Source organism: Candidatus Poriferisodalis sp. (assembly GCF_965262965.1).
In the GTDB taxonomy this organism is placed as follows: Bacteria; Actinomycetota; Acidimicrobiia; order Acidimicrobiales; family Poriferisodalaceae; genus Poriferisodalis.
This window is the reverse complement of sequence record NZ_OZ253573.1, coordinates 173014-230684: the sequence shown is the minus strand read 5'-3', so window position 1 is coordinate 230684 and position 57671 is coordinate 173014. Positions and strand designations below refer to the sequence as shown.

Annotated in this window: 46 protein-coding genes and 2 pseudogenes (2 of these 48 only partly in view); 12 read left to right on the top strand and 36 right to left on the bottom strand. The window is 66.2% G+C overall.

What is annotated here, in order from left to right:
* On the top strand, positions 1–1615 hold the 3' portion of the coding sequence (gene ftsH / locus ACQY5K_RS01175; protein ID WP_428119318.1) for an ATP-dependent zinc metalloprotease FtsH. It extends 431 nt beyond the left edge of the window; only the last 1615 of its 2046 coding nucleotides appear in the window; its start codon lies off the left edge, out of view; it ends in the stop codon at positions 1613–1615.
* A gap of 4 nt (positions 1616–1619) precedes the next feature.
* On the opposite strand, the gene ACQY5K_RS01170 is transcribed toward ftsH, so the two are convergent.
* The 5 genes from ACQY5K_RS01170 to ACQY5K_RS01150 form a co-directional block, all read right to left on the bottom strand.
* Entirely contained in the window at positions 1620–2048 is a 429-nt protein-coding gene (locus tag ACQY5K_RS01170; RefSeq protein WP_428119316.1) for a hypothetical protein, read from the bottom strand.
* Between the two features lie 7 nt (positions 2049–2055).
* Positions 2056–3714 carry a hypothetical protein gene (locus tag ACQY5K_RS01165; protein ID WP_428119314.1) on the bottom strand — a complete coding sequence of 553 codons (1659 nt, stop codon included), beginning with the start codon at positions 3712–3714 and terminating at the stop codon, positions 2056–2058.
* Positions 3711–6896, bottom strand: coding sequence for a hypothetical protein (locus tag ACQY5K_RS01160; protein ID WP_428119313.1), 3186 nt, complete (start codon positions 6894–6896; stop codon positions 3711–3713). Before ACQY5K_RS01160 ends, ACQY5K_RS01165 begins: the two co-directional genes overlap by 4 nt.
* A gap of 94 nt (positions 6897–6990) precedes the next feature.
* Positions 6991–9132, bottom strand: a complete 2142-nt coding sequence (locus tag ACQY5K_RS01155) for a SpoIID/LytB domain-containing protein (RefSeq protein WP_428119311.1) — start codon at positions 9130–9132, stop codon at positions 6991–6993.
* A gap of 83 nt (positions 9133–9215) precedes the next feature.
* Positions 9216–10196, bottom strand: coding sequence for a GDP-mannose 4,6-dehydratase (locus ACQY5K_RS01150; protein WP_428119309.1), 981 nt, complete (start codon positions 10194–10196; stop codon positions 9216–9218).
* 153 nt (positions 10197–10349) lie between these two features.
* On the opposite strand from ACQY5K_RS01150, the gene ACQY5K_RS01145 reads away from it, so the two are divergent.
* From ACQY5K_RS01145 to cofE, 3 genes are read left to right on the top strand one after another with little or no spacing between them, the layout of a single operon-like run.
* Entirely contained in the window at positions 10350–11822 is a 1473-nt protein-coding gene (locus ACQY5K_RS01145; RefSeq protein ID WP_428119307.1) for a cell wall-binding repeat-containing protein, read from the top strand.
* Positions 11823–11881: 59 nt separating this feature from the next.
* Positions 11882–12850 carry a 2-phospho-L-lactate transferase gene (cofD, locus tag ACQY5K_RS01140; RefSeq protein ID WP_428119305.1) on the top strand — a complete coding sequence of 323 codons (969 nt, stop codon included), beginning with the start codon at positions 11882–11884 and terminating at the stop codon, positions 12848–12850.
* Complete coding sequence (gene cofE, locus ACQY5K_RS01135) at positions 12847–13557, top strand: coenzyme F420-0:L-glutamate ligase (RefSeq protein WP_428119303.1); 711 nt, start codon at positions 12847–12849, stop codon at positions 13555–13557. Before cofD ends, cofE begins: the two co-directional genes overlap by 4 nt.
* A gap of 5 nt (positions 13558–13562) precedes the next feature.
* Here cofE and ACQY5K_RS01130 read toward each other — a convergent pair whose 3' ends face one another.
* The 15 genes from ACQY5K_RS01130 to ACQY5K_RS01060 all read right to left on the bottom strand — a co-directional run bounded on the left by ACQY5K_RS01130 (position 13563) and on the right by ACQY5K_RS01060 (position 34871).
* On the bottom strand, positions 13563–14594 hold the full coding sequence (locus ACQY5K_RS01130; protein WP_428119301.1) for a sugar phosphate nucleotidyltransferase: 1032 nt from the start codon (positions 14592–14594) through the stop codon (positions 13563–13565).
* 30 nt (positions 14595–14624) lie between these two features.
* Positions 14625–15518, bottom strand: a complete 894-nt coding sequence (locus tag ACQY5K_RS01125; RefSeq protein ID WP_428119300.1) for a hypothetical protein — start codon at positions 15516–15518, stop codon at positions 14625–14627.
* An 80-nt stretch (positions 15519–15598) separates the two neighbouring features.
* Positions 15599–16936: a UDP-glucose dehydrogenase family protein gene (locus tag ACQY5K_RS01120; protein ID WP_428119298.1), complete on the bottom strand. Its 1338-nt coding sequence runs from the start codon at positions 16934–16936 to the stop codon at positions 15599–15601.
* Positions 16933–18522, bottom strand: a complete 1590-nt coding sequence (locus tag ACQY5K_RS01115; protein ID WP_428119296.1) for an LCP family protein — start codon at positions 18520–18522, stop codon at positions 16933–16935. The genes ACQY5K_RS01120 and ACQY5K_RS01115 overlap by 4 nt, the downstream gene beginning before the upstream one ends.
* Positions 18523–18564: 42 nt before the next feature.
* Positions 18565–19932 carry an NAD(P)H-quinone dehydrogenase gene (locus ACQY5K_RS01110; protein ID WP_428119294.1) on the bottom strand — a complete coding sequence of 456 codons (1368 nt, stop codon included), beginning with the start codon at positions 19930–19932 and terminating at the stop codon, positions 18565–18567.
* Positions 19933–20078: 146 nt separating this feature from the next.
* Positions 20079–21974 (bottom strand): DrmB family protein, encoded by a 1896-nt coding sequence (gene drmB, locus ACQY5K_RS01105; RefSeq protein ID WP_428119292.1) that lies wholly within the window; start codon positions 21972–21974, stop codon positions 20079–20081.
* Positions 21971–25435: a helicase-related protein gene (locus ACQY5K_RS01100; RefSeq protein ID WP_428119290.1), complete on the bottom strand. Its 3465-nt coding sequence runs from the start codon at positions 25433–25435 to the stop codon at positions 21971–21973. The genes drmB and ACQY5K_RS01100 overlap by 4 nt, the downstream gene beginning before the upstream one ends.
* Positions 25419–25658: an ATP-binding domain-containing protein gene (locus tag ACQY5K_RS01095; protein WP_428119288.1), complete on the bottom strand. Its 240-nt coding sequence runs from the start codon at positions 25656–25658 to the stop codon at positions 25419–25421. The genes ACQY5K_RS01100 and ACQY5K_RS01095 overlap by 17 nt, the downstream gene beginning before the upstream one ends.
* A gap of 34 nt (positions 25659–25692) precedes the next feature.
* Positions 25693–26988, bottom strand: coding sequence for an ISL3 family transposase (locus ACQY5K_RS01090; RefSeq protein WP_428119286.1), 1296 nt, complete (start codon positions 26986–26988; stop codon positions 25693–25695).
* 92 nt (positions 26989–27080) lie between these two features.
* Positions 27081–28592 carry an NERD domain-containing protein gene (locus ACQY5K_RS01085; protein ID WP_428119284.1) on the bottom strand — a complete coding sequence of 504 codons (1512 nt, stop codon included), beginning with the start codon at positions 28590–28592 and terminating at the stop codon, positions 27081–27083.
* Positions 28580–29983, bottom strand: a complete 1404-nt coding sequence (locus tag ACQY5K_RS01080; protein WP_428119282.1) for a hypothetical protein — start codon at positions 29981–29983, stop codon at positions 28580–28582. The genes ACQY5K_RS01085 and ACQY5K_RS01080 overlap by 13 nt, the downstream gene beginning before the upstream one ends.
* Before the next feature lie 125 nt (positions 29984–30108).
* Positions 30109–31089 (bottom strand): hypothetical protein, encoded by a 981-nt coding sequence (locus tag ACQY5K_RS01075; RefSeq protein ID WP_428119280.1) that lies wholly within the window; start codon positions 31087–31089, stop codon positions 30109–30111.
* A 124-nt stretch (positions 31090–31213) separates the two neighbouring features.
* The gene (locus ACQY5K_RS01070; protein WP_428119278.1) at positions 31214–32227 is read right to left on the bottom strand and encodes a DNA cytosine methyltransferase; all 1014 of its coding nucleotides are present in this window, start codon (positions 32225–32227) and stop codon (positions 31214–31216) included.
* A gap of 516 nt (positions 32228–32743) precedes the next feature.
* A complete protein-coding gene (gene moeB, locus ACQY5K_RS01065; protein WP_428119276.1) occupies positions 32744–33907 on the bottom strand; it encodes a molybdopterin-synthase adenylyltransferase MoeB in 1164 nt (387 codons plus the stop codon).
* Between the two features lie 166 nt (positions 33908–34073).
* Positions 34074–34871: an SIR2 family NAD-dependent protein deacylase gene (locus tag ACQY5K_RS01060; RefSeq protein WP_428119274.1), complete on the bottom strand. Its 798-nt coding sequence runs from the start codon at positions 34869–34871 to the stop codon at positions 34074–34076.
* Positions 34872–35171: 300 nt separating this feature from the next.
* Between ACQY5K_RS01060 and ACQY5K_RS01055 the strand changes: the two genes are divergently transcribed.
* Positions 35172–35921, top strand: coding sequence for a hypothetical protein (locus ACQY5K_RS01055; RefSeq protein ID WP_428119272.1), 750 nt, complete (start codon positions 35172–35174; stop codon positions 35919–35921).
* Here ACQY5K_RS01055 and ACQY5K_RS01050 read toward each other — a convergent pair.
* Positions 35810–37306 carry a leucyl aminopeptidase gene (locus ACQY5K_RS01050; RefSeq protein WP_428119270.1) on the bottom strand — a complete coding sequence of 499 codons (1497 nt, stop codon included), beginning with the start codon at positions 37304–37306 and terminating at the stop codon, positions 35810–35812. The two genes, ACQY5K_RS01055 and ACQY5K_RS01050, sit on opposite strands and share 112 nt — an antisense overlap.
* Before the next feature lie 55 nt (positions 37307–37361).
* Positions 37362–38261 (bottom strand): biotin--[acetyl-CoA-carboxylase] ligase, encoded by a 900-nt coding sequence (locus tag ACQY5K_RS01045; RefSeq protein WP_428119268.1) that lies wholly within the window; start codon positions 38259–38261, stop codon positions 37362–37364.
* Positions 38262–38445: 184 nt separating this feature from the next.
* On the opposite strand from ACQY5K_RS01045, the gene ACQY5K_RS01040 reads away from it, so the two are divergent.
* The gene (locus tag ACQY5K_RS01040; protein WP_428119266.1) at positions 38446–40206 is read left to right on the top strand and encodes an acetyl/propionyl/methylcrotonyl-CoA carboxylase subunit alpha; all 1761 of its coding nucleotides are present in this window, start codon (positions 38446–38448) and stop codon (positions 40204–40206) included.
* Here ACQY5K_RS01040 and ACQY5K_RS01035 read toward each other — a convergent pair.
* The 6 genes from ACQY5K_RS01035 to ACQY5K_RS01010 all read right to left on the bottom strand — a co-directional run bounded on the left by ACQY5K_RS01035 (position 40196) and on the right by ACQY5K_RS01010 (position 45263).
* Complete coding sequence (locus ACQY5K_RS01035) at positions 40196–41185, bottom strand: glycosyltransferase family 2 protein (RefSeq protein ID WP_428119264.1); 990 nt, start codon at positions 41183–41185, stop codon at positions 40196–40198. The two genes, ACQY5K_RS01040 and ACQY5K_RS01035, sit on opposite strands and share 11 nt — an antisense overlap.
* Positions 41186–41275: 90 nt before the next feature.
* The gene (locus ACQY5K_RS01030) at positions 41276–42061 is read right to left on the bottom strand and encodes a hypothetical protein (protein ID WP_428119262.1); all 786 of its coding nucleotides are present in this window, start codon (positions 42059–42061) and stop codon (positions 41276–41278) included.
* Between the two features lie 11 nt (positions 42062–42072).
* Positions 42073–43059, bottom strand: coding sequence for an ABC transporter ATP-binding protein (locus ACQY5K_RS01025; protein WP_428119260.1), 987 nt, complete (start codon positions 43057–43059; stop codon positions 42073–42075).
* The gene (locus ACQY5K_RS01020) at positions 43056–44006 is read right to left on the bottom strand and encodes an ABC transporter permease (protein WP_428119258.1); all 951 of its coding nucleotides are present in this window, start codon (positions 44004–44006) and stop codon (positions 43056–43058) included. The genes ACQY5K_RS01025 and ACQY5K_RS01020 overlap by 4 nt, the downstream gene beginning before the upstream one ends.
* Positions 44003–44950: an ABC transporter ATP-binding protein gene (locus tag ACQY5K_RS01015; RefSeq protein ID WP_428119256.1), complete on the bottom strand. Its 948-nt coding sequence runs from the start codon at positions 44948–44950 to the stop codon at positions 44003–44005. Before ACQY5K_RS01015 ends, ACQY5K_RS01020 begins: the two co-directional genes overlap by 4 nt.
* Before the next feature lie 52 nt (positions 44951–45002).
* Positions 45003–45263, bottom strand: coding sequence for a 4-hydroxyphenylacetate 3-hydroxylase C-terminal domain-containing protein (locus ACQY5K_RS01010; protein ID WP_428122805.1), 261 nt, complete (start codon positions 45261–45263; stop codon positions 45003–45005).
* Positions 45264–45507: 244 nt separating this feature from the next.
* Here ACQY5K_RS01010 and ACQY5K_RS01005 point away from each other — a divergent pair, with 244 nt between their 5' ends.
* Positions 45508–46332: an enoyl-CoA hydratase/isomerase family protein gene (locus ACQY5K_RS01005; RefSeq protein ID WP_428119254.1), complete on the top strand. Its 825-nt coding sequence runs from the start codon at positions 45508–45510 to the stop codon at positions 46330–46332.
* Positions 46333–46365: 33 nt separating this feature from the next.
* On the opposite strand, the gene ACQY5K_RS01000 is transcribed toward ACQY5K_RS01005, so the two are convergent.
* The 3 genes and pseudogenes from ACQY5K_RS01000 to ACQY5K_RS00990 form a co-directional block, all read right to left on the bottom strand.
* Entirely contained in the window at positions 46366–46809 is a 444-nt protein-coding gene (locus ACQY5K_RS01000) for a transposase (protein WP_428119252.1), read from the bottom strand.
* Positions 46810–46837: 28 nt separating this feature from the next.
* Positions 46838–47071, bottom strand: a pseudogene (locus ACQY5K_RS00995) (transposase); the annotation flags it as partial.
* 313 nt (positions 47072–47384) lie between these two features.
* Positions 47385–47963: an enoyl-CoA hydratase-related protein gene (locus tag ACQY5K_RS00990; protein WP_428119250.1), complete on the bottom strand. Its 579-nt coding sequence runs from the start codon at positions 47961–47963 to the stop codon at positions 47385–47387.
* Positions 47964–47972: 9 nt separating this feature from the next.
* On the opposite strand from ACQY5K_RS00990, the gene ACQY5K_RS00985 reads away from it, so the two are divergent.
* Positions 47973–48380 (top strand): AAA family ATPase, encoded by a 408-nt coding sequence (locus ACQY5K_RS00985; RefSeq protein ID WP_428119248.1) that lies wholly within the window; start codon positions 47973–47975, stop codon positions 48378–48380.
* A gap of 159 nt (positions 48381–48539) precedes the next feature.
* Positions 48540–52910, top strand: a complete 4371-nt coding sequence (locus ACQY5K_RS00980; RefSeq protein ID WP_428119246.1) for a choice-of-anchor R domain-containing protein — start codon at positions 48540–48542, stop codon at positions 52908–52910.
* 248 nt (positions 52911–53158) lie between these two features.
* On the opposite strand, the gene ACQY5K_RS00975 is transcribed toward ACQY5K_RS00980, so the two are convergent.
* A complete protein-coding gene (locus ACQY5K_RS00975) occupies positions 53159–53338 on the bottom strand; it encodes a hypothetical protein (RefSeq protein WP_428119234.1) in 180 nt (59 codons plus the stop codon).
* A gap of 42 nt (positions 53339–53380) precedes the next feature.
* Between ACQY5K_RS00975 and ACQY5K_RS00970 the strand changes: the two genes are divergently transcribed.
* Positions 53381–53530 (top strand): hypothetical protein, encoded by a 150-nt coding sequence (locus ACQY5K_RS00970; protein WP_428119232.1) that lies wholly within the window; start codon positions 53381–53383, stop codon positions 53528–53530.
* A 625-nt stretch (positions 53531–54155) separates the two neighbouring features.
* On the opposite strand, the gene ACQY5K_RS00965 is transcribed toward ACQY5K_RS00970, so the two are convergent.
* The 4 genes and pseudogenes from ACQY5K_RS00965 to ACQY5K_RS00950 form a co-directional block, all read right to left on the bottom strand.
* A complete protein-coding gene (locus ACQY5K_RS00965) occupies positions 54156–54299 on the bottom strand; it encodes a hypothetical protein (RefSeq protein ID WP_428119244.1) in 144 nt (47 codons plus the stop codon).
* 40 nt (positions 54300–54339) lie between these two features.
* Positions 54340–54759 (bottom strand): transposase, encoded by a 420-nt coding sequence (locus ACQY5K_RS00960; protein ID WP_428119242.1) that lies wholly within the window; start codon positions 54757–54759, stop codon positions 54340–54342.
* 28 nt (positions 54760–54787) lie between these two features.
* Positions 54788–55021, bottom strand: a pseudogene (locus ACQY5K_RS00955) (transposase); the annotation flags it as partial.
* 322 nt (positions 55022–55343) lie between these two features.
* Positions 55344–55934 carry an enoyl-CoA hydratase-related protein gene (locus tag ACQY5K_RS00950; protein ID WP_428119240.1) on the bottom strand — a complete coding sequence of 197 codons (591 nt, stop codon included), beginning with the start codon at positions 55932–55934 and terminating at the stop codon, positions 55344–55346.
* A gap of 9 nt (positions 55935–55943) precedes the next feature.
* Here ACQY5K_RS00950 and ACQY5K_RS00945 point away from each other — a divergent pair, with 9 nt between their 5' ends.
* Complete coding sequence (locus ACQY5K_RS00945; RefSeq protein WP_428119238.1) at positions 55944–56351, top strand: AAA family ATPase; 408 nt, start codon at positions 55944–55946, stop codon at positions 56349–56351.
* Positions 56352–56519: 168 nt separating this feature from the next.
* On the top strand, positions 56520–57671 hold the 5' portion of the coding sequence (locus ACQY5K_RS00940; RefSeq protein WP_428119236.1) for a fibronectin type III domain-containing protein. 3909 nt of this gene lie beyond the right edge of the window; only the first 1152 of its 5061 coding nucleotides appear in the window; the start codon lies at positions 56520–56522; the stop codon falls past the right edge of the window.

The following is a 57671-nucleotide window of genomic DNA, read 5'->3' as shown; positions in this document are numbered from 1 at the left end:
GTTCCACACCGACAAGCCGAACCTGTTCGTCCAATTGCTCCCGTTCCTGCTGCCGTTCGGGCTGATCTTTTTCTTCTTCTGGTGGATGCAGCGACGTGCCCAAGGCCAGATGTCGGGGATCATGTCGATTGGCCGCAGCAAGGCCAAGACCTACACAACCGAGCGTCCGTCCACGAAATTCGAGGACATCGCCGGGTACGACGGTGTCAAGCAGGAGATCACCGAGGTGGTGGATTTCTTGCGAGAGCCCGAGCGGTTCACCGCTATCGGCGCCAGAGTCCCCAAGGGTGTGCTCCTCGTCGGGCCTCCCGGCACGGGCAAGACGCTGATCGCCCGGGCGGTGGCCGGCGAGGCCGGCGTGCCGTTCCTTTCGGTGACCGGCTCGGACTTCATGGAAATGTTCGTCGGCGTCGGCGCAAGTCGAGTCCGCGATCTGTTTCAGAGCGCTCGCAAGATGGGACGCGCCATCATCTTCGTCGACGAGATCGACTCGATCGGCCGCAAGCGCGGCGCAGGTCTCGGCGGCGGTCATGACGAGCGCGAGCAAACGCTCAACCAGATGCTCGCCGAGATGGACGGGTTCGAGGAGAGCGGCGGCATCGTGATGATGGCTGCGACCAACCGTCCCGACATCTTGGACCCGGCGTTGCTGCGGCCGGGCCGCTTCGACCGCCAGGTGGTTGTGCCGCTGCCGGAGTACTCCGAGCGTCTGGCGATCCTGCGGGTGCACTCCAAGGACAAGAAGACCGACGAGGACTTGGAGTTCGAAACGCTCGCGAAGGGCACACCGGGCATGAGCGGCGCAGACCTCGCGAACCTCGTCAACGAGGCAGCGCTGCACGCCGTCCGGCGCGACTCGGAGTCCATCGGCCAGCCCGATTTCGAAGCGGCACGCGATCGGGTGTTGATGGGCCAGCGGCGTGAGTCAGTGGCCATGACAGAGCGAGAGCGGCAAGTCACCGCCTATCACGAGGGCGGGCACGCGCTGATCGCCACGCTGTTCGCGAATGCGGATCCAGTTCACAAGGTGACGATCCTGCCGACCGGGCAGGCGCTCGGCGTGACGATGCAGCTTCCCGAAGAACGGCACGCCTACAGCCAGGAGTACATCGAGGACCGGCTTGCCGTGCTGTTCGGTGGGCGCATGGCCGAGGAGACGGTGTTCGGCGTGACCTCGACGGGAGCTGCCAACGATCTGGTGCAAGGCACCGAGCTTGCCCGCAAGATGGTCTCGGAGTGGGGCATGAGCGACCGCGTCGGACCCATGGCGTGGGGATCGCACGCACAGATCTTCCTCGGCGATGACCTGATGTCGGGACGCGAATACTCCGACGAGACGGCCCGTGTCATCGACGAGGAGGTCGAGCGCATCCTGCGTACTCAGCAGGACCGTGCCCGCCGTGCGCTCATCGAGCATCGGGCGGCCCTGGATCGAATTGCGGCAGCGCTTCTCGACCTCGAGACCATCACGGGCGAGCAGATCACTGCGCTCGTGGCCGGTCCCGACGACACGCCAGCTTCCGGAAACGGCTCGCTCGACGGCAGTCAGACTGCACCTCCGTCGGTGCCGGTGATCGGGCGGGCAGAGTCCCCCGAACACGACGCCGGCGACTAGCTGATCAGCCGCCCTCCGAAGGCCTGCCGAGCGCTTCGGTCAGCGCCAGCGCCAGTTCGGTCAGATCGACTCGTCCGATCCATCCATCAACAACGTCGCCGTCTGCACAGACAACGACAGTGGTGGGAACCGTGTCGATGGCAAGCTCACGGTGGATATCGCGCTGAGTGCCGAAGGGGACCTCCGCAACCGGCAGGCCCGCGCCTGCGGGGCCGCGCACGACGCCGAGAGCACTTGCGCAGGTGCGGCACGTCTGCTCAGAGAAGACCACGATGGCAGGGACTGCGTCGAGACCGACGGCGGCGAGATCGACCGCAGCGGGCAGCTGCGACCGAGAAACCATGGTTGCGCTCGCTGTACGGCGGCGCTCGAGGGCGAGGGCTACGACGACGGCAATGCCCACCAGCACTGCGGCGATCACGAGGCGCTCCATCGATTCGCTACCAGCCCACCGGATGCGCGACGCTGAGGCCCGCACCACCGGCTTTGGCCTGCCACACGCTCGCAGCGAACGGCGTGTCCGACATCAGCAGCCGCGTCGTGCCGCTGGCGAGCCGATGCGTGGCCACACCCGAGGGCGGCACATCGATGACCGCGACGGTCTGAGCCTCCAATGTGCCGACCACGACCCGGCGCGACGTCTCCGATGGGTCCATCTGAATCATGAGCACCGTCTCAGAGCCTGCTTCGGAGGGGATCACCGTCAGCCATCGCAGGCGCGCCTGACCGATGCCGGGCACATGGGCGAGACCAGATCGAGCGACGAGCACCGGCTCAATCAGAGCCGCGGGCGCGGCGGGCGAGCTCTCGTCGGGTACGGCGTCGTTGGGGGAGTTGTCGGCTTCGGGTTCGAGCTGAGTGGCGTCGAGGTCGTAGCTGCGCTCGTCGGTCTGCGCAACGATCGTCGTGGCGCGCGACGCCTGCTCGGGATCGTCGTCCTGGCGGCGAACTGATGTGTTTGGGAGGTCGGTGAGCGGATTCGCAGCACTTCCGACGAGAGTTTCGACCCACACGACGATCGGTATCGCGTTCGAGGACACCACAGTGAGCCCGAACGGCATCCCTGGGTCCGCCAGCAACGTCGTGAGGCCGGGTGCTCGTGCGCTGGGGGCTTCGACAACCAACTCGATGACATCACGCGAGGCGACGGCGAACGTCAACCGGTCGCCGTTCGCTCCGTCGGTGATGACCTCGGCCTCGACTTCGGCAACGTCGTCGGAGGGATTGAGCACTCGCAGCCACATCCGCGTGTGGTCATCGACGCCGGGCACCGGCAGGTGCCAGCGTTCGTGCGGTGTCGCCGTCGCCAGCTCGGCGGAGAAGCCGCGACGCCCGACAGTGCCGTCATAGGCCACAAACGAGTCGACTGCGACGCGACCGGTTCGGGCTTCCACGATCGTCGCCACGACATCGCGGCGACGGGCGTGCTCGCCGACATCGATCACGATCGTGCTCCACGCAGGCACGACAAGACCCTTCAGCGCCGGCACCACAAACGGGCCGAATTCGGCTTCCGTGGCGAACGCGACATCGACAATCGAGTCGCGTGGCAGCGGGTTCATGATCGCCAGCGAGTGAAGGGCGTCAACCTGGGTGTCACCGCCCGGCGCGTACCAGGATTCTGACAACAGGCTCGAGCAACGAGCCTCATCGATACCCAGCGGGGAAATGAATCGCCGGGTCACCGCCAGACCGCCCGAAGAGGCTTCCACGAGCGCGCCGGCGAGCTCGTCGTCGATGTAGTTCGAAGCGACCAGCGTCTGCGTGCTGCGGGGAGGTACCTCGGTCATGACGAAGCGCCGGCCTGTGGTGGCACCGCGCAGCTCGACCGAGACCGAAGCGGTGACGCCCGTCGTGTTGGTGAGCAAGAGCTCGGCCGCGGCCTCCGCTCGGCCCACTGCGACCGCTCGCATGCTGACAACGGGACAGAACCAGCTCGACGTCAGCGCATCCGGCGGCGGCACCGTCACTTCGGTCCGCAATTCGGGAGGCTCGACCTCTTCAGTGGACGATGCGGGCTCGAGGCGCGCATCCACGAGGAGTGCCGCGGCGACGAGCAACGGGATCACCAGTCGCCCCAGCCAGCGAAGAACGCTCACGATGCGTCCGCTCGGCGAGTGCGCGACGACCCTGTCATACGGCGCGCCGCTGCTCCGATGCGGTCCGCGAACGGAGTCGGCTGCCCGATAGCCACCCAGACGATGGCGAGCCAGATGAGGATCTGTGCCCAGATGCGGTTCGTGTCAGCATCGGAGCGCTCGTAGTACAGCTCGGCCGTTCCGGCGATCGGCGAGTCGAAACGCATGGCCCAGCCGAGCGCCGGCGACGGCTCGACCTGGTTCCCGTCGATCTCGAGGACCCACCCTGGGTCGAACGACTCGGCAACCAGGACCGGCCCGGCACCGACCGGGCCTCGCTGGAACGTGACCGATCGGTAGTCCGTGAGCACGCCGACCCCGTCGCTGCGGTCGCTCACCACCAGATCGACCGGGTTCTCGGCGAAGCCGGGCGGCAGCGGCTCGTCGAACTGCGCCCGAGTGGACCACCACGCCTCGTTGCGGAACACGAGCACTGAAGGATCCGCTGCGAGCGGTCGCAGGTCGATCTGCGATGCAAGCGCCTGATGCAGCGCCGGCGGCAGCGGATGCTCCCAGCCCGTCGCGTACGAGGGCCCCGAACGCTCCACCACCACGACGTACCGAATGCCGAATGACGCCAGCAGGCGACCCAGCCGCAGCGTTTCGCCGTCCAGTCCCACACGGATCGCCGAGAGCAAGCGCTCGTTGCCAGGACTCGAAGGAACCACCCACCGATGGCGAACATCGGGATAGCCGCGTATCGACGTTGCCGCTGCGAGGCCGTCGACGCCCAGATGGACGCCGCGTGCGGGCAGCACCTCGGGCGCGCCCAGCCACAGCACCCGGTAGTCAGGCCCGACGTCTCGATCGTCGACGAGCGAGAGCGGCACCTGGTGGTCGAACCTGGGCGCGGACCAATCACCGTCGACCGATGCCCATGCCGCCGGTACCACCATCGCCCCCACGGCGATGCCCGTCACGAGCACCATCGCGCTGCGCCAGCGTGGCGAGGCGTCGTTGCTGGGGGCCGACAATGCCGCCGGTCCGGCCGCAGCAGCCCAGCACAGTCCCGCTGCGGCCATCGCCAGGGAGACTTCCGCCAGCGAGTGGCCGACCCACCCGAAGCCCGCGAGATTGTCGACCCACCCGGCGACGATGGCCCACGCCGCAGCGAAGCCCGCGAGCGCAACCGCCCAACCGCGCACCGACCACCACAGGCGCGCCGAACGGGCCAGCAACAGCGGCACGGCCGCGGCAGCGACGATCCCCCAGCCCAGCGGCGCAGAGCCGAGCGGTCCGGTCTGGAACGACAGCAGCTCGGTGAGCGCCGTGGGTGTCTGTGTGGTCGGGCTGCCGAGTGAGGCGTCGATGTAGTCGCGAATCGAGTCGAACTCGGCCAGCCACGGGAGGTGGGCGACGACGGAGACGCCAGCAGCGATGACGACAAGCAGCAGGCCGAGCAGCGGAGTCCGGGCTTGCGGGCCGCCTGCAGCGACGCGCAAGAACTCGGCGACGGTCAGCATGACGGCGGCGCCGAGTGCAAGCACGACCATATAGGGCTCGAACGCTGCTGCGATCGCGAGGAGCAGTGCCAGCGCCCCAGCCCGGGCGGGCATGCCGCGCCTGCTGCCGTCGCCGGGTACGCGACGATCAGTCGGCACGGTGCCGATCAGGCGGCCCACCAACAGCAGGATCAGCGGGGACGTGCCATAGGCGAGCAGGACATCCCAGCGGCCCGCCGCCAACGCGTTGTACGGCAGCGGGCATGCGGCATACAGCACGAGCGCCACCAGACGCCCGTTGCGGCTCCCCAGCGGCGCGCACAGCCGCCACATGCCGCTGAGGCCTGCCAGCAGCAGTCCCCACACGGCGACTGCACGCAGCAGATCGACAGCTCCGAGCAACACGATGCCGCCGAGGCTGAGCAGGCCCAGCGCAGGGGCGCCGATGCCTGCGGAACCGACACCTGCGTCGCGCCACCCGTCGGCGTATGCGCCCAGCATCGATCCGACATCGGCGAACGGGGCGAACTGCCCAAAAACGGGAATGCCGCCGGTCAGCAGATGTCGGGATCCGAACGCGATCACTGCCAGCAGGAGGCCCCACACGACCCAGACCGTGCGGTGGGCGTTGCGCCGCCAGGTGCCGAGGATGCTCTCGTCGACGCGTGTGCGCGCTGCAAGACCGCCCTCGGGGCTGAGCCGGTAGCGCAGCCAATCCGCCAGCCGCACCGAGCCGCCCTGCTGCAGGCGACGCAGATCGGCATCGCGCACCCGTCGGTACCGCTTAGCTGCGCCTCGCAGCGCGAGCGTGTTCGGCAGTTGCCGGACGTTCCATAGCCAAGCCAGCAGTACGTCGGAGGCCTGTGCGAATCGGCCGCGTGCCGCAGAGACAACGATCTCGCCGACGGCCACGATCGCCGCGACGAACAACGTCGGCAACAGGTACACCCACCCGTAGCACTTGAGCATCGTGCGGAGCCGGGCGCGGTGCTCATGCTGGCGATCCGTCGGGCCACCAGATGTACGCGGCGGGAGTTCGCGCTGCATACCCGTGGCTGCTGGCACGACCCGGATCCGACCGCCGGCGAGCTGAATGCGCCAGCACAGGTCGACAGCGGCGCCGTCGCCCTCGAGCGCGGGGTCGAAGCCGCCGACAGCGGCAAACAGATCGGCGCGGACCAGCATTGCGCCCGTCGGTGCCACGAACAGATCCCGAGGCTCGTCGTGCTGGGATTGGTCCAGTTCGCCCTCGGACGCCACCGGCGTGCGCACTGCCTGGCGATCTGCGGTGCCGCCGAGGTCACGCAGCGTCACGCCGTCGTCGGCATCGATCAGTTTTGGCCCGGCGGCACCGACGACCCGGCCCGGCGCGTTCGCTATGTCCGCCACAAGCGTGCTGATGGCGTCAGGTGCCAACGCCACGCCATCGCCGACGAGCAAGAGGTAGTCGGCACCCCGCGCGAGGGTCGAGGCCCGGTTGACCGCAGCGCTGCGGTGCACCCGCCGATGTCCGCTCAGATCGCTGCGGGCGAAGTCGGTGACTGCAGCGTCCGGAATCACATCTGCGATCCGGCGACGTTGAAGCTGGTCGGTGCCGGACATCACCAGCACAGCCAGCCGGGGATAGTCCTGGCCCGCCAGCGCCGTCAGGACCGCTTCGGTATCAGTCCACCGTGGCCCCGCGACAACAATCGCGGCCACCGCGGGAGACTTCGCCGGCGCGGCGGCGCTGCTCGGTGGCGGTGTCGGAGGTCGATCGCTCGGATTCATCGTCATGGGAGGCGCAGTGCGACGCCTAGGGCACCGACTCGGCAGCCACAACGCCGTTTCCGGCTCGGCTGGTCGTGTAGTCGGGCGCGTCGCCGTAGGGGAAGCTGGTGCCGTCGCTCCACACGAGCCAGTAGCCGTCGCCTGTTGACGTCACAGCAATGGCGACAGTCCTGAGGCGGTTCCGGCTTCCTGCTCGCGAGCCGTGGTGATCGGCTGTGCCGATGGCATGCACCGCGGTGTTGGCGCCCGCGACCCAGTAGCCCTCGCCGTCGGGCTGTGCGGCGAGCGAGACCCCGGCTCGTGACTGCCCAAGCGACGGACCGCAGCCGGCGTCGTGGGCATCGCCCAACGCCAGCACGCGGCCGTCGGCGAGCAACAGCCAGTACCCGTCGCCCGATGGTGCAGCCTCGATGTCGGTGACCGCAGATGCCAGCCCGAGGTGCGCCGCTGCGCCCCAGAAAGCAGCAGTGCCGAAGGCGAACACTGCGCCGTTGGCTGTGGCGAGCCAATAGCCGGTGCCGTCGGGGTGCGCGGCCATTGCCACGACGTCGTCGGACAAGTCGACCTGCAGCGCTGTGCCGTGGTCGTCGGCGTCGCCGAATGCCTGCACGTCGCCGTCGTCGGTCGCGAGCCAGTAGCCGCGTCCCGACGACGTCGGGGCCAATGCGACAAACGCGGCGGACCCTGCTCCGTTGCCGAAGTGCTCCGCGGCCCCGTCGGCCAGCACGGTTCCATCCGATTTCAGCAGCCACAGGCCCGGGCCGGAGACGCCCGTATCGACGGGATCGGGTGGATCAGGCGGCTCGACAGGATCGGCGTCACCGCAGGGCGTGGCCGACGCGAACTGCGGGAATCGGTACCAGTCGGACTTCAGCGAGAAGGCTCGGCGGAACGGATCGCGGGCCCAGCGGCCCCACTCCATCTCGTAGGTGTCGTCAGTGCCGACGAGACGGATGCCGCGAGTGCGGCCTCCCCAGGCGCCGTTGCCGTTGCGCTCGGTCACTTCGATGCAGCGCAGCTTGCCGATGGTCGGGAACGCCGTCTCGATGTCAGATCGCCGGATCCTGCTCTCCCATGCGTGATTCGGATTACCCGAGGTGGAATCGCCGAGATCCTCCACGCCGGGGAAGTGAGAGCCTTCGTCGATGCCCGCCGTCCATCCGCCGCTGGAGGAATGGAATTCGGCGAACGCGATCTTCCCGTTGGGGTGCACCAAGACCCGCCCGGCGGTGTTGACGATGGCGGTGTTGGCGTGGACGTACCGGCTGCCGTGATCGAGGCCCTGCCCGTTGCGCGCCGCGCCCGCATACACCTGGCAATTCCAGTAGTCGCAGGTGTCGGTGAACATGCCCCGCGCTTGGCGTGATGCGGCGAGCGACAGCACGTAGGACCTCGCAGCGATGGCCTGCGCTTCGAGCGCAGCGATGCCGCGACCGTCGCCGGCGGCGCCCCATTCGGGGATGCTCTCTCGGGGCACCACGCCGCGCAGGTACTGCTCGAGGGGGACCCGGTTGACCGCAACGGGACCATTCTGGTCGGCCACCGCGAGCGTGCCCCGGTAGGCGATGCGCATCGACTCCACCGCCGAGTCGGTGCCGTCGCAGTAGACCATCACGAGCAGTTTCGACTTGTCGTCGACGCCGTAGTCGTCGTGGTCCGGCACGGCTTCCACGTATTGGTCGCCGCTGCGGCTCGACGACGACAGTCCGTCGGCGACGAGATCGCCCCGCCTGCCGCAGCCGCTGTTCGAGCGAACAGAGAAATCGCCGCCGCTGACGCTGACACGCACGACGGTGCCGCCGCCGAAGCTGTGGCCCGCCACGGTGAATGACGAGCCCGAAGTGACGAGCAGATCGCCGTCGTTGCGAGTCAGGTGGACCCAGATGTCCCGTTCGTCGATGGTCTCGAGCGCAGTGTTGTTGTAGTAGTGCCCGACGATGCGATCGCTGGTCCAGCGATGATCCACCGCGTAGCCCAAAGCGCCCCACTGGCTGAGGCCGTTGCCGTGCCCGAAACCGCGGCCTTCGACGATGATCACGTCGGGCGCCCCGCCGGTCTGCGCCTGCGCAGGCGGCGCGACGGCCACCAACGCGGCGGCCGTCAACGCGAGCGCGGCTGATGCACTCCCACAGCGACGCAGAAGCGTCCGAAATCGGACTGCATTCACTCCAGTAGTGGTACCGGCCACCAGGGTTCTGCGGTCGGATACCGGCCTGAATTGGCGAACGCAGCACCGTTGCCGAGGGGCGGTCACGAGAGCTTGCGCTGCTCGGCCTCGAGATCGTGGGCGACCATCGTCGTCACAAGCTCCTCGAACGTCATCTTCGGCTCCCACCCCAGCACCCGGCGGGCCTTGGATGCGTCGCCCACCAACAGGTCCACCTCGGCGGGACGGAAGAACCGGGGGTCGATGCGCACGTAGCGCTCCCAGTCGTCGATTCCGGCCGCAGCGAAGGCGAGCTGCACAAAGTCACGAACCGCGTGGGTCTTGCCCGTGGCGATCACGAAGTCATCGGGTTCGGGCTGCTGCAGCATCAGGTGCATGGCGGTCACGTAGTCGCCGGCGAAGCCCCAGTCGCGCTTCGCATCGAGGTTGCCCAGCGCAACCTCGTCCTGCAGTCCGAGTGCGATGCGCGCGACCGCGTTCGTGACCTTGCGGGTGACGAATTCGAGGCCGCGACGTGGCGATTCGTGATTGAACAGGATGCCGCTGCACGCGTACATCGCGTAGCTCTCGCGGTAGTTCACGGTGGTGTTGTGGCCGAACACCTTGGCGGAGCCGTACGGGCTGCGGGGGTGCAGGGGCGTCAGCTCGTTCTGCGGGGTCTCGCGGACCTTGCCGAACATCTCGCTCGACGATGCCTGGTAGAAGCGGACCGGGTTGTCGGTGTCGCCGACGAGGCGGATCGCCTCGAGCAGCCGCAGTACGCCGAGGCCGGTGATGTTGGCCGTGAGCTCGGCCTGCTTGAACGACAGCGCCACGAAGCTGATGGCGCCGAGGTTGTACACCTCGTCGGGCTGGGTGTACTCGAGTGCAGCGATCAGCGACGAGAGGTCGGCGAGGTCGCCCTCGACCAGCTCGACATAGGGAAGGCCGCTGGCCACGAGATCGGCACGGGGGTTGCGCTGACCCGTGATCAGCCCGAAGACGCGGTAGCCCTCGCCGTGGAGGACCTCGGCGAGATACTGGCCGTCCTGGCCGGTGATTCCGGTAATGAGCGCCGTGGGCACGGGTCGGCTCCGGTTCGAGTGAAGGGACAGCGTGCGGGCACCGCTGTGTCGGCCTGCAATGCCTTCTCGAAGGGTACGGGCCACTGGGGGCGCCGTGCAGTCGCCCTGCGGGGCTCACTCGCCTCGGACGTGGGGTCCGGTACGGTGCCGCGAATGGCACTCATCTGTCTGCGTTGCCCCGACGGGCAGCCGAAGACTCGCCTTCGTTCGGGCCGGCGGCGAGGTACACGCCAGTTCTTGGTGATCTCGATGGTCGCGGCGGCGCTGACCGCCGGTGCCGTCGCGCCGGTCACGGCTGCCGAACGAGTGAACGTCGAACGGCACTGGGGTCAGGATCGCTACGAGACGGCTGCGGAGATCGCGGAGGAATTCACGACCGCATCATCGGGGGTCGACACGGTCATCGTGGCCTCGGGACTCGCGTTCGCCGATGCGCTGGCTGCAACGCCGCTGGCGCGAGTACGCAACGCGCCGATCCTGCTGACCGAACCCGATGAGCTGCCCGGGGCGACTCGGGACTTCATCGACCGCAACGGCATCCGCAACGTCATCATCGCGGGCGGCACCGAGTCGGTCTCCGACGATGTCTCGGTGGCGCTCGGCACGCTCACCAGATCAACGCCGGAACGGCTGGAAGGTTCGAGCCGGTTCCGGACAGTGGCCCGGATCGCGCGCGAGATCGCGGCCGGCGGCATTGGCGACTTCTGCGATGACGGCCGCCGCACCGTGCTGTTGGCCACTGGAGCGACGTTTGCCGATGCGTTGGCACTGTCTCCGCTCGCGTTCGCTGGCCCCCACCCCGTGCTGCTCACCGAACCAGACCGGCTGGTGGGGCCGGCGCAGAGCTTCCTCGACGACTTCGACGTCGAGCAGGTGGTGGTGGCCGGGGGTCCCGCAGCGATCCACGAATCGGTCACCGACGACATCGCCGATCGCGGCATCACGGTACTCAGATTCTGGGGACAGGATCGGTTCGCCACCGCGGTCGAGGTCGCCGAGGCACTCACCGGCCGCTGTTTCGAAGCCGACGAGTTCGGTCTCGCCGACGGCTGGAAGTTTCCCGACGCAATGGTGGGCGGCACGATCCTGGGCCAGCGCAAGGCGCCGCTGCTGTTGAGCGAGCCGCTCCTGCCCGACGCGACCCGCCAGTTCCTGGCAGGTTCGGTACCCGATGCCGATGACGTGTTGCTGACCGTGCTGGGAGGACCGGCGGCCGTGGCAGAGTCCGCGGCGGACGGAGCGGTCGGAGCGTTACGCGGGGACGACCGTGACTGTGATCCTTTCGTCAATGTGCCGGGGGCGCCGCGGGACTTGACGATTGAGCCTCGTGACAAAGGCCTGGTGGTTTCGTGGAGGCCGCCCGAGTCGAGTGGCGGGAGTGCGCCGGACAGCTACACGGTGCGGTACCGGGCCGTCGGTGAAGCCGACTGGCAGCGTCTCGGCGACGTCACCTCACCGCTGGAGATCGACGGGCTCGCGAACAAGACGCTGTACGAAGTGCGTGTGCGGGCGCTCGGCAGCGGCTACGGCGGGTGGACACTGAGCGGCTTCGCGACCCCGAGCAACGCTGCGGGCGTGGCGCTGTACACGGCAACGACTGACTGCGTCCCCGCGGAGACCACCTGAGAGCCCGCCGCATCACAGCTAATCACACCCGGTCAAATCGGCAGTTAGCGTCACAGCCCGTGCCGAGTGGACATGTCGCCGTGCTTGCAGGAGGCGTCGGAGCGGCGCGATTCCTCGCAGGGCTGCTGGCGGTGCATGAGCCGAGCGGCGTGTCGGCCATCGTCAACGTGGGCGACGACTTCACGCTGCATGGGCTGTCGATCAGCCCCGACCTCGACACGGTGACCTACACGCTTGCGGGCGAGATCAACCGCGAGACGGGCTGGGGACGGGCCGGCGAGACCTGGCATGTGCTCACCGAGCTCGGACGCCTCGGGGGGCAGGACTGGTTCGCCCTCGGCGACTTGGATCTCGCGCTGCATCTGTTTCGCACGCAGCGGCTCAGCGAAGGCGCTGCGCTCTCGCAAATAACTGCCGAAGTTGCACAAAGCTTCGATCTTGGGTTAGAGCTTCTGCCTGTCAGCGACGACCCGATCCGCACCCGCCTCACGCCGGCCGAGCCAGCCGATGCCACCGAGATCGACTTCCAAGAGTACTTCGTGGCCCAGCGCCACGGCATCAGCATCCGCGGTGTCCGCTTCGCAGGGATCGACGAGGCACGCCCCGCGCCTGGCGTGCTGGAGGCCCTGCGAGACGCCGAGGTGGTGATCGTTGCGCCGTCGAATCCGTTCGTGTCGATCGGCCCGGTGGTGGCGGTGCCGCAGGTGCGTGAGACGTTGCAGCAACGGCGTGACAGCGTTGTCGCCGTGTCTCCGATCGTCGGCGGAAAGTCGATCAAGGGTCCTGCGGGAAACATGATGAGCGAACTCGGCTACGAGCCGAACGCGGCCGGCGTCGCTGCGGCCTACGCGGACTTCGCAGCCACACTGGTGATCGACGACCAAGACCGCCACCTGGCCGGCGCCGTGGCTGCAGCAGGCATGAGGCCGTTCGTCACCGACACGATCATGGCCGACCCCGACCGGGCCGCGGGGCTCGCCCGCGCAACGCTCGCAGCCCCCACAGCACTGGAGCAAGGGACGCCATGACCATCGAATTGCACCCCGTAGAAGGCATCGCCGAGATCACGCTGGGCGTCGATCTCGGCGCCGAGATTGCTGCCGCGTGCGAGGCATCGCCGCACGGACTGCGCGACGGGGACGTCCTGGTCGTGACACAAAAGATCGTGTCGAAGGCCGAAGGCGCGATGGAAGCCGTCGATCCCACCGATCCCCTGTCGCACAAGCCGCTCGTGGAACGCGAGTCGGTCCGGATCGTGCGCCGCCGTGGCGACCTCATCATCAGCGAGACCAAGCACGGCTTCATCTGCGCGAACGCCGGCATCGATCTGTCCAACGTCGAGCGCGGTTACGCAGCGCTGTTGCCCGAGGACAGTGATCGCTCTGCCCGCAAGATTCGGGATCGCATCACCGCTGAGACCGGGCGCAGCGTCGGCATCATCATCTCGGACACGTTCGGCCGCCCCTGGCGCCGCGGCGTCACCGACGTGGCCATCGGCTGTGCCGGCATCGCTGCCGTTGTCGACCTGCGCGGCACCGACGATGCCCTCGGACGCGAGCTGGCCGTCACCGAAGTCTGCGTCGCCGACGAGATCGCATCCGCAGCCGATCTGGTGTGCGGCAAGTCCAAGGGCGTGCCCGTCGCCATCGTGCGCGGCGTGGAGGGGTCTTGGCTCCGGCGAGCATCGGTTCGCTCCGAGATCATCCGGGACCCCGCCGAAGATCTCTTCCGCTAGCGCACTCAGGCGGGCGGAACGCGAACCGCCGTCACGACAGCATCGGATTCGATGCGCTCGCCTCGGCCTACCACAGAGGTCTGGGTGACAAGCGCCTCAGCGCCGATCACGACATCGGAGGCGAGGACCGAATCGGCGATGACGGCGCCCGGGCCGACCTCGCAGCCATCCATGAGCACAGATCGAACGACCACGGCGTCAGGCCCAATGCTGCAGTTCGCGCCGATGACCGATGCGCGGACCCGCGAGCGTGGGTCGAAACCGTCGCTCGCCATGGACGCCTCGTCGCCAACGCGGGCATTCGGGCGCCTGCCTTCGAGGATGTCCAGGTTGGCTGCCAGGTACTGCTGGGGTGTGCCGGTATCGAGCCAGTAGGTGTCCTCGGCCAGCGCGCACATCGTGCCGTCGGCGACAAGCGCCGGGAACACCTCACGCTCGATGGACACTGCGCGGCCCGGCGGGATGCGTTCGACGACCGTCGGCTCCAGGACATAGGTGCCTGCGCTGATCGTGGGGCGGGATCCGTCGGGGCTTCGGGGAATCGCCGAACCGGGCCCGGGCTTCTCCGCGAAGGTGTGGACACGACCCATTGCGTCGGCCAGCACGAGGCCGTAGGCGGACGGATCGTCCACCGGCTGAAGCGCAATAGAGGCTTGCGCGCCGGAATCGACATGGAACTGCACGAGCGCGCTGACGTCGAGGTCGGTGAGGACATCCGCGTTGAGCACCAGGAACGTCTCGGAGAGCTGTGCGGCGGTGGCTGCGAACCTCACAGCGCCAGCGGTGCCCGCAGGCTCTGGCTCGACGGCAACCTCGAATCGGAGCCGGCCGATCTTGCCGTCGGGGTAGGCCTCGGTGAACGCCTCTGGTCGGTACCCCAGCGACAGCACGACATCGGTGACGCCGTGGCGTGCGAGGTGCTCGCACACCCATTCGATCATGGGCCGCCCGCACACGGGCAGCATCTGCTTGGGCCGGTCAGCGGTGAGCGGGCGCAGCCGGGTGCCGAGGCCTCCCAGCAGCAGGACCGCCTTCATCGAACAGGGTCCGAGAAAGGTGCCTGCGCCTCAGGATGTCGCGAGGGCGGGATCGCCGGCCATCGAGCTGTCATCGCCAGCTCCGTCCGAGGCGGGCTCTTCGTTCCCGGGCTCGCCGGTCTCGGGCGCGTCGTCAACCGGCTCAGCGGGTTCGTCGACCGAGCCGTCATCGTCGGGATCGAACAGCGTCGGGCCTTCTTCGAGCGAGGTGTCGGCGATCGGCTGATCCTCGGCGGGAATCTGCAGGTAGGACCGCAGGAACGCGTCATCGGGCCGCGGGATGTCCGCGTTTTCCACGCTCGGATGCACCAGGGCGAACACGAACATCTGGCCGTCGCCCAGGAATCGCACATCGGCGAGGTCGTCGTCGAATCCGAGCGCCTTCTCGGCTTGGACGCTCTCCCAGCGCATGACCCTCAACTCGGCACCTGGCTCGGAGACGTCGGGATCGTCGCTGTCGGGATCAGGCGAGGCGCACTGCACACCGGACTCGTCCAGGATCGTGCCGTCGGGCAGCTCGAGCGTCGAGTCGTCGAAGAGGACCTCAATCTCGTTCATGAACGCGCCGACGGTGGCGAACTGCCCCGTGACGCCGGTGTGGAACGGATGGATGTGGATGAGGCCGTCGCCATGAGTGTGGATACCCGAGAAGTCGTTGACATCGTTGGGGTACAGGTCGGCGACGAAGTCGTCGCATTCGTAGATCGTGTACAGCGAGTGCCAGTGATCGCCCAGTCGCGGCGGGCCTGCGGGAGCGTTGTCGGCCCGCTCGTTGCGGGCGACGAGGATCAGCACAACTCCAAGCAGAACGACGAGGAGCATCGCCGCCGGAAACAGGATGTCGCGGCGGGCACGGAAGCTCCTGCCGCCTCCGCCTGTACTGGCCGCCTTGGCGACCTTTTTCGCAGCGGCTGATCTGGCCATATGGGCCGACAAGCTACCGGCGCGCTCGTCCTATGCGGAGTCGGAGCACCGAAACGGTCCGGCGAAGACGCCCGCGTCGCTCAGCGACGGCCGAGGCCGTCGTAGGCGAAGCCCGCTGCGCGCATCCGCTGCGGGTCAAGCAAATTGCGCGCATCCACCACTCGCGGCGCTGCCATCTCTGTGGCTGCGCGCTCCCAGTCGAGGTCCGCGAACTCTGCCCACTCGGTGACCACCACCGCCGCGTCTGCGCCCCGCAGGGCGTCAAAGGGCGATGGCTGCACTTCGATGACCGACGCAAGGTCGGCGTCCACGCCGGGGCGGCCGGTGAGTTCGTCGCGCACAGCGGGGTCGTATGCGGTGATGCGGGCGCCGGCGGCGTGCAGCCGTTCGGCCACCAACATCGCCGGAGAGCCACGCATGTCGTCGGTCCCGGCCTTGAAGGTCAGACCCAGCAGCGCCACTGTGCGGCCGTCGAGCCGACCGTCGCCCGACTCCGGTGAGATGATGCGCGCCGCCTTCGCTGCGACACGGTCGAGCTGCTGCTCGTTGACTCGGATGACGCCTTCGAGCAGCTCGAAGACATAACCGGCATCGCTCGAGACCGACAGCAGCGCCCGCGTGTCCTTGGGCAGGCACGAACCGCCCCAGCCCGGTCCGGGCTGCAGGTAGGCAGAACCGATGCGGTGGTCGGTTCCGACGCCGGTGAGCACGGCGTCCACGTCGGCGCCGACCGCCTCGCACACAGCAGCGATGGCGTTGACGAACGACACCTTCGCAGCGAGGAAGGCGTTGGCTGCGTACTTCACGGTCTCCGCCGACGTCGGGTCGGTGATGTGCACCGGAGCTTCAACGCCCGTGTACAGCGCTGCGACTCGCTGAGCTGCGGCAGGGTCGTCAGCGCCGACGACGATGCGGTCGGGGTGAAGGAAGTCGTGGACCGCGGAGCCCTCTCGCAAGAACTCGGGATTCGATGCGAGCGCCACGTCGGGGCGTCCCATTGCGGCTTCGATCTTTCCGGCGGTGCCGACGGGAACGGTTGACTTCGTCACCACCACCGATCCCGGCGCAAGATGCGGGGCGACCGAGCCGATCGCTGAGAGCAGGTAGCTCAGTTCGGTCTCGCCATCGGGGCGCAACGGCGTCGGGACGCACAGGAAGGCGAACTCGCACGACGGGGCCACCGCCTCGGCCGAGATGACGAAGCGCAGCCGCCGCCCGGCGATGCCTTCGGCGACCAGCACGTCGAGGTCGTTCTCGCGGATGGGCACGACACCCGCGGACAGCGACGCCACCTTGGCCCGGTCGATGTCGGCACAGATGACGTCATGGCCGAGGTGCGCGAAGCACGCGGCGGTCGTCAGTCCGACATAGCCGGCCCCGACGACAAGTATCCGGCGCTGCGCGGAAGAGTCGGTCATGACGAGAGCAAATGGGTGGGCGGCACTTCGACCGTTCGATAGCCGGCGTCGACGCGCAACGCAGCGCCGCCGAGGTGCAACATCACAGTGTTCGCGTCGAGCTCGCCATGGCCGCCGAAGTTTGGCACAGGCACCAAATGACTTGCCAGCAGTCCTGCCGCGAGCCGCCCCTCGGAGCCCAGCATGATGAGGTTGATGTTCGGCACGCGATCGAACCCTGCGGCAACCGCCCACCCTGCCACTGCATTGAATCCCAGATCGCGCAGCTCGGCGGCCACGCGGACGCGATCGGCGCCGGTCACCTGCACCGTCACGCGTGACTCGACGACGTCATCCCAGTCGATGCCGCGAAACACGTCGAGCACGCGCTCGTTGTGGGGGTCCCCGGTGAGCTCGAGCGACCAGGGCACCGGCGTATGCGTGTCCTGGACCCGCAGCTCGTATTCCTCGGTGCCGGTGGAGAACTCGAAGCCGGCGAACTGCTGAGCCACCCGGCGTCCGTCGTTCACGACGCTCAACGTGTCCGATGTGGACACATGGTCCGCTGCGATGTCGAGCACCGAGAGCAGCTTGATCGGACTGCTGAGCAACTCGGGCGCGGCCTGCTCGACCGCGGCGAGCATGAACTCTCGCTGGCGGTCGTTGCGTGCAAGGTCGTTCTCTCCGGCGAGCGTGTTCCACCCGCGCTCGGGCACCCAGTCCTGCATGTTCCGAGTCCGCACGAACGCCAGCGCCTGGCGTCCGTCGAGAAGATGCGTGCCGGCGTCGATGGCGAAGCCGCTGCGGCTCACCAGTTGGCCGTTGGAATTCTCTTTGAGGGCATCGCGCAGCGGTCGATCGAAGGACATCTGCACGCCGCCGATGGAGTCCACCAAGCGCAGGAAACCCAAGAAGTCCGCTTCCACGAAGTGCTGCAGCGTGATGTCGAGATTCTCCTCGATGGTGTCGATCAGCCGGGCCGCGCGTGCAGCGGTGGTGCGGTCGCGGTTGTAGGCGCTGTTGATCTTGGCCACCGTGCCGGTGCCGGGGATGTCGCCGGTGCCCGCAACCTCGACCGCCAGATCCCGCGGGATCGACATCAGCGCCGCAGTGCCGTCATCGCGCAGTCGCACCACCATGATGACGTCCGCCAGCCGGCTCCAGTCCGAATGTCCCGCGCGCAGCGGATCATCGGCTGCAAGACCCTCGGTGCTGTCGGTTCCGACAACGAGGTAGTTCTCGCCCGAGGAGCTTCTTGGCGCCACGAGCTGGCCACCAGATGACGGGGCCGTGCTCGCTTCGTGTTCGGAAGACTTCTCCGGGTCTGTGTCAGCGGCGGTGTCGGTGTCACCGTCGGACTCCTGCGTTTGCGGGTCGTCCGCCTGGGCGGGTTCAGACTCGGCCAGCTCCCCGATGCTGACCAGCACGTCGGCTGCGGTCACGGGCTGCTGCGGCGCCGAGGTCAGAACATCGGCAAGCGGGTGCCGGTCGATCCGGCCGAGTTGGATCAAGACATACGCCGACAACGCGGTCGCTGCCGCCAATGCCAACGTCAGCGACGCCAAGCCCGCGAGAAACAGACGTGCGCGCCAAGGCCGGCGACTCACTCCGCAGCCTCAGACTGACTCACTCCGCAGCCTGGGGCTGACTCACTCGGCTGCCTCAGAGATGGCCTCGCTGAGGGAGGGGTACACGAACAGGCTCTCGGCGATGTCCTGGACACGCAGGTTTGCACTCACCGCCAGCGCCACGACCGAGATGAGCTCCGCGGCATGACGGCCCACGATCGAGCCACCGAGGACCTGACCGGTCAGCGGATCGGAGACGATCTTCACGAAACCCCGCGGGTTCTCCTCGATCAGGGCCTTGGCATTCGCCCCGAAAGGCACCTTGGTGACTCGGATCTTGCGGCCCGTCGCGAAGGCCTCCGCCTCGGCGAGCCCGACATCGGCGATCTCGGGCTCGGTGAAGATGGCCGACGCGGCCTTGTCGTAGTCGAGGTGCCGATGTGGCCGGTTGTCGTGCCGGCCAATCGAATGCTCGACGATCTTGCGGCCCTGCATTGCCGCCACCGACGACAGCGGCAGCTTGCCCGACAAGTCGCCGGCCGCATAAATGCTCGGAACCGACGAGCGGAGGTTGTGATCGACCTCCACGAATCCGTGCTCGTCGACACGCACGTCGGTGTTCTCGAGGCCTAGCCCGTCGCTGTTGGGAATCGAGCCGATGGCCAGCAAGGCGTGAGACGCGTGCACCGTCCGGCCGTCGCTGCAGTTGACCACGACGTTGTCGCCGTCTCGCACGATGCTGGTTGCACGGGCCCCTTTGAGCAGGTTGACGCCGAGGTCGCCGAAGGTCTGTTCGAGGACGGCGGCTGCTTCGGGGTCCTTGTGCGGAAGCACCTGCTGGCGGCTGACGATCAGCGTCACCCGCGAGCCCAACGAGGTGAACATGTGGACGAACTCGACGCCGGTCACGCCCGAGCCCACCACCACAAGGTGTTCGGGCAGTTCGGAGGGCGGATAAGCGTCGCGGGTGGTGAGGATGCGCTCACCGTCGATCGGCGCCCAATCTGGGATGCGAGGACGGCTGCCGGTGGACAGCACGATGACGTCCGCCGTCAGTTCGATGGCGCCGTCGGTGGTATCGGCACAGACCTCGTTCGGCCCGAGCACACGACCAGTGCCCGACAGGATGCGCACGCCCTGGCTCACGAGCATCTGCCGGGCCACTTCGGCCAGCCGGGCTTCGATGTCGCCGATGCGCTGACGCAGGTGCGGGGTGTCGACCGAGGTCGAGACGTTCGCGAGGCCGAGATCGTCGAGGCGGCCGGCGAAGCTGAGCGCTGATCCCGTGGCGATCATCGTCTTGGACGGCACGCAGTCGCGCAGGTGCGCGGAGCCTCCCACGATGTCGCGTTCGACGAGCGTGACCTCAGCGCCGTAGCGGGCTGCGTACGTCGCTGCAGAGTGGCCGGCGGGACCTCCTCCGACCACGACGAAGCGCTTCTGAGCCATGAGCGGTCAGGGTACCGGCGCCTCCGGAGCGGCTGAACGCGGGCCGTGCAGAAAGCGGCCCCAGCGCGAGCCCCGAGCTAGCCCAGCGTTGGGCTGCAGAGGCCGTCGAGCTCGGTCACCGTGATGCGATCACGGTTGGCGTAGGACTATGCTTGAAGGTCGAAGTAGCCCAGTTCTCGACTCTCATTTGACCCCACAACGAGGCCACGATCCAGGAACCGATTGAAGTGCTCACAAGCCGTCTCTGGCACGAGCGCGCAATTGTGACAAGCCGCCAAGTTACAGGAGTCGGGACCTTGCCCACTTGTGCTTCCGACTTCCATGCAAACGGGATCAGCCGAACACCAGGTCGAGCTTTCAAGGGCCTGCGACACGATACGAGCCAAGTGCTGTGGGCGCCCCATTCTCACCAGTCCGCCCATCGTTCCTTCAGCATCACCAGCGGCGGTGTAGATGAGTATTCCAGCCATCGGCTGTGGTCGTTCACTCACATAAAGACGCTCTCGCAACGCCGCTGAGCTATAGCCGCACTCGTAGGTGAGCTGATTCATCAGCAGGTGGGCAAGGGTGTGAAGCATGGGAAAGCGACCCGGCAATTGTCTCTCGTGGAGATTCCTCCGGGATGCTGCTTCTTGGAAGCGGTCGTGTAGCAAGACCGCTCTCTGCCCCACTTCGAGGCGTTGCTCCCACTCGGTGAGACGCTCTTCGCGGAGTGTAAGAAATATGCCCTCGCCGTACACGAGGGCCGCCGGAAGCCAGTTCGTGTTGGGGCGGTCAGATCGAATCCAAAGGAGTTTCTTGCGTTCCTCGACCTCCGTCTGCGTCTCCGGGACAATCCTCTCGAACCCAACCAGCGCCCTGGTTTCCCGGAGGCGATCGACGAGTACAACCCTGTCAAAATGGCCCGCCATCCAGTTCCCGTAGTCCTCGATGGCGATGGCCCGGCTCTCTAGCTCTCGATGCCGCTGCGGCCTCCGAAGGGCGTCAAATTCTGTACGCCGAAACGCGATTTCGCCTTCCACTTGGCCGGTGTCGTCCTCACGCGGAACTTCGGGTCGGTCGGAAAAGTGGGCAGCGATGGCCAAGTCCAGCACCCTGTCTGAGAAGCGTTCGAGACTGGAGCGCGCGATGGTTCGGATAGTCGTAGCCGTGCCACGTTGGTCGGTATCCCGCAATACCTGAAGATATGTGGCGAGCGCAGCGTGGGTTCCGAACAAGTCCATGACTGCCCCGACTTCGGTGTCGTCTGATTGGGGAAGATAAATCGAACTCCTCGTGACGGCGTAGTAGACATTGCTCGCTGAACGAAGCGAGCCCTTAATCGGCAGCCCGCAACCCGTCGTATCTTCGGTGCCGTGCCAAGGCGTGTGGCCGGGGCACGTGTACTCCTCGTCACGACTGAGATCGGTCGAGAGATACGTGCCGTCTGCGCTTCCCTGGGTGATCCGGGCCAAATTTCGGGATTTGCCGCACTCGCACTCCACGACTTGTGCTGCGAGGCTCGCGCCGCCTGTAGAACGGATCTTGAGCACACCCGCGCAGGTCGGCGCGACCGATTGGTGCACCCATTCGCGAAATGGAAAATCCTGCGCATGACCAGCGGCACATATGGCAACGAACGGCACCTGCACCAGCCAGCCCTTCTCGCAGTGGGGGCACCGCTTCCGGCTTCGCGCGTGCAGCGAGAGTCGGGTCATTCGGAGGCACCGGCCGTTCCTGCAGAAATGCATCTGAGGGAAGCGAACCATCGGCACCGTGAGCATTGAGTTCGTCGCCGGGTCGCCTGCGAAGCTTCGCGGGTTCCTGTAGTCGGGCGGCAGCCGGAACTCCTGCACGTTGAGATAGCGCTGTAGGCGCCATTCCTCCACCCGAAATTCGGAAACGTCCAAGTTTGACGCATTCTCACCGCCGCCTTCCCGGCGGAACCAAGCGTCCAGTCCTGCTGACATGACAGAGATGCCGTCGGGCCCCGTTGTCATCGCGCCGACTCCGAACGGCGAAATCAGCTGGGACCTGCGGAGTGGTGTTCCGAGACCAGTCATGCGGTGTCGCCTTCCAGCCCGAGCGCATAGACGCCGGTGATTACACCCCGGCACTCCGCGTCAACGTTTCTGAGTGACGTTGGCGTCGCCCACGAGCGAACGCGCTCCTCCGGATCTGCGTACTCGCCAGCCCGATAAAGCAGCCCGGGCTCGTCTGCTGTGGTTGACCTGCGCCATTCGCTAGGAACCCAGCGGGCCCACTCTTCGATCCTCAGGGTCAAGAACTGCTCCAATGCAGCCGTTTCCTCGATGTCGACCGTTGCCACTCTTTCTCGAAAGATGCTTGACGCCATTTCGATCAGGTCCTCTGGAATCGGATATGGACTAGACGCCTCGTCTCGGGGAGCGCGCTGGCGTACCCATGCCACGAGCGCGGCGTGTAGCGCTCTGGCGAGGACGGGTGGGGCGAACGGCGTGACGCTTGTCGGCTCAACTTGTGCATACAAACGTTCGTGGTACGTCCGGAACTTTTCGTAGTGACTCCGATCTCTTGGCTTCGAAGCGCTGTAGATCGTGGCGATCAACCCAGGGCGTTCGTCCCACCTACGCCCAACCCGACCCGTTACCTGGATGTATTGCGATGTCGACTTTGGCTGGCCGACGACTGCCATCAGCGAGAGTCGATCGATGTCAATACCAACCTCGATGATGTTGGAGGCCAGGCAGATGTCGACGCTGCCTCGCCCATCGGCATATGGCGTTTCCAGCGCCTCCATGACTGTCGGCACTTCGTCGTTGCGAAGCCGACCGGTCAGTTCGAGTTCACGATTTAGCCGCCGCACGTCGTCCCACGATGAACCGCGTCGGTTACGGATCACCTTCATGTAGTCAGGAATGTCGGATTGCAACAGCGATAGCGAGGTACCGAGCTCCCGCAGGCTGTTGAAGAAAACCATCAGAGTCCAGTAGGGGTCGCGTTCATCTGCGGGCAGATCCCTGCCGGCCTGAAGAAGTGCAGAAAACGCGCGGACTTGGGCAGTTTGGAGAGATCCGAGACCTGCTCCGTGGACGCCAACATACATGCGGCCCTCACACAGCTCGTCGGCGCGCAGGTGTGGTGCCCGGTACCGGGCGTAGCGGGCGAAGAACGAATCGTCCACGCTGATGCCGTGAGGCGGGAAGAGGGCGACGCGCTCACGGGCAAATAAGGAGCGGACCTGATCGGTGTACCGCCGGATCGTCGCGGTCGAACTCACGATCTTTGGTCGGACTGGCTTCTCACCGCGGCGATCAACGCAGAGTTCCTCGATCACACTCTCGTAGAGTCCGACCATTGAGCCAAGCGGACCGGAGATCAAGTGAAGTTCGTCCTGGATGATGAGACCGGGAGGCGACACCGCATGCGCCCCGCTGTCGCCGACACCGAAGAGCGAGCGGGTGTCTGAACGCCAAGCAAGCTGAGCAAATTTGTCCACCGTTCCAATGACGATCGACGGACAATGATCGTAAATGTCCTCGTCGATCACGTGCAGCGGTAAGCCATCGGAGAACTCGCAAGTGGTGTCGGTGCAGAAGATACGCACAGTGCCGGCTGCTTCCGCGTAGCCGTGGACAAGTGGCGGCCTCGATCCCCTTGTTTGCCTTCCTTGCTCGCGCCCCGGACCTATCTGTGCAGCACACCATGGACATCGAATGACTAGAAATGGATTCGATCCGCGTCCCGCCCGTAGATTTCGAAGATCTGTTAACGCCTGCTTGCGCGTGTTTGGCGAAGTGCCGCCTCCGACCCAGATACCGATCGAGAACGGTTTGGCACCGAGGTCAATTCGCTCCGCCCGAATGATCTCGAGCGCACAAACTAGTGCCGCCGCACGTTGAAACTGCTGCGCCGTCAATAGCCGGAGCGTGTAGCGCATGAGAACGTCCACTCCAGCGTCTTCGGGATCCCTTAGGCGCCTGAGCAGCACGTTGAATGCCGAGAGTCCAAGGTATGCCTCGGTCTTGCCGCCGCCAGTAGGGAAGAAAATGAGGTCAACGAGTTCTCGATCTGGATGGTGTGGGTTAGCACACGAAGCGATCGCTGAGAGTAGGAACGCAATCTGGAACGGCCGCCAGGCCCCTCTGCCTGCAGGTGGAGAGAGCGGGTCGGTTGGACGTTTGGGTTCGGCCAGTTTGAGTTGCTTGGTTCGAGCGTCGTAAATGAGCTCTCGGGTAGTGCCTGCCGAATGAACCTGCTGGAGTAGCACAGCCCGGTTCGCTAGAACGAATGCGTCTCTCACCTGCCTGGAGCCGCGAACCAATGTGAGGCCCTCACGCATGCGGTGTGCTGCCGCCGAGCACTCCGCGAGATGGCGCAGCGCTGTTCCCTGATGTCCTTGCTCTAGCTCCCGAATGTCCCGCTCCCGCTCAGCAATCCAGGTCTCGTACAGGTCGATAACCTCGGCAAGACTTGCTATTCCGTCCTCACCTTCGATGAGGCCCGCGAGCGGCGCCATGGGGATCCGGAGCTCGGAGCCATCCTCACGAAAGACCTGCGGCGTCACGCTTGGTGTCTCGACCACGGGGAGAGGCTCGCCGCGCACCGACGAACACCGGCCACTCGGAAATCGTACGGCCCACCCGGCGGCGCAGCCGTGACCAACCGCGAAGGTCGGATACACCCGGTACAAGAGGTCGATAGACTTTTCCTCCTCATCGCGCACAGCGTGAACGGGTTGCGGATACGGGCGGATCCGAGCCGCATCAGAAGAGCCTGACACCTCAACTTCGAACTCAGCCTGGAAGAGAAAGCACTCGGGTACGCAACCGGGTGTCGAGTTGATCACACCCACCGTGATGAGAGAAGTCTCGTCCTCGCGCGGCCGGGAAACAGCGAAAGCGCCGATTTCGAGGCCTTCCAATCCTTCCGCCGTGGCCACGCCCTCGTGTCGACCGGATCGCGCCATGAGTTGGCTCGCGTCCCATTTAACCTCGACCGAGCAAGGGTTGCGAAACCACCAGACGCGATCGTGCCGCCCCACCCGAATGGTCCGCTTCTTGTAGCGACCTGCCTTCAGCGTCAACCGTACGGTTGCGTCGCTAGGCAACTCGGCGAGGAACGTAACAGCCATGGTTGTAGGCCGGAATTCGTTCGCACCTGACAGATCGAGATCGTCGGTCGGTGCCGAGTCGCCAAGACCATCGCGAGCAGATTCAGCCTCGACCAGAAACTTGTTGGCAACGAGCTTGGGTTCAGCTTCGCCGAGCGGCTCATCGGGTGGCCCGTCTCCCGCTACAACCTCTTGACCCAGAGCGTCCCGGCAACCCGCGCTGTAGATGACGCCGACCCCGTAGCGGCGGTCGGGTGCATCTCGAGTGAGGATCTCTTCGCCGTTTAGCTCTTGGCGGCGAGGCATCCAACGGGTGCCTTCATCGACCACATCACTCTCAGGGTCGAACGGCTCGCCCTGCGGGTCAGGCCCGACGAGTTCTCGTTGCAGTACTGCAAGTGTGTGGGCCCGCGCCTCAGCGAACTGTGGCATTCGTCCCCTCTCCCGTAAACAACTCGGCTAGCGAACGTTGTGTCCCATCACGCGCCAAGACGTGCAATCGATCCGTCGCTCGCGAGACCGCTACATAAAGGAGTTTTTGGGCCCGTTGTGTTCCAATTTCCTCTACGTCCGTGAGGATCACCGCCGGGGCCTCAAGGCCCTTGAACGACGAAACAGTTCCGAAACTGCTCGCCCCCTCCTGCCGCTGCGGCAAGGCGACAAGTGAGAGTTTACCGGCTCTTCGCGTTTTAGGGTGGAGTGAGGGTGTTGAGGAGTGTCCAGTCGGGTTTGCCGGCGTAGAGGAGTGCTCGGATTCGGTAGTGCTCGAAGTTGGTGAGACCGGACGCGTTGCGTTTGATGAGCTTGGCGAGATTGTTCGCTGCCTCGGTGGGTCCGTTGGTGACGCGTGAGAGGTGCCAGTTGGCGATCTGGGTGCGCCAGCGTCCAAGGGTGCGGCCGAGCCTGTTCATCTCCGGGGACCAGGCGGGATCGCGCAGATCGAGGGCGAGCGCGTCGAGGGCTCGTCGGGCGAGGCGGTGGCTGGGGATCTGGTAGGTCTGGCGCAGGGTCTCTTTGGCGTGCCAGGCGTCTCGCACCTCGCCGCGGGGATCGCCGGCTGCGAGCAGGCCGCGCAGCTTCGCGTCGCTGTCTGTGCTGAGGCGTTCGTGGGCCATGGTGAGCGGCTTGCGGACCCGGTACAGCGGGCCGTTTTTGGTGCCCCGCCCGCCGAGGGTGTCGTTCTGGACGCGGCGGCGCACCTCGTCGACCATCTGGTTGCCCAAGCGCACGACGTGGAACGGGTCCGCGACCTGGCGTGCGTGCGCCAGCGCGGTGTCGAACGCCTTGCGGTACGGACCTGACAGGTCCATCACCGCCCAGCGGACCGCCCGGCGCCACTGCGGCGTGCTTGCCTCCAGCCATTTGATCGCCGGATTGGCTGTGCGGCCTGCGACGATGTCGAGCAGGATCCCGCGGCGGGCGTCCACGATCGTGGTGCCCCACCGTTTGCGCCGGTACTTGCCGTGGCGCCACATCAAGATCTCGTCGAGCCCCAGCGCGGTGACGCCGTCGATGCGGCCGCGGTCCGCGGCGAGCAGCGCTGTTCCCCAGCGCCGCACTTCTCTCATCACGGTGTGCCAGTTGCAGCCCAGCTCCGCGGCGATCTCTTTGACGGTGCGGCCCCGCCCCACCCGACGCGTCGCCCGGCGCGCTGCCCGCGACGTCAAACGCGCCCGCGGCGGCGCTATCTCGGCCGCCTGCTCAGTGAAAGTCCCCACCGCGCAGTCCCCATTCGGGCAGCGCCAGCGGCGCTTTGCCAACACCAGCCGCACCGGCCGCCCGAACGACCCAAGATCTGCCAGCTCCGCACGCCTGACGCCGCTCGACCACACAGACCCGCCGCAGGACCCGCACACCGGTCGCGGCGAACGAAGCCGCACCAGGACCCTCAACGGCCGGCCCGGCTCGTCGCCCACCGACACCACTTCCACATCGGCGCCGAGTCCGACCAGCAGCTCATTGACACGCGTAGGGTCGCTCTCCACGGGGATCCTCCAGGTTTGGCACCGTTGAACAGCGCCGATTCTGGGGGATCCCCCGCGTTCACACCGGGACCCTCACACCACCAACTCCACCCTCAAACGCGAAGAGCCAGTTTACCCGAGTCCGCTACGCGTCGCGCGCACGAGTTGACTACAGGAGAAAGCACGACGATGTCTTGGGGTGAGAACTCGCCACTCGCTTGCAGTTGGCTTAGCGCGTCGCCAAGGAGACCTTCTTGGTCCTCTTCGGTTGGATAGAAGCTTGTCCGTGGCGTGCCCTCCGGCCCGCAGTCAGGCCTCATCACCCGGCTGTACGCAGGCTTCAAACCTCCCAACCGAACGATGTACTCCGCCACGCGCGGCAGATTCCGGCAGTTGCGCCTCAGCCTGTATCGAGCGATGGGCTCGCCGCGCCGAGTGATCTCCGCAATGGGGTCGTCGATGCCTGTGCTGTAGATCGCTTGACTCTCGAAGTCGCCGAACATGCGCCAGCTGCCGTTCGAGAGTTCGTTGGTGAGCACAGCGTCCATCACATCCAGATAAGCCGGGCTTGCTAGGTCCTGCGCTTCATCAACGATGAGGGCGTCATACAACGGACCGTTGTCGAGTAGGACCGACATTGCCCGTTCCGGAAGTATGCGCGACCAATACTCATGGCCTCCTTCGACCGAACCAGACTCGCCCGTTATGCGGCGTAGCAGTGCGTGAAACGTCAAGATGTCGACACCCGCGAACTCGTACCGCTCGGCTTCTGCCCGCAGGTAGGCAGCCAATTGCTGGTTAAAGCAGAGGAGTGCTGTGCGCTCACCTTGCGCGTTCGCACGACGTGCACCCTCGAGGGCCAAGACTGTCTTGCCCGTTCCGGCCGGACCCTCGATCAGGGCTCGCTGGTTGACACCATCAAGTCCCTCGATGACTTCGAGTTGTTCCTCCGTAAAGCGGCGAATTTGCGTCGTTCGCTGCTGCCTTATTGTCGACGTCGCTGGCAAGAAGTGCACATCGGGTCGGAGGATCCGCCGAATGCGCGCGCAATCGGACTCCGTAGGTCTCGTCGACGTAGGGTCAAACCACCGTGCGCTCTCAGACTGCGCTGCGTGGTTACGCGCCTTGCGCATAACCCGTCCGAGCAGGCTGTCGAGATCCTCGGAATCGAGATCCGCGCTCGAGAGTAGTTGCCAAGGGTGCCAATCGCCGCTCGAAGTTCGAACAGCTGGCGTGCAGTGGGTAAACAACACCGCCGACCAGAAGAGAATCTTCGATGCGGACGGGAGAGCGCTTACCACCTTCTTCTTAATGCTCCTGGCGGCCATCTCGGACTGGCGAAAAGGACCGCGAAAGTCGGGGGCGCCGCCCTCGCCGAGATACCACGCACCATCGGCGTAGTCAGCCCGCAAGTGACCCTTAACCTCAAGCGTCAACACACCGAGGCCAGGCATAAGGAATACGAAATCTGCCTCGCCCTCGACCTGACGCACGTGCTCTGGGATATGGAGCGAATGCAGAACCGTCCACGTCCTTCCGATGGTCCGTTCACGCAAGGCGTCGAAAATTAGAGTCTCGCCGGGGCTCGTGCCGGGAGGGTAGTCCGGGGGGATTATGTGAGCCATTCTTCTCGCACTTCGCCCGGGACCATCAATCTCTCCGGTGCGCAGTGAACGGTCGAGGGGGCGAACGCTTCAATCCTGAATGCAGTCATGGATCCACCACCGGAATTCGTAAACACCTGGCGTCCCGTTCGCAGCACCTCATCGAGTGGACTGGTGTTCGCCATTTCCCTGAGGCGGCTACCGATCGATCTGCCCGCTTGGCTGTGTGCGCTGTGCAGTCGCGACATGGCGCGCCACACCGTCTCTGCGTCGTCCGAGATCAAAATGGTGTCCATCAATACCTGCCAGTCCGCCCGGTCACCTGTCCTCAGTGAGCGCTCTGAGAGCCAGTTCTGGAGGTTTTGAGGATTGGCCCGCCTGCACCCCAATCGACGAAGCTCGGCGGCCGCACGTTGAATCGTCGGGCGCTGCCTTACCCACATTCGCAACTGCGTCTTCCAGTGATGCTGGATTTCGCGCAATCTTCGGGCGTCCCCTCCGAGGATTTCGTCTGCGATCGGAACGATGAGGTCTCCACCGCCGGAGGTCCGCAGGACGATGACGTGGCCTGGTTCTAGGTCCGCAACCTCGACACGTGCGACGCGGTGCTCTCGGGGCGCGAAGGGATCGAGCAGCCACACCGAACGATCGCCGTCCTCCGGCAAGAGCACTCCATGCCTGCCGGCGAGGATCGCCGGCCGTGCAAGAACTGGGTCCAGGAACTCGACATCGTCGTCACGCGAGAGCTCATGAGAGATAGAAGCCCAGTCCACTGACGATTGCTCATCTTCAGCCCGCACCTCGAACTCGCTGCGCATCGCTGGCACTGGTCTGACCCGGATGCCCGCCCCGCCCCGGGAACCTTCGAGCGCAGTTGAAGAGGGCGACCGCTCGCGGTACCACGCCCACTTGAGGACCACGATTTGTAGTGCCCTTGGGGACGTGAACACGTGCTGATGCGCATTGAACCAGTAGAGAGGCCCGACAACCATGAGGCGATCAAGGGGTTCGAGGCCAGCGATATCGTGGCGGCCCCATACCTCGAGTCCTGGAAGTCTCTGGCTGGCGTACCGTCCGGCGATTTCGACAAAGTCCGTCAAGGGCAGTACCACGCCGTTTCGGAGCCGCCTGTCATCTGTTGCAATGTCGAGAACTGCGTCGAGTAGAGGAGCATCGTCCAACCCTGCCAGCGCAGTGCCTGCAGCCAAGACCTCCTCACCGAGCGCGTTTGCCTCACCGCCGCCATACACACTGAGCGCCGGAAGTGACCGCTCAAGCTGATCAAGGAGTGGCGCGAGGCCCATTTTCGAATGCGAGAACGGCAGCGGGACAGTGGTGGCGATGTTGCGCGCCCGCTTAGCTGGGTACAGAAACCCGCTCCATCCGGTGTCATCGTCCTGCTTTAGCGCCATCCGGTTCAGTACAAAGACTGCCTCGGAGAAGCGCTCTAGCCCAGAGTGTTCAAGCGTTCGCCACGTAAGGCCCGCCCTTGCGGCAAGGGCGAAATAGCTTTCTGCTTGCGCGAGATCAACGTACTTCACCGAGGACGCTCGAATGCTTGCATCTCGGTTCCTGGCGGGATCTCAAGTTCATCAAGATATGGCGCAGACCCAAGACGGATCGCAAATTCCTCGTTGGCAACGTCGACGCCCTCAGCAAAACTCGCCGAACAGCGATCGAGAACAGCGATCCAGCTCGAGCCGGCGAACTCGGTGCGGCGTCGAGCAAATGCCCGGGGTCCGTCAAATACGGCGACGTGCGGAACGTCCTCGACTGGCATGGAAAACTCCGCAACCCGGTCAGACACGAGCAAGCTCCGAGAAATGCCTCCGTCAGGAAGAAAGCGACGAGGTCGGAGCAGGGCGCCGAGTGTCGCGGCAACCTTGCCCCTGCCGCGAGCTCTGATCTTCACGGACTCGAGCTCCTGCACCAGCAACGACACCTGGCCTATGACGACCGTGTCGACAGTTGGGATCGACAGGAATCCGGCTGAGAAATCACCGAGGAGATCCTGGACGACAGTCGTAGTCGTCGTCCGTGACTGTCGAAGGGCCTTCGGCAGCGTCCGTTTCCCTCCTTCCCCAATTTGGATCCGCTGGCACAAGTCCTTCGGTACGAAGTGGGTCATGCGGTCGTAGACGACTTCAAAGCCTGGCAGCCCGTCGCGCTGCACAACCCCGTTGAGGCTGCCTGCATAGATTCGCTCACCCATCCTGACCACGACGTGCGTGCCTCCGTTGAGCGAGGCGAGCGCTTCGAAGTGGACGTCAACGTCAGGAACGGCTCGGGCGCACATCGCCGCTCCCAAGGTTGCCCCCGTCGCGACGAAGGCTGCCGCGTATGACCGGACAGGCGGGATGACGACGGCACACGACTTGAGGCCCGCCTCGTGCGTTTCCGCTACGCGTTCACCGAGCCGGAAGAAAAACTGCAGCCAAGACGGGAGTTGCTGCCACGGCGTGCGTTCGTCTGAAATCTGTAACTCGGTTGCCGCGTCAAGCCGCGTCGCATCCGCCATGCCCAATCCGCCACCTTTAACAATCCGACAGACCCTCTAAGTCAGATTCTAGGTACACGACGAATGTCGACACAGTGTTCGCACCAAGCCAATGACCCGCACTGGGCGGGAGCCCACCAAACCCTCAGACAGCGCGCTCTGACGAGGGTTGCATTATCGGCGAGTTTGATGTCTCCAGCGATGCGCGCAGCTCTTTCGCAACGGCCTGAGCGAGTGCCGGTGGGACTGCGTTCGCGACTTGCAGCGGCTGACTCGCGCGTGGACCACAGAAGAAGTACGAATCCGGAAAACCCTGGATCCGCGCGGCCTCGCGAACAGTTATCGTCCGATGTTCTCTTGGATGCACGGGAAGGGCCCGATGGCCGGCTACGAGCGTGCGTGCAACATCACGTTCAAGCCGCCGATAGGAGATCGGGCCGCCACCTGGCCGTATCGAGCGGATTTTCGCAACGACTCTTGGTGAGTGATTCATCGCAGTTGAATTCAGCACCACGCGCCCGTCAGGCAACCTCATCCGTTCTGATCCTTCCCCTGGGCCAAGACTGGGCAGATCCTTGAGCCGTCGGTCCAATGTCGTGGTCTCCGGCAGAGCATGGTGAGTTGATGCGGCACCCGGTGGAACGTGAGTCGGCGGCGGCACCGCAGGCGGAGCGACACCGGGACCCACCCCGACGAAAAAGAGGCGTCGACGGTTTTGCGGCACTCCATAATCAAACGCACGCAAAGTCGCCGGATATTCCCACGTCTCGTAACCCGCATCCCTTAGGGACGACGTGATCTGGCCTGTGTAGGAAACCCCGTTAACTCGACGGACGCCAGGGACATTCTCGATCAAGACGGTCCGTGCCTCAAGCTCGGTTGCGAGCCGACTCACGTGTCGGAAGAGAAGATTTCGCCAGTCGCCGACCGTCCGAGCGCCGGCGGCCGAGTAGCCTTGGCAGGGGGGGCCAGCGATCACGACCGCGGGAACAACAAAGCCCGGGAGCCAGGACCTCAAATCATCTCCGCTGGTGTCTTCGACGGGTGCCTCGATGACCGGGACCCCCGGGTGGTTCAGGCGGTAGGTCTGTGCGGCGTGCCTCTCGATCTCCACCGCGGCAGCGATGCGGAAGCCGGCTTGTTCGAAGCCCAACCCCATCGCACCCGCTCCGCCGAAGAGATCTACGACTGCTAGGCCACCTGCCGCAGCCGCGACTCCGGAACGCCCCTTCTCGCAGAAGGAAATGAGGGGACAGTCCCCACACTGCGGGTTCGACTCACCGCACACCTCTCGACCGTGATGCGCGAGATTCGCATGAAAACGGTTGCGGGCTACCCTGGGAACGACAGCCTCAAACGCCACGCTGTTCGGCACAGCAGACGAGTCGTCTACTACGCCTAAGCGTCGGAGAATCCGGTACACGTGGGCATCCGCCGCGTCGCGATCTATGCCGGGACTGTTGCCCTGGTAGGTCGCCGCAAGGATCTCATCTATTCGCTCGACCACACCACGAGCAGCGGCATTTCCGAGAGAGATCGGCGGGACCCCCACTGGCATCAGATGCAACCCCCGTGGCGCTCGACCTTGCCGAAGCATAAGCCGAACCCGTCGCCCTCAATGGGCAATTCGTGAGTGTCCAAGGGCTCCTGGACTGGTCGACAGGTACGTCCTAGATCAGCCCAGCGTTGGGCTGCAGAGGCCGTCGAGCTCGGTCACCGTGATGCGATCACGGTTGGCGTAGGTGACCTCGTTGGCCGGGTCGGGCCGCAGGCGGAATTCGCGGAACGACATCTCCAGCGAGTCGAAGGCGATGATGCGGCCCGACAGGTCGTCGCCGATGCCCAGGATCAGCTTGATCGTCTCGAGCGCTTGGATCGATCCGACGATGCCCGGCAGCACGCCCAGCACGCCGGCTTCGGCACACGACGGCGCGAGCTCCGCAGGAGGCGGCACCGGCAGGTAGTCGCGGTAGGTCGGCCCGTTGCGCGGATCGAAGACCGTCACCTGGCCCTCGAAGCGGAAGATCGATCCGTGTACCACGGGAATGCCCAACTTGACCGATGCGTCATTGAGCAGGTACCGGCTGGGAAAGTTGTCGGCGCCGTCAACGACGACATGCCAGCCCGACAGAATGTCCATCACGTTGTCCGCGCCGAGCCGGGTGTCGTAGGTGACGACGTTCACGTCAGGGTTGAGGGCCGTCAGGGTCTTCTTGGCCGAATCCACTTTGCGGTCGCCGACGCGGTCCACATTGTGGAGGATCTGGCGCTGAAGGTTGGAATCGTCGACGACGTCCATGTCGATGATGCCGATCGTGCCGACGCCCGCAGCAGCCAAGTACAGCGCCGCAGGAGAGCCGAGCCCACCCGCTCCGAGCATGAGCACCTTGGCGTCGAGCAGCTTGAGCTGACCGGTCTCTCCCACCTCGGGCAGCAGCAGGTGACGCTGGTATCGATTGCGCTGCTCGGCCCCGAGTGACGCAGGGGTCGACCACGGACGGCCTTCGTCCTTCCAGCGACCGAAGCCGCCGTCCATCGAGACGGCGCCGGTGTATCCCAGCTCGGTGAGCGTCTTGGCAGCGAATGCAGAGCGCACCCCGCCGGCGCAGTACACGACGATCTCGACGTCGTGATCGGAGATGCGGTTCTCGATCTGGGCCTCGAGGTGGCCGCGCGGAATGTGAATCGCGCCATCCAGCGCGCCCTGCTCGTACTCGTCGGGCTCGCGCACATCGAGCACGACGGGCGAGCCGTTCTCGATCATCGCGGCCGCGCCGGCCGTGTCGACCTCAGTGATCTCGCGCTTGGTCGCGGCGAGAAGTTCACGGAACGTCGGCATCGGGGGCCTCCCTGTGGTCGCTCCCATTGCTGCACTGCGGCAGACGTTCGGTCCCCCGCAGAGACCTAAACCCTACCCAACAGGTCAGGTTTCTTCACCTCATCCGTTTCTCCCACAGATGCCGCACAACTTCGACAACTTCAAGCTGGCAATTGGTCAGGTTTCTTCACCTGCGGCGGAAGGCTCCGCCGCAGATCATCGGCAGGACTTCGGAGATCGACATGCGCAGCACCATGTCGGCCAAGTGGTCCATCTCCGTCGGCTCGGCATTCACGATCACGATGCGGGCGCCGGCGGACTTCGCCGTGGACACGACCGCCGCGATCGGGTAGACGGCCAGCGTGGTGCCAACCGCCAGCATCAGGTCGCAGTTTTCGGCTGCGATCTGAGCCTTCAGCAGGTCACGCGGCACAAGCTGCTGACCAAAGCTGATCGTGGCGCTCTTGAGGATGCCGCCGCAGTCGGGACAGGGAGGGTCCTCCTCGCCGAGCCGGATGCGGTCGAGCGCAACCGACATGTCGGCGCGGTAGTCGCACTCCAGGCACGCCACCTCGCGGATCGTGCCGTGGACTTCGACAATCTTGTCGGTATCCGAACCGGCCTCGTGATGCAGCCCGTCGACGTTCTGGGTGAGCAGCGAGACGAGCTTGCGGCGACGCTCGAGGGCAACCAGCGCTCGGTGCCCGTCGTTGGGCTCGGCACCCCAGGCCCGGTGGTCCATCCGGGCTCGCCATGCCGCGACCCGAACGCTGCGCTCGGCCACGTAGTTCTGCAGCGTGGCCTGCTTTTCGGCAGCCGGGTTCTTCGTCCACACGCCATTCGGACCACGGAAATCAGGAATCCCCGAGTCGGTCGAGATGCCGGCGCCCGTCAGCACAGTGATCGCTTGTGCGGTGTCAATCCACCCAGCGACAGTGCGGACGTCGTCATCGAGGGCGGGGCTCGCGCCAGCCGGGGGACTCATGCCGCCCAGTCTGACCCATATGGCACAACCCGGCCGGACCACAAAGCCCGTGACCTCTCCCTAATTCGACTTGTTTCAGGATGTTTCAGTATATAACAATGCTTCTAAAGCAAGCGACTCGCCAACGCCGTCGGCGAGGAAAGGACAACCCTGATGCCTCCCGACCAGCCGCCCGCAACATCCGCCGACACGAGTTCGGAGGCTACGGGCTCTCGTCCCGCATTGCAGCTGCTCCCCTCTCCGGGCGCGACGTCCGGCGGGGCGAGTCCGAGCGCGCCCTCGATACCCCACCATCGAATCTTGCAGGTGCGCTCCTGGGACGATTCGCAGTGGCACCACACCGGACACGATCCGCGTTCGGCGTACGTCGAGCGGTTCTGGGTAGCGGTGCTGGGACCGAGCGTTGTGTGGTTCCTGCGGCTCGTCGCTCGTGAATTCGATGGCCTTGCAGCAGGCGAGGAGCTGCGACTTGACCTGGAGCTGACAGCGCGACGACTGGGTCTGCAGCACCGCGGCGGCCGCCAAAGCACGCTGATGCGGACCATCGACCGCTGCCGGACGTTTGACCTCGCCCGTCTCGATGACGATTGCGTCCTCAGCGTTCGCAAGCGGCTGCCGCCGGTTCCGCAGCGGCTGCGCGTTCGCATGCCTCCAGAGCTGCGCGAGGAGGTCAACTGGTGGTCTCGTACCGAGGGACGCTCGGATTTTTCCGTCGGCGAGACACGATTGCTGGCCTCGTGCATGCTGATGCTCGGCCATGGACTGCACGAGTCCGCCGAACGGCTCGTGATGCTCGGGCTCGCGCCGCACTGCGCGAATGAAGCGACGGCGTGGGCCTGGTCAGAACAGTGCGTCCATCCTGCAACCCCTTCGGGCGACGGCTGGCACGGCCCGAGAGCTGTGCGTTCGGTGCCGAAGAACCGGCACCACGCGCAAGATCACCAGCCGCAGACCAACTCCACCAGCGTGCGCACGCCGAAGCCCGTTGCGCCCCGGGAGAGCTCGCCCTCGTCAGCGTCGGTGCGGACCGGTCCGGCGATGTCGAGGTGAACCCACGGGGTCTCGCCCACAAACTCGGCCAGGAACAGACCGGCTGTCAGCGTGGCCCCGTAGCGGCCCTTGCCGATGTTGCGGAGGTCGGCAACGTCGGAGTCCAGCTGCTTGCGGTACTCGGGCGGCAGCGGGAGGTGCCACAGGTTCTCCCCCGCCGCTCGGGCGGCGTCGAGGGCACGCTCGATGGCCGCGGGGTCGTTGCCCATCAGACCGGCGTAGCGATCGCCCAGCGCGACCATGCATGCGCCGGTCAGCGTTGCGAGATCCACCACGAGATCGGGCTCGTCCTCGACCGCCAGCGACAGCCCGTCTGCAAGCACGAGGCGCCCTTCGGCGTCGGTGTTGAGCACTTCGACCGTCTTGCCGTTGCGGATGCGCAGCACGTCGCCCGGCTTGGTGGCCGTGGGACCTGGCTGGTTGTCGGTGCAGCAGCAGGTGCCCACGACTGCGACGTCGGGGGTCAGCCGCACAATCGCGCTCATCGCTCCGATGACCGCAGCGGCGCCGCCCATGTCGATCTTCATCCATTCCATGCCCTCAAAGGATTTGAGGTTGAGACCGCCCGTGTCGAAGGTGATGCCCTTGCCGACCAGGTGGATTACTGCACGTGGGGTGCCCGCCGGCTGCCAACGCATACGCACGAGAGCGGGTGGCTCGGTTGAGCCGGCGTTGACGCCCAGCAGTCCGCCGCAGCCCTCGGCCGCCAGCCGCTCGCGGTCCCACACCTCCACGGTGGCAGCACCGACGTCGGGATCAGCGTCGGTGGCCGCCGAACCGATGGCGTCGACGGCGGCAGCCGCGAGATCGGTCGCCGTCAGGGCCCCAGCAGGGCGGTTCACCAAGTCTCGGGCGAGCGCGATGCCCCCGGCAATCGCCGACGCCCGTGCGGCCGCTGCAGCGGCATCGGTGCCGTCGGGCGCTGCGAGCACGATTCGATCAAGCGGGTCAGCGTCGCCGGGTTCGCCCTTTTGCTCGGTGAACCTGTATGACGCGAGCAGCATGCCTTCCACCACGGCGGCGAAGGCGACGTCAGCTCCGAGATCGTCCGCGGCGGACACGGCAAGCGCTGACGTCAGCGAGGCGACCTTCGATGCCGCGCGCCAGACCGCAGCAGCCGCCTTGCGTACATCGGCCTCGCTGAGTTCTGTGTCACCCAGTCCCACCGCGATCGGCAACGACTGTTCGCCAGCAGATGTCGTGGTCGCCAGCACCGCAGTGCTGCCGACTGACGCGTCGAAACCAGTGGCCGCCAGATAGCTCGATGAGACCCCCAGCGTGTCGAGCGCACCTGCGCGGACCGGCCGGTCCGTGGCGACCGTGGGACTCGCAGCGCCCGGATCGGTGACGATCTCGAAGGCATCGGATGAAATGGTCAGCGGCACAGTTGCCTCGCTCTTCGTCGGATTCCACCTGCGAGCTCACGCGCGCACGGCCGTTCTACTTGACTGCGTCACCCGTCGCAGCACGCAGATGCACAACGTCGCCCACGGCCACGGTGTGGACCACGCCGTGGAGATCGGTGACCAGCAGCCGACCGTCCGCGTCGAGATCCGTCGCGACGCCTTCCAGCGCGTTGGCGTCAGCACGCCCGGCCGCATCTCGGCCGTTCGGGGTACGAAGTGCAGCCGCGTCGAACTCGATGCGCACCCGGCGCCCCAGCGTGGCCGAGCATCGGCGCGCCTCATCGAGCAGCGCCGCACCGTCGCCACCGTCGCCGCCGCACAGTCGCACATAGCGACGTTCGAAGCCTTCGAGCACCCGGCGGGCCAGCAACGTTCGGTCCACGGGCGCGCCGGACTCCACATTCAGGCTCGTAGCGATCGCCGCAAGCTCTGGGGGAACCTGCGGCCATCCCGTGTTGAGCCCCATGCCGATCACCAGCGCCTCGAGCCTCCCACCACCGGTAATCGACTCCGCGAGGATGCCTGCCACCTTGCGATCCGGCTGGCCGGGCTCGTCAGCACGGGAGACGACGAGGTCGTTCGGCCACTTCAGACGAGGGCGGACGCCGCTGGTCTCGTCGCAGGCATCGGCAGCCGCCAGGCCAAGCGCCAGCGTCACCAGCGAGGCTCGCGACGTCGGCAGCGCCGCATGTGGCGGGCGCAGCAGCACCGACATCATGAGCGAAGTCCCAGGTGGCGCCGTCCACCGCCGTCCGCGACGGCCTCGGCCAGCCGTTTGCAGGTCGGCGATCATGACGAGACCTTCGGGGGCTCCTGAGCGGGCCCGTTCAAGCAGTTCGGTGTTGGTCGAGCCGATCTCGGCGTACCACTCAACGTCGCTGAAGCGAGTGCCGCCGACCGCGTCGAACCGCTGCGAATCATCCGCCTCGGGCACACGGCGAGCGTACTGAGCCGGCGCTGTCGGGACAGCAGCGTGCCGGTCCGCCCGAAACCGGGGTGTGCCAGCATGGGCCGCCGCGGTGGCAGCCGCAGCGCCAGCCGACAGACTTGCCCGCCGGTCGCGCTGCACCGGGGCATCGCGCGTGCGCCGCCGGATTGCAACAGTTAGGACCCCATCCGTGTTCGACAAGCTCCTCATCGCCAACCGGGGCGAGATCGCGGTACGCGTCATTCGCGCCTGCCGCGAGATGGGCATCTCGTCGGTGGCCGTGTACAGCGATCTCGACCGGGACGCGATGCACGTCCGTGCGGCCGACGAGGCCTATGCCCTCGGTGGGCAGACAGCCGCCGAGAGCTACCTCAACACCGAAGCCATCCTCGACGTCATCGAACGCAGCGGCGCTACAGCGGTGCATCCGGGCTACGGCTTCTATTCCGAGAACGCCGACTTCGCCCGGTCGATCACATCGCGAGGCGTGACCTTCATCGGTCCCCCGCCCGAGGCCATCGAGGTCATGGGCGACAAGATCTCCGCCCGGCTCGCGGCGGGGCGCGTGGGCGTCGCCGGTGTGCCCGGAACCAACGAGGTCATCAGCTCGCCAGACGAAGTTGCCGCATTCGGTGCGGAACACGGCTATCCCGTCGCCATCAAGGCCGCCTACGGCGGTGGCGGCCGCGGCATGAAGGTCGTGGGCGGCCCTGACGAGATCGAAGCGGCTCTCGCATCGGCACAGCGCGAGGCCGTGGCCTTCTTCGGGCGGGGCGAGTGCTACATGGAGCGGTACCTCACCTGGCCGCGGCACATCGAGATGCAGGTCATGGCCGACGGGCACGGCAACGCGGTGTGGCTGGGCGAGCGGGACTGCTCAGCCCAGCGCCGCCACCAGAAGCTGGTGGAGGAGAGCCCCGCGCCCCTGCTGGACGATGCGGTCCGCAAGGCCATGGGCGATGCGGCGGTGGCCGTGGCACTCGGCTGCGGCTACACGAACGCCGGCACTGTCGAATTCCTCTACCAGGACAGCGACTTCTACTACCTGGAAATGAACACGCGTCTGCAGGTGGAGCACCCGGTCACTGAGATGGTGACGGGCATCGACCTGGTACGCGAACAGATCCGGGTGGCCGCAGGCGAGCCGCTGTCGTTCACCCAGGCCGAGGTGACCTGCGTTGGCCACGCCATCGAAGCACGCATCAATGCCGAGGATCCTGCCGGCGGCCGGTTCCTGCCCTCGCCGGGGACGCTGACCGCTTTGCGGGTGCCCGACGGATTCGGCATCCGCTGGGACGGCGGGTACGAATCCGGCGACACCGTCAGCCAGTACTACGACAACCTCATCGGCAAGCTCGTGGTGTGGGGCTCAGACCGCGACACGGCCATCGCACGCATGCAACGGGCCCTCGGCGAACTTCGGGTCGTCGGCGTCGCGACGACTGCCGCCGCGCACGAAGCGATCATGGCGGCAGACGATTTTCGGGCCGGCACGCACAGCACGAAGTGGGTCGAGGAACAGCTCGACCTCAGCGACGTCAGCGGCAAGGCCGACGCGCCGCCCGATGCACCCGACGACTCCGACGAGCTGCCGCGCGTTCGCCGCGACATCGTGGTGGAGGTGGACGGCAAGCGCTTCTCGGTGAGCGCGTGGGTTCCCGAAACGGCGGGCGCCGCGCCAGCCGCTGCAGCGGCTCGGCCGCGCCGTGCGACCTCAGCAGCAGCGGCGAGTGGTGGCTCGGGACGCGTCACAGTCCCGATGCAAGGAACCATCGTCAAGGTGCTTGTCGAAATGGGCCAGGAAGTCGCGGCGGGCGAGGGTGTTGTCGTGCTGGAGGCCATGAAGATGGAGAACAGCATCAACGCCGACCGGTCGGGAACCGTCGACGAGATCAAGGTGGCGCCAGGCGACACCGTGGGTGCCGGCGACGTGGTTGTCGTTATCTCGTAGCTGAGTCGCTCGCGGGGGGCTCCCGCTTCGTCAGCGCGCCGACGTCGAGTTCTATGGCTCGGACTCTGCGAAGAGTGCGTTCGGCGATGACGCGGTTGGCGCGCAGGAGGTCGGCAAGGACGCCGAGCATCACCAACTGCATGGCCACGAGCAGCGCGACCGCGCCGACGATGAGCGACTGGACGTGGCCGGAGCCGTCCGAGGTCGCCCAGAACCAGCCGAAACGAGCGAACAGGAACACCCCGACGGCTGCGAACAGAGCGGCCGGGACGGCGAACACTCGCAGGGGCTCGTGCATGGCGTAGACGCGCACGATGGTGCCAGCGGCTCGCCGGACGTATTGGCGCTTGGAGCGGAACAGGCGCGACGGGCGGGTGGTGGGGTTGATGCCGACGGGGACATCGGTTACTGCGAGGTCAGACTTGCCGGCCTGGATGACCGTCTCAAGCGTGTAGGTGAAGCGGGAGACCACGTTCGCGGCGAGCGCCGCATCTCGGTTGTACGCGCGAAAGCCCGAGGTGACGTCGTCGACTTTGGTGCCCGAGGCGTGACGAACCGTCCATGAGCCCAGGCGCTGCAGGCGCTTCTTGAGCCGCGAGAATTCGGGATGGTTGCGAATGTCGCGAGAGCCGATCACTAGGTCGGCTCGGCCGGCCACGATCGGCTCGGTCAGCTTCGCTATATCGGTGGCTGCGTACTGGTTGTCGCCGTCAGTGTTGACGATGACGTCGGCGCCCATGCGCAATGCGACATCCACTCCCGTCGCAAAGGCCACTGCGAGGCCCTTGTTCTGGGTGAGACTGACTACGGCGTCCGCGCCGTGGCGCCGGGCGACGTCAGCCGTGTCGTCGGTGGAGCCGTCATCGATGACCAGCCACAGCACCTCGTCGAAGCCGTCGACCTCGCGTGGCAGGTCTCCCAGGGTCTCACCGAGAGTCTCGGCCTCGTCGAGGCACGGGATCTGGATGACCAGGCGCACCGGCCCATTGTGTCGGGTTGACCCGACAGGTGGGAACTCGGGTTCGCCGATGAGACCCACCGCTACCAGCGCTTGGACTGGGTTACTCGCCTAATCCACGTTGAGATGCCGCAGTCGCAGCGCGGCGAGCCCGAGGCTGGCCACCGACACGCAGGCCAGCACAATGACGGACGTGGCGAGGCGATTGGGGCCGAAGTTCAGATTGACATCGGCAAGCTGGGCGAGCACCGATCGGGCATAGCCACGCAGCGACAGCCGAGCCGCAAAGTCGCCGAGGCCAACCGCCAGGCCTTCCCACAGCAGCACGTAGGCGATCCCCCACAGCACTGCCTTGCGGAACAGCAGTCCGAGGAGCACGAAGAGGCAGGAATACGCTGCGGTCCCCAATGCCGCCGCGGCCAGGATGCCCACGGCGAGGCCTCCTGAACCAGCGACGCGGTCCGATGCCAGCCAGCCCCCCAGCACCGTGGGCGTCACGCACAGCGGCAATGCCACAGTCATGGATACGGCGGCGGCGGCAACGACCACCGGCGCGCGACCCATCGGCCGCAACCACAGGTACACGAGCGTGCCGTCGTCACGTGCATCGCCCAACGAGGCCGCTGCGAAGACCAACGAGATGATCGGCACGATGATGATCAAGCCGAACGCATCCGCGTAACCAGCGCCATCGCGCAGCAGTGCGCCGTCGCTGTGGCCTTGGGAGATCGGCGAATTGCCCACAACCCAACCGACCACGATCATGATTGCTCCGAGCGCGCCGAGTGCGGCGAGGCGGCCCGCCGAGACGACCTGGCGGATCAGCACCCGGTAGCTCAGCAGAGTTGCCCGCACGGCCCCGACGCGGCGGCTCGCAGTCATCGAACCCGGGCTCATCGCAGAACCGCTCATCGTCGTTCCACCAGGTAGCGGAAGACCGATTCGAGATCCTCATCCAACGGCCGCACCGCGCGCAGTCGAGCGCCGAGACGGCGGGCCAGCGGGGCGATCTCACGCCCGAGCCGATCAACCTCCAAGGTGTCCGCTACGACGACGTCCCCGTCGATCTTCACACCGACGACGGTGCCGGATTCCACCAGCGCAGCAGCGAGTGGGCGGGGCCGGTCAGCTTCGATGCTGATTCGGTGCGGGCGGTCATCCATCATCTCGCGCAGCTCGCGGTAGTCGCCGCTCGCGATCAGCCGGCCTTGGGCGATCACGAGGATCCGTGACCCCAGCCGGGCGACCTCCTCAAGCACGTGCGACGACACCAGCACGCAGCGCCCCTGCGCGCCCAAGTGTTCGAGCAATTCGATCATGCGGCGCCGTTGAACCGGATCGAGGCCGTTGAGCGGCTCGTCCAGGATCAGCACGTCGGGATCGTGCACGAGCGCAGCGGCCAGCTTGGTGCGCTGCCGCATGCCCTTGGAGTAGCCCGACACCGGTCGGGGATCGTCGGGGTCAAGTTCGACCAGTCCCAGGGCATGACGTGCGGCGCCCGTGGGGTCAGCGACTCCCTGGGTAGCAGCGGCAATGGTGACGAAGTCGACTGCGTCGAGCCGGTCGAACAGGGCGTCCTGTTGCGGGGCGAGACCGATCCGGCCCCGGACGTTGCGGTCGCGGCGAGCATCGGCGCCCAGCACGCGCACGGTGCCTCGCGACGGGGGGGTGAGCCCGCACATCATGCGGAACAGCGTCGACTTGCCTGCACCGTTGGGGCCCAGCAACGCAGTCACACCTGAGCGCACCGCGAACGTCACGTCTGACACGGCCACCACGTCGCCGAAGATCTTCGAGACACCATGCACTTCGACCATGCCGGTGGGTACGGGCGTGGCCTCGGGAGCGTCCGCGCGTGGCTCGGGCTCAGGCACCGGACGAGGACGGGCGCTCATTTGCCACCGTCGATTCGCTGGTAGCGCCACCACACGACGGCCGCACCTGCCAGCACCCAGGCTGCATTCGCTGCCACCACGAACATCGTCGATAGCTCGCTGAGGCGCTGGCCCGGGGAGCCTTCGCCCTCGTCGAGAGCGATCGGTGGACCGACGCCGTAGATCCGGTCCTTGAGGGCGGCGCCAATGTCGCCGAGGTTGAACGCATACAACCGCGCGTCCAGCTCGGCAACCTCAACCAGCATGCTCGTGACGAGGTTGCTGCCGAGCAGCAGCAGGATGACACCGATCGCGGCGAACGCCCGCCGGTCGGTCAGGCTGGAGATGGCCAAGCTGGCGGCGGTGATCGTCGCAGCGATGGCGACGCCGGCAGCCAGAATGCGGACCAACACGACGAGCCAATCCCCCAGGCCATCGGGACCAGATCCCTCGATGGTGTAGGCGACGAGCAGGAACAGCAGCGGACCGACCGTGATGACGGCCAACGTCACTGCCACCGCCATCGACTTCGAGGCCAGGTAGCTCCAGCGGCGCAACGGTGTGGACAGGTACAGCGGCAGCATCCCATTGCGGCGATCGACCACCAGACTCTCAGGCACGACGATCCCGCAGAAGAAGAACAGCGCTACCTGGATCAAGCCGTAGTACTGGTGGTATTCGGGCAGAATCTGCTCGGAGACCATGTCGATGTCGAGCACTGTCGCGATCCCGACGAAGACAACGGCGGGAACGAGCGCTATCACCACCGCCAGCCACGGCAGGAATTTGTGGCGGGCCGGGCGGCCCAGACCGAGCGTAAACCTCACCGACGAGGCGACTACCGCACGCATGGCGGCGGCGAGGCCGTGTCGAGGACCGCTGTAGGGGCGGTAACGCTGGTCGAGGATCTGCGCGGCGCCCTCGGCGGCTTCGGCTGCGGGCACCTCGACGTCAGCTGTCTCGCTCATGCCGATGTCGCTTCGAACAGATCGGCGAGGGTGCGCCGGCGGGTTTCGAGACGTCGAATGCGTGCACCCGCCTCGGCCACCGCGTCGCGAGCCCGGTCGCACAGCTCATCGCGGTCGCCGCCGCCCAGACGCAGCGTCGTGCCCAAGCGCTGCACCTCAACACCGGCGCCCCGCAATGTGTTCTCGACGAGATCGACCGACCCTGCGTGCTCGGCGACGTCGACGAGTTCCAAAGTGACGCCCTCGCCGTCGCCCACAAGCTCCGCAAGCGGCCCGCTTGCCACCACACGACCCGCGTCCAGCGCCACGACGTGGTCGCACACGCGCTCGACTTCGGCGAGCAGATGCGACGACAGCACCACGCTGACCGAGTGTTCGTTGCTGATCTCGCCGATCAGGGTAAGCATCTCGCCGCGCTGTGTCGGATCGAGGCCCGACGTGGGCTCGTCAAGCAGCACCAGCTGTGGATCTGACGCAATGGCCTGCGCCAGTTTGACCCGCTGGCGCTGGCCGGTCGACATCGTGCCGAGCGTGCGTGTGCGCTCCTCGCCGAGGCCGACGAGCCACAGACTGTCCGAAGCTCGAGTGCGCGCCTCGCTGCGAGGCAAGCCGCGCACCTGCGCCAGATGGCGCACGAAATCGACGGCGCGCATCTCGTCGGGAAGCACGTCACGCTCGGGAGCGAACCCGACCTTGGCCCGCAATGTCGCCCCTTGGCTGAGAGGATCCAGCCCTAGCACTGTTGCTGAGCCCAACGTCGGCGTGCGCAAGCCGAGGAGCGCGTGGAGCAACGTCGTTTTGCCCGCACCATTCGCGCCCACTAGCCCGGTCACGCCGGGCCGCATCTGGACATCCAGCGCGTCAAGCGCCACTGTCGACCCAAATCGTTGCGTCAGCGCCGATGTCTCGACGATCACCGTTATGTCATCGGTGTCGCCGCTCATGTGCTCAACGTATCTGCCACGCTCCGAACCGGAGGGTTTCCAAGGAGGCTGCTCAAACCGTCCCGGCGCTCGCAGGGCTAATGAGCAGGCTCAGCGAGGCCAGCACTGCTCCCCCGGCGATGTCGTGGAGGTGCCGGACCATGGCGCTGTAGTTGGCCGCGGCGTGAAACTTGCCCGCATTGGTGTAGAGCTCGTTGGCGAACGCGGCTCCTTCGGGTCCGATCGAGCAGTGCTCGATGGCGGCCTCCAGCGTGGCCCCGAGCAGCGTGGCGTGGATGATCATCTCAGAGATCTTCTCCTTGACGTGACCGATGCCGGCTGTGCCGTTGGCCTCGGCAACGAGCTGGGCCAGCCCGACAGTCCTCCTCGCCAGCCTTCATCGCCTTGGTGGGGATCGTGAGGAGCTCGTGGCCGAATGAGGCACCCGTGATGTGGAGCTTCGCCCCGCGGATTACCACGCCGTGGCGTCCACGGTCTGGCCCATGGATCTTGGCGCTGGGGTCCCGTCAACGGGCGTCGTCGGAACGCAGCGCAAGGGGTGCGCTAGAACGGCGCGCATGACGGATCCTTCTTACAAGGGCCCTGTGCCCGATACCTCGGACCCCGAAGCAGCTGCTACGTACCGGCTCGAGGGGCACATCGCCACGATCACCTACAACCGGCCCGAGGCGATGAACGCCATCAACGGCGACATGCGGCAGTGCCTGAACGCGGCCTGGATGGAGTTCTACAACGACCCCGACGCCTGGGTGGCCATCATGACCGGCTCCGGCCGGGCGTTCTGCGCCGGTGCCGATTTGCGCGACCCGACCCGCGGCTCGGCGGGAATCTGGTCGGGTTCGTACTTCGAGATCCCGACCATCAACAGCCTCGAGAGCGGTCTTGAGTTGTTCAAGCCCGTCATCGCGGCCGTCAACGGTGCCTGCATCGGATACGGACTGACGGGTGCGCTGGTTGCGGATTTCCTGATCGCGTCGGATCGCGCGCTGTTCGGCATGCCCGAGGTGAAGATCGGCGTGCCGACCATCGTGGGCTCGATGCGGATGCCGCACAAGATCGGCTGGGCGAACGCCATGGAGATCCTGCTGACCGGCGACAACATCGACGCGGATCGGGCCCGCGAGATGGGCCTGGCATGGAAGGTCGTGCCGCACGACACGCTCATGGACGAGGCCCGCGACCTGGCAGCGCGCCTGTGCCAAGGAGCGCCGCTGGCCGTGCGTGCCGTCAAGGAAGTGGCCTGGCGCAGCCAACGGATGGGTTGGACCGAGGCCCTGCGCATGGGCGAGTCGATTCGCAAGATCGTGGGCGACAGCGATGACGCCAAAGAGGGCGGACGGGCATTCGCCGCGAAGCGCCCGCCCAAATGGACCGGCGCCTAAACGCAGCAGCGAAGCCAACTGTGGCAATTCGCTTCAGCGGACGCTATACCTAACTCTCGCACCAATCGAGCCTTCGCGAATTTGTGGGATTGGGGCTGCTGGGCTCGGCGGGGTTCGTGTCAGGAGGAGTCCGCGGGTTTCGGAGTTGGTGTAGTTGGTGATGCCGTGGGCTTTGCGGCGCAGGACTTGGAGCAGGTTGTTGGTTCGGTCGATGCGGCCGTTGGGGCGCCGTCCCGTTTGGTGCCAGTCGAGGATCTGGTGGTGCCATGCGAGGAAGGTGTCGACGGTGTCGCTGAACTCGGGGATCTGCGCGGTGCGGTAGATGTCCGCGAACCGGTCGAGCGCTTCGAGGGCGCCTTTGCGGTCGGCGGCGTCGAGCTTGTCGGGCCGGCGCGTCAGCAAGAACCGCGCCCCGAACACTTCGGGGTCGAACGCCGGCTCGGAGCCCTCGGGGCGGCGCTGCACGTCGCGGCGCACTGCTGAGAGGCCCGGCGGCGAACCATCTGATCACGTGGAACCTGTCCAGCACATGGCGGGCGTGGCCGAGGCGCACTTCGATGGCTGCCTTGTACGCCGCCGAGCCGTCGCACACCACGACCTTCACGCCACGGCACCATTTGTGCCCCTGAGCAGCCAAAACCCCCGACAGCGCCTGGGCGCTGCGGTGGGGCGCCATGGCGAGCACCTCGCCGGCGTCGCGGTTCGCCAGCACCGTCACGTACCGGTGCCGTTCGCGGATCGAGGTCCCCGTCCACCACCAGCACCCGGCACCTCTGGCGACGGCGGCGGCCGGCGACCAGGCCTGCCCAGGCCACCACCAGCGCGTTGGCCAGCCTCCAGCTCAGCGCGTGGCGGCGAGCTGCGGCGTTGACCGTCATCGCCCGCGCGTCGGCCACCAGCCGCTCAGGCGCGTCGACGACCACCCCCAGCACTCTGACGCGCGGCAGCCACAGCCGCACCGACACAACATCACGCCTCATCGACGCCCTCCAAGGTACGGCGTTGTCTCAAACATCGATCCCCCCAGGGCCTCGACCCCTACAAACGGACCCTCAACCCGCAAAACGACGAAGGGCCAACAACGTGCCCAGCAGCTGGCTGGTGCGAAGGCCCATGTTCTCGAACGCCTGGTTGACGAGCAGCTTGTTGAGCGCCAGCTGATTCGCCGGGATGTGTGCGAGCCGGCGGGCGAACGCCTCGACCTGATTGCCGAGCTCGTCGGGCGGGTACACGTAGGCGACCAGTCCGATGCGGTGGGCGGTCTCGGCGTCTATGGCGTCGCCCGACAGCAAGAACTGCTTGGCGTGCTCGAGGCCTAGCCGATATACCCACATCATCGTGGTGGGCGTGCCGTAGATGCGCGAGGGCGCATAGCCGATATATGCGTCCGAAGCCATGAACAGCAGGTCACAGCACAGGATCATGTCGGTGGCCCCGCCGATCGCCCAGCCGTGGATCTGCCCGAGCACCGGCTTGGGGCACTCCCAGATCTTCATGAACCGCTTCACGTTGTGGCCCATGAACTGCCAGTCCCGGACAGGGTCCCAGGCGCCCTCGCGCGGCTTGGGACCGGATGCGCCGTAGGGGCTGCCCCACGAGTCGTACGGCTCCTCGGAGCCGCTCGTCGTCACGGCGTTCGAGTGATCGACCTTGACCAACCAGCGGTACGCGATGCAGTGTCGTGCGACCCCGCGACCTTCGTCTCGGGGCCCGCGCCCGTATGCATCGACGAATTCCAGAAAGCACCCGTGGTTCTCGATGCCATCAAGGCCGAGCTGAATCGGAACCGTGCGCCAGGGCGGTTCGTGATCACGGGATCGACGAGATTCGACGCCTTGCCGACTGCGGCGCAGGCACTGACCGGCCGCATTCACATCGTCGATGTTCTGCCGTTCTCGCAGGGCGAGACGACAGCTCATTGGCGGACACACGACGGCCAAGAGGCCGGCTTGGTCATCGAGCGCGTCGACGGGTCCGTCGTCGCCCTCGTAGTCCAGAGGTGGTCGGCCGCGGTAACGTCCGTCATTGATGCACAGGTCTTTGACTGAAGGTGTTGCGGTGAGCCAAGCGGTGAACGACTCGTCTCATACGTCCTGTATGAGCCGAAGGCAGACCGGCTCGACGGCGTGAGACTCCCCCCCCCCCCCCGATCTTGCCGTCGGCGAGCCGATCGGGCTGCGGGACGGCTCGAAGCCGCCGCTGTCGCGGTGACTTCGGCCGTCCGCGACGGCCGCGTCCGGCTGCGTCGGCCGATGCGTGCGCTGGCTGTGTTCGTGCTGCTGGTCACGGCGCTGGCTGTGGCCACGCCCCTGTCCCAGGCGCAGACGCAGACGCCGGCGAAGCTGGTGTCGAACGCCGGCCAGGCTCGTCATACAGGCGACAACAATGCTTTCCAGGCGCAGAGCTTCACGACTGGGAGCAACACCGGCGGATACACGCTGTCCGATGTCCGCATCCATCTGGCCGCTTTGGCTGAGAATTCGACGACGGTGGTCAAGATCCGGGAGAACAACACCACCAACGAGCCAGGCAGCAACCGGCCAGGCGGTGTGGTCGCCACGCTCGCGAACCCGGCCACCCTCACCGCTAACTCCGTGAACATCTTCACGGCGCCGACGAACACCACTCTTTCGGCGTCGACGGTCTACTGGGTGTCCGTCAACGACGGTGTCACTGGAATCAGCGCGAGCTTCAGTCGAACGAAGAGCTTGGCTCAGACGGGTCTGACGGGCTGGACCATCGCCGATAAACAGTTATCGTGGATCACCTTGCTCAGCGATTGGCTTTCGCAGCGCCTGAAGATGTCCATGCAGCTCCAAGGCTACGCGAATTCGCCGTCGGTGAAGCTGGTGTCGAACGCCGGCCAGGCTCGTCATACAGGCGACAACAATGCTTTCCAGGCGCAGAGCTTCACGACTGGGAGCAACACCGGCGGATACACGCTGTCCGATGTCCGCATCCATCTGGCCGCTTTGGCTGAGAATTCGACGACGGTGGTCAAGATCCGGGAGAACAACACCACCAACGAGCTAGGCAGCAACCGGCCAGGCGGTGTGGTCGCCACGCTCGCGAACCCGGCCACCCTCACCGCTAACTCCGTGAACATCTTCACGGCGCCGACGAACACCACTCTTTCGGCGTCGACGGTCTACTGGGTGTCCGTCAACGACGGTGTCACTGGAATCAGCGCGAGCTTCAGTCGAACGAAGAGCTTGGCTCAGACGGGTCTGACGGGCTGGACCATCGCCGATAAACAGTTATCGTGGTTCAGCTTGCTCAGCGATTGGCTTTCGCAGCGCCTGAAGATGTCCATGCAGCTCCAAGGCTACGCGAACAGCCCGCCCGCCACCACCACGACGACCACGACGACCACGACGACCACGACCACGACCGCGCCTGCCAACAGTGCGCCGGTGTTCGCGGCTGCTTCGTTGACGCGCAGTGTTGCGGAGAACACCGCGGCGAACACGAATGTGGGGGCGGCTGTTGCGGCGGCGACCGACGCCGACAGCGGCGACACGTTGATGTATTCGATGGAGGGCACCGACAGCGCCTCGTTCAGCTTCGATGCGGCGACGCGGCAGATCAAGACCAGGTCGGGTGTGTCTTATGACTTTGAGACCAAGGCCAGTTATTCGGTGACGATCAGGGTCTCTGACGGGACGGCCAGCGACACGTTGGCGGTCACTATCAACTTGACTGATCTGGCTGAGCAGCCGGCGACACCGGCTGCGCCGTCGGTGTCGGCTACGTCGGGTTCGACGACGAGCGTGGACGTGGCCTGGACTGCGCCGGGCCGTAACGGGGGCCCCGCGCTGACCGGCTATGAGGTCCAGTACCGGGCCGGTTCCAGCGGTGTGTTCAGGTCGTGGTCGCATTCGGGGACGTCGGTGTCTGCGACGATCACCGGGCTGACCGCGAATACCGGCTATGAGGTGCAGGTACGGGCCCTCAACGGGGAGACGCCGAGCGGTTGGTCGCCGTCGGGCACGGGCCGCACCAACTCGCCGACCAACAGGGCGCCGGTGTTCGCGGCTGCTTCGTTGACGCGCAGTCTCGCGGAGAACACCGCCGCTAACACGAATGTGGGGGCGGTGGTTCCCGCGGCGACCGACGCCGACAGCGGCGACACGTTGACGTATTCGATGGAGGGTGCCGACTCCGCCTCGTTCAGCTTCGATGCGGCGACGCGGCGTATCAAGACGAAGTCGGGCGTGAATTATGACTTCGAGATCAAGAACAGCTATTCGGTGACGATCAAGGTCTCCGACGGCACGGCCAGCGGCACGGTGGCGGTCACTATCGCCCTCACCGACGCGGCCGAGGCGCCGTCGCGGCCTGTCGCGCCGGCGGTGTCGGCTACGTCGGGTTCGACGACGAGCCTGGAGGTGGCCTGGAGCGCGCCGGGCCGCGACGGGGGCCCCGCGCTGGTCGGCTACGGCGTCCAGTATCGGGCGGGTTCGAGCGGTGTGTTCAGGTCGTGGTCGCATTCGGGCACGTCCACCTCGGCGACGATCACGGGGCTGAGCGCCGGCACCGGCTATGAGGTGCAGGTGCAGGCTCTCAACGGGGAGACGCCCAGCGGTTGGTCGCCGTCGGGCTCGGGCCGCACCAGCGCGCCCGCCAACAGCGCGCCCGCCAGCAGGCCACCCGCCAGCAGGCCGCCCGCCGCCAGCCCGCCCACCCGCAGCGTGCCGTTCTTCCCGGTGCCCGACACCGATGGCGGCGGCGGCAGGGCCAGGCCGAGTCTTGTGGATTTTGAGTGGACGGTGGAACATGACATCGAGAGCCTCGACGGCGGTCAGGGCCGGCCGACGGGTTCGTGGTCCGACGGTGCCGTTTTCTGGATCGCCGACAGCGACGGCGACGGCGAGGTGTACGCCTATGGCCTGGCCATGGGCGAGCGGGTCGAGGGGAGCGAGTTCGTGCTCGACGACGCGAACCGCGCCCCTCGCGGCTTGTGGTCCCGGACGGGGATTGCCTGGGTGTCCGACAGCGGCCGGGACCGTGTCTTTGTCTATGACCTCGACAGCGGCGACCGCCTCGCCGAGCGCGAGATCGTGCTCGGCCGGGCCAACGGCGATGTGCGCGGCATCTGGTCCGACGGCGGGACCTTGTGGGTGCTGGACCGGGCGCGGGCGCTTTTCGCCTATGACCTGTCGGGCGGGCAGCTGCTCGCGCGCTACCTGCTCGACCGCGCCAACAGCGATCCCCGCGACCTGTGGTCCGACGGTGTCACTGTCTGGGTCTCCGACCATGGCGCCGAGCGTCTGTTCGCCTACCGGCTGCCCGTCGTGCCCGCGCAGCCGGGCGCGGTCAGCGCCGCGCAGGCCGACAGCGGCGAGCCCCGGCTTCTCGAGCGTGTCCCTCGTGAGGAGTTCGGGGAGCTTTCCGGCGCCGGCAACAGCAGTCCTAGCGGGATCTGGTCCGACGGCGACGTCATGTACGTCGTCGACGAAAGGGACCGCCGCGTCTACACCTACAACATGCCCGACGCCATCGACGCGCGCCTCGCCGCGCTCTGGCTCAGCGGCGTCGACTTCGGCGGGTTCGACCGCGACCGCACCGACTATGTCGCCGTCGCCGAGGGCGTGACCGAGACCGTCGTGACCGCCGAAGCGACACAGCGCCGCGCCGATGTCGAGATCAAGCCCGGCGACAGCGACGCCGACGGCGCCAACGGCCACCAGGTCGCGCTCGGCGGCCTCGCGCAGATCACCGTCACGGTGACCTCCGCCGACGCCAGCCGCACCAAGACCTACCGTGTGGCCTTCTTCGCTGTGCCCGCGGACGTCGACGCGCCCGGGCTGCACCTGGCCGGCGCACACCCGTGGGTGGCATCGGACTGCTCCGGCGACGTGCCGATCATCGTGGCCTCCGACGCCGACGCGCAGTCCGACATCTACTCAGCAGTCACCCTGGCAGGGATCATCGGCACGGACTGTGTGGTGCTCGCCGGCGCCCGCGGGGCGTCCATGCCCCAAAGCCAGGCCGCGCGGCTCGCCGCAGCAGCACACGGCGGCTATGTCGTCGGCGGCGAAGCAGCGGTGCCCCCCGCCAAGCTCGCCGACCGCGATATGTCACGAATCTGGGGCGGCAACCGGTGGACGACTGCGCAGAAGGTCGGCGATCAAGCGATCCGACTGGCCGGAGGCACTCCCGCGGAGGCGTCTGCTGCCCAACCGGCGCCTCTGCCCGCAGACGTCGGCGCGCCCGGGCTGCACCTGGCCGGCGCACAGCCATGGGTGGCGTCGGACTGCTCCGGGGACACGCCCATCGTGGTGGCCTCCGACGCCATGGCACAATCCGACATCTACTCAGCAGTCACCCTCGCAGGGATCATCGGCACCGACTGCGTGATACTGGCCGGCGCACGCGAAGCGGCCATGCCCCACAGCCAAGCGACACGGCTGGCCGCAGCAGCACACGGCGGCTACGTCGTCGGCGGCCCAACAGCAGTGCCCGCCGCCAAAATCGCCGACCGTCACAACATCACCCGCATCGCCGGCCCGAACCGCTGGCAAACCGCCCAAAAAGTCGGACACCAAGCACGCACACTCACCAACAGCACCCAATAAACCGCCGTCACAGCCGCACAGGAACACCCCCAGTGCGCTGCGCACCGACGCCACGCCGGCCTGGACCGGGTTTCCCGGCTTGAAGTCTTGTCAGGGAGCGTACGCCAGCATCACGATTCGCTCTGAGGCCGATGCGGCACCGTCGAATCTCGCGGCTTCAGCTCGGACACGGTTCGAGCTGCTGGGCGGCGTGGAACTGTCGTTGTCCCCACGTGAGCCGATGCGCGAAATGTTGCTTTGAGGGCAGCTCAGTCTTCGACATGCAGACCCAACGCCACGGCAAGTTCGGTCACGAAGGCCAAGCCGTTGCCGACGCTGAGGTCTGCGTGAACGATGTCTGTGTTGAACCAGTCGTGGCCTCGTCCGTCGCTGTCGTAGATGATTGCCGTATGCCCAGCTTGTTCGACGATGGCCAGCAGTATCCGCATCGGCTCACGTGCGCGGTCAGCGGCGACTTCAACTTGTCGTGAGTGCCAGATGAATCCGGCGGCCGGTTGCCCGCCGATCGATGCCCGAGTCCGCTGCTGCGCCCATCTGCGTGCGCACCCACAGTGCTGTGGGGGACCGGCAATGAGCTGCTCACGCCCGATCCCGTAGTGGTCGAGTTGGTCGTCGCGTAGGTCTATGACGCGAAGGCCTGTCAGGCATGTGACACGGCGCAGGCACCGACCACGCAGATCTGTGCGCCGAATGGTTGCAGTTGCACCCCCAGACATCGTGCAAGGCGCTCTCCAGCAGCGCACCTACGTGGTTCTGTGCCAGATAGACGTGGGGGATCGGCTGGCCGTCGGTGACGGGAAGTGGGCTGAATCGGCTGTCGCCGACCCCTGTGCTGTTGAAGACCTCGGCGTGGCGCGACACGTTGAACCACGATGTCCCAGCCGGTCATCCCAGCGTCTTGCAGGACAGAGATCACCGGCTGCCAGTGTGCACGGAACTCAAGTGCCTCATCGAGCAGGACGGCCGGAATGTGAGTCCCGCCGTTCACTGTGACGGCCAGCACTTCGCCTCGCTTGCCGGCCCGCTGGATCTGTTTGTGCACGGTGTTCACAGGCCGCCCATGCGCTGGGCGAGTTGCTTGACAGTGAATGCCCCGCTGTCGAGCAAGCTCTGTCGAGCGGCATGCACACGGTGGGCGTTGAGGATGCCGGCTTCCATGTTGGGTCACAGATACCGAAGCACTATTGGTGACAGCTATGACACACGATGCGGCGCTCGGGGGTCGATGTGCTTGTTACCGAGTGGCTATGGCTCGCGGAGCGGATCGTCGTAGGTGAGCAGTTCGACGGCGCTGACGGCCGTGATGTGCACGTCGAGGGCGAACCGGTGGGTGCCCGCATGGACGACGTAGAGGTGGTTGAGGTCCAAGTCGGTCAGGGCGCTGCGCATCGAGCGAGTCACCGAGCGACGGCGAACTCCATCGGGACTGTCAGAAACTCGAGCCTTCGCGAATTTGTGGGATTGGGGCTGCTGGGCTCGGCGGGGTTCGTGTCAGGAGGAGTCCGCGGGCTTCGAAGTTGGTGTAGTTGGTGATGCCGTGGGCTTTGCGGCGCAGGACTTGGAGCAGGTTGTTGGTTCGGTCGATGCGGCCGTTGGGGCGCCGTCCCGTTTGGTGCCAGTCGAGGATCTGGTGGTGCCAGGCGAGGAAGGTGTCGACGGTGTCGCTGAACTCGGGGATCTGCGCGGTGCGGTAGATGTCCGCGAACCGGTCGAGTGCTTCGAGGGCGCCTTTGCGCTCGGCGGCGTCGAGCTTGTCGGGCCGGCGCATCAGCAAGAACCGCGCCCCGAACACTTCGGGGTCGAACGCCGGCTCGGAGCCCTCGGGGCGGCGCTGCACGTCGCGGCGCACTGCTGAGAGGCCCGGCGGCGAACCATCTGATCACGTGGAACCTGTCCAGCACATGGCGGGCGTGGCCGAGGCGCACTTCGATGGCTGCCTTGTACGCCGCCGAGCCGTCGCACACCACGACCTTCACGCCACGGCACCATTTGTGCCCCTGAGCAGCCAAAACCCCCGACAGCGCCTGGGCGCTGCGGTGGGGCGCCATGGCGAGCACCTCGCCGGCGTCGCGGTTCGCCAGCACCGTCACGTACCGGTGCCGTTCGCGGATCGAGGTCCCCGTCCACCACCAGCACCCGGCACCTCTGGCGACGGCGGCGGCCGGCGACCAGGCCTGCCCAGGCCACCACCAGCGCGTTGGCCAGCCTCCAGCTCAGCGCGTGGCGGCGAGCTGCGGCGTTGACCGTCATCGCCCGCGCGTCGGCCACCAGCCGCTCAGGCGCGTCGACGACCACCCCCAGCACTCTGACGCGCGGCAGCCACAGCCGCACCGACACAACATCACGCCTCATCGACGCCCTCCAAGGTACGGCGCCTGTAAACACCGATCCCCCCAGGGCCTCGACCCCTACAAACGGACCCTCAACCCACCCTCAACCCGCAAAACGACGAAGGGCCAACAACGTGCCCAGCAGCTGGCTGGTGCGAAGGCCCATGTTCTCGAACGCCTGGTTGACGAGCAGCTTGTTGAGCGCCAGCTGATTCGCTGGGATATGCGCGAGCTTGCGTGCAAATGCCTCGACACGGTCGCCGAGCTCTTCAGGCGGGTAGACGTAGGCGACGAGCCCGATGCGGTGGGCGGTCTCGGCGTCGATGGCGTCGCCCGACAGCAAGAACTGCTTGGCGTGCTCGAGGCCTAGCCGATACACCCACATCATCGTGGTGGGCGTGCCGTAGATGCGTGAGGGGGCATAGCCGATATATGCGTCCGAGGCCATGAACAGCAGGTCACAGCACAGGATCATGTCGGTGGCCCCGCCGATCGCCCAACCATGGATCTGCCCGAGCACCGGCTTGGGGCACTCCCAGATCTTCATGAACCGCTTCACGTTGTGGCCCATGAACTGCCAGTCCCGGACAGGGTCCCAGGCACCCTCGCGCGGCTTGGGACCAGGAGCGCCGTAGGGGCTGCCCCACGAGTCGTACGGCTCCTCGGAGCCGGAACCGGAGCCGCTCGTCGTCACGGCGTTCGAGTGATCGACCTTGACCAACCAGCGGTACGCGATGCAGTGTCGTGCGACCCCGCGACCTTCGTCTCGGGGCCCGCGCCCGTATGCATCGACGAATTCCAGAAAGCACCCGTGGTTCTCGATGCCATCAAGGCCGAGCTGAATCGGAACCTTGCGCCAGGGCGGTTCGTGATCACGGGATCGACGAGATTCGACGCCTTGCCGACTGCGGCGCAGGCACTGACCGGCCGCATTCACATCGTCGATGTTCTGCCGTTCTCGCAGGGCGAGACGACAGCTCATTGGCGGACACACGACGGCCAAGAGGCCGGCTTGGTCATCGAGCGCGTCGACGGGTCCGTCGTCGCCCTCGTAGTCCAGAGGTGGTCGGCCGCGGTAACGTCCGTCATTGATGCACAGGTCTTTGACTGAAGGTGTTGCGGTGAGCCAAGCGGTGAACGACTCGTCTCATACGTCCTCTATGAGCCGAAGGCAGACCGGCTCGACGGCGTGAGACTCCCCCCCCCCCCCCCCCCCCCCCGATCTCGCCGGGAGCGAGCCGATCGGGCTGCGGGACGGCTCGAAGCCGCCGCTGTCGCGGTGACTTCGGCCGTCCGCGACGGCCACGTCCGGCTGCGTCGGCCGATGCGTGCGCTGGCTGTGTTCGTGCTGCTGGTCACGGCGCTGGCTGTGGCCACGCCCCTGTCCCAGGCGCAGACGCCGACGGCGGTGACGCTGGTGTCGAACGCTGCGAGTTCTATTGACGGCCGCAGCGCCACTTTCCAGGCGCAGAGCTTCACGACGGGGAGCACCACCGGCGGGTACACGCTGTCTGAGGTCCGTGTTCATCTGAGCGCAGATCAAAACAGGAATTTGGCGCCGGCGGTCAAGATCCGGGAGAACAACGCCAGCAACCAGCCAGGCGATGTGGTCGCTGTGCTCACGAACCCGGCCACCCTCACCAAGGATGCGTTTAATACTTTCACGGCGCCGGCGAACACCACCCTTTCGGCGTCGACGGCCTACTGGGTGTACGTCAACGACGGCGTCACCGTATCCAGCAACCGAGGAACGTTCAGTCGTACGAACAGCAATTCTGAGACGGGTCTGGCGGGCTGGACCATCGCCAATACACGGCAATACAGGTTTAACGAGGACGCTTCTTGGACTTCGTCCGACCAGGCGCTGGTGATGGAGGTCAAGGGTTACGCGACCGCCACCACGACCACGACGACGACCACGACGACCACGACCGCGCCTGCCAACAGGGCGCCGAGGTTCGGCGTAGTCGCGTATGGGCGCCGTATTCTGGAGAACACCGCGGCGAACGCGCATGTGGGGCCGCCGGTTCCTGTGGCGACCGACGCGGACGGTGACACGTTGACGTATTCGATGGTGGGCACAGACAGCGTCTCGTTCACTTTCGATGCGGCGACGCGGCGTATCAAGACCAAGTCGGGTGTGTCCTATGACTTTGAGACCAAGGCCAGTTATTCGGTGACGATCAAGGCTTCCGACGGCACCGCCAGCGACACGGTGACGGTCACTATCACCTTGACTGATGTGGCTGAGCAGCCCGCGACACCGGCTGCGCCGTCGGTGTCGGCTACGTCGGGTTCGACGACGAGCCTGGACGTGGCCTGGACCGCGCCGGACCGCAACGGAGGACCCGCTCTGAGCGGCTACAGCGTCCAGTATCGGGCTGGTTCGAGCGGTGTGTTCAGGTCGTGGCCGCATTCGGGGACGTCGGTG

Coding starts and splice junctions, on each gene's coding strand:
- ACQY5K_RS01170 (WP_428119316.1), bottom strand. CDS start 2,048: ATGGAGCGCCTCGTGATCGCCGCAGTGCTGGTGGGCATTGCCGTCGTC.
- ACQY5K_RS01145 (WP_428119307.1), top strand. CDS start 10,350: ATGGCACTCATCTGTCTGCGTTGCCCCGACGGGCAGCCGAAGACTCGC.
- cofE (WP_428119303.1), top strand. CDS start 12,847: ATGACCATCGAATTGCACCCCGTAGAAGGCATCGCCGAGATCACGCTG.
- ACQY5K_RS01130 (WP_428119301.1), bottom strand. CDS start 14,594: ATGAAGGCGGTCCTGCTGCTGGGAGGCCTCGGCACCCGGCTGCGCCCG.
- ACQY5K_RS01125 (WP_428119300.1), bottom strand. CDS start 15,518: ATGGCCAGATCAGCCGCTGCGAAAAAGGTCGCCAAGGCGGCCAGTACA.
- ACQY5K_RS01120 (WP_428119298.1), bottom strand. CDS start 16,936: ATGACCGACTCTTCCGCGCAGCGCCGGATACTTGTCGTCGGGGCCGGC.
- ACQY5K_RS01110 (WP_428119294.1), bottom strand. CDS start 19,932: ATGGCTCAGAAGCGCTTCGTCGTGGTCGGAGGAGGTCCCGCCGGCCAC.
- drmB (WP_428119292.1), bottom strand. CDS start 21,974: ATGACTGGTCTCGGAACACCACTCCGCAGGTCCCAGCTGATTTCGCCG.
- ACQY5K_RS01100 (WP_428119290.1), bottom strand. CDS start 25,435: ATGCCACAGTTCGCTGAGGCGCGGGCCCACACACTTGCAGTACTGCAA.
- ACQY5K_RS01085 (WP_428119284.1), bottom strand. CDS start 28,592: ATGGCTCACATAATCCCCCCGGACTACCCTCCCGGCACGAGCCCCGGC.
- ACQY5K_RS01080 (WP_428119282.1), bottom strand. CDS start 29,983: ATGGCGCTAAAGCAGGACGATGACACCGGATGGAGCGGGTTTCTGTAC.
- ACQY5K_RS01075 (WP_428119280.1), bottom strand. CDS start 31,089: ATGGCGGATGCGACGCGGCTTGACGCGGCAACCGAGTTACAGATTTCA.
- ACQY5K_RS01070 (WP_428119278.1), bottom strand. CDS start 32,227: ATGGGGTTGGGCTTCGAACAAGCCGGCTTCCGCATCGCTGCCGCGGTG.
- moeB (WP_428119276.1), bottom strand. CDS start 33,907: ATGCCGACGTTCCGTGAACTTCTCGCCGCGACCAAGCGCGAGATCACT.
- ACQY5K_RS01060 (WP_428119274.1), bottom strand. CDS start 34,871: ATGAGTCCCCCGGCTGGCGCGAGCCCCGCCCTCGATGACGACGTCCGC.
- ACQY5K_RS01030 (WP_428119262.1), bottom strand. CDS start 42,061: ATGAGCCCGGGTTCGATGACTGCGAGCCGCCGCGTCGGGGCCGTGCGG.
- ACQY5K_RS01025 (WP_428119260.1), bottom strand. CDS start 43,059: ATGAGCGCCCGTCCTCGTCCGGTGCCTGAGCCCGAGCCACGCGCGGAC.
- ACQY5K_RS01020 (WP_428119258.1), bottom strand. CDS start 44,006: ATGAGCGAGACAGCTGACGTCGAGGTGCCCGCAGCCGAAGCCGCCGAG.
- ACQY5K_RS01015 (WP_428119256.1), bottom strand. CDS start 44,950: ATGAGCGGCGACACCGATGACATAACGGTGATCGTCGAGACATCGGCG.
- ACQY5K_RS01005 (WP_428119254.1), top strand. CDS start 45,508: ATGACGGATCCTTCTTACAAGGGCCCTGTGCCCGATACCTCGGACCCC.
- ACQY5K_RS00975 (WP_428119234.1), bottom strand. CDS start 53,338: ATGCGGATACTGCTGGCCATCGTCGAACAAGCTGGGCATACGGCAATC.
- ACQY5K_RS00965 (WP_428119244.1), bottom strand. CDS start 54,299: ATGCGCAGCGCCCTGACCGACTTGGACCTCAACCACCTCTACGTCGTC.